This window comes from Pseudomonas sp. DE0157, assembly GCF_007678615.1.
Classification (GTDB): Bacteria; Pseudomonadota; Gammaproteobacteria; order Pseudomonadales; family Pseudomonadaceae; genus Aquipseudomonas; species Aquipseudomonas parafulva_B.
Map to the genome: position 1 here is coordinate 1 of NZ_VEJN01000020.1, position 57,011 is coordinate 57,011.

At 62.1% G+C, this 57,011-nt stretch carries 48 protein-coding genes, 4 tRNA genes and 1 pseudogene (1 of these 53 running past the window's edge); 23 read left to right on the plus strand and 30 right to left on the minus strand.

Going from position 1 to position 57,011, the window contains the following annotated elements:
- Nucleotides 1–215: 215 nt before the first annotated feature.
- On the minus strand, nt 216–473 hold the full coding sequence (locus tag FS777_RS19470; RefSeq protein ID WP_078478963.1) for a DUF2798 domain-containing protein: 258 nt from the start codon (nt 471–473) through the stop codon (nt 216–218).
- A gap of 115 nt (nt 474–588) precedes the next feature.
- Here FS777_RS19470 and FS777_RS19475 point away from each other — a divergent pair, with 115 nt between their 5' ends.
- Nucleotides 589–1,518 (plus strand): LysR family transcriptional regulator, encoded by a 930-nt coding sequence (locus tag FS777_RS19475; RefSeq protein ID WP_058638018.1) that lies wholly within the window; start codon nt 589–591, stop codon nt 1,516–1,518.
- A 40-nt stretch (nt 1,519–1,558) separates the two neighbouring features.
- Here FS777_RS19475 and FS777_RS19480 read toward each other — a convergent pair whose 3' ends face one another.
- The 3 genes from FS777_RS19480 to FS777_RS19490 form a co-directional block, all read right to left on the minus strand.
- The gene (locus tag FS777_RS19480; RefSeq protein WP_058638019.1) at nt 1,559–2,824 is read right to left on the minus strand and encodes an OmpP1/FadL family transporter; all 1,266 of its coding nucleotides are present in this window, start codon (nt 2,822–2,824) and stop codon (nt 1,559–1,561) included.
- A gap of 144 nt (nt 2,825–2,968) precedes the next feature.
- Entirely contained in the window at nt 2,969–3,451 is a 483-nt protein-coding gene (locus FS777_RS19485; protein ID WP_058638020.1) for a hypothetical protein, read from the minus strand.
- Nucleotides 3,452–3,700: 249 nt separating this feature from the next.
- Entirely contained in the window at nt 3,701–3,925 is a 225-nt protein-coding gene (locus FS777_RS19490) for a hypothetical protein (RefSeq protein ID WP_027915766.1), read from the minus strand.
- A gap of 939 nt (nt 3,926–4,864) precedes the next feature.
- Between FS777_RS19490 and FS777_RS19495 the strand changes: the two genes are divergently transcribed.
- Both FS777_RS19495 and rmuC read left to right on the plus strand, forming a co-directional pair.
- Nucleotides 4,865–5,281 carry a sel1 repeat family protein gene (locus FS777_RS19495; protein ID WP_145257201.1) on the plus strand — a complete coding sequence of 139 codons (417 nt, stop codon included), beginning with the start codon at nt 4,865–4,867 and terminating at the stop codon, nt 5,279–5,281.
- 202 nt (nt 5,282–5,483) lie between these two features.
- Nucleotides 5,484–6,854, plus strand: coding sequence for a DNA recombination protein RmuC (gene rmuC / locus FS777_RS19500; RefSeq protein WP_178091301.1), 1,371 nt, complete (start codon nt 5,484–5,486; stop codon nt 6,852–6,854).
- Here rmuC and FS777_RS19505 read toward each other — a convergent pair.
- Nucleotides 6,826–10,299, minus strand: a complete 3,474-nt coding sequence (locus FS777_RS19505; protein WP_078478961.1) for a PAS domain-containing hybrid sensor histidine kinase/response regulator — start codon at nt 10,297–10,299, stop codon at nt 6,826–6,828. The genes rmuC and FS777_RS19505 overlap by 29 nt on opposite strands.
- 233 nt (nt 10,300–10,532) lie before the next feature.
- Here FS777_RS19505 and FS777_RS19510 point away from each other — a divergent pair, with 233 nt between their 5' ends.
- The 4 genes from FS777_RS19510 (at nt 10,533) to FS777_RS19525 (ending at nt 15,600) form a co-directional block, all read left to right on the plus strand.
- Complete coding sequence (locus FS777_RS19510) at nt 10,533–11,264, plus strand: GntR family transcriptional regulator (protein WP_058638024.1); 732 nt, start codon at nt 10,533–10,535, stop codon at nt 11,262–11,264.
- A gap of 125 nt (nt 11,265–11,389) precedes the next feature.
- Nucleotides 11,390–12,658, plus strand: coding sequence for an MFS transporter (locus tag FS777_RS19515; RefSeq protein WP_027915771.1), 1,269 nt, complete (start codon nt 11,390–11,392; stop codon nt 12,656–12,658).
- 21 nt (nt 12,659–12,679) lie between these two features.
- Nucleotides 12,680–13,513, plus strand: a complete 834-nt coding sequence (locus tag FS777_RS19520) for an amidohydrolase (protein ID WP_058638025.1) — start codon at nt 12,680–12,682, stop codon at nt 13,511–13,513.
- Between the two features lie 209 nt (nt 13,514–13,722).
- Nucleotides 13,723–15,600 (plus strand): MFS transporter, encoded by a 1,878-nt coding sequence (locus FS777_RS19525; protein WP_145257204.1) that lies wholly within the window; start codon nt 13,723–13,725, stop codon nt 15,598–15,600.
- A gap of 24 nt (nt 15,601–15,624) precedes the next feature.
- Here the strand turns inward: FS777_RS19525 and sugE are convergent, their stop codons facing one another.
- From sugE to rdgC, 3 genes are all read right to left on the minus strand, one after another.
- A complete protein-coding gene (gene sugE, locus FS777_RS19530) occupies nt 15,625–15,942 on the minus strand; it encodes a quaternary ammonium compound efflux SMR transporter SugE (protein WP_058604169.1) in 318 nt (105 codons plus the stop codon).
- Nucleotides 15,943–16,075: 133 nt separating this feature from the next.
- Nucleotides 16,076–17,041: a bile acid:sodium symporter family protein gene (locus FS777_RS19535; RefSeq protein ID WP_058604170.1), complete on the minus strand. Its 966-nt coding sequence runs from the start codon at nt 17,039–17,041 to the stop codon at nt 16,076–16,078.
- A gap of 113 nt (nt 17,042–17,154) precedes the next feature.
- A complete protein-coding gene (gene rdgC / locus FS777_RS19540) occupies nt 17,155–18,075 on the minus strand; it encodes a recombination-associated protein RdgC (RefSeq protein WP_058638027.1) in 921 nt (306 codons plus the stop codon).
- A 215-nt stretch (nt 18,076–18,290) separates the two neighbouring features.
- Here rdgC and FS777_RS19545 point away from each other — a divergent pair.
- The 4 genes from FS777_RS19545 (at nt 18,291) to FS777_RS19560 (ending at nt 18,790) form a co-directional block, all read left to right on the plus strand.
- Nucleotides 18,291–18,366, plus strand: a tRNA-Val gene (locus FS777_RS19545).
- 13 nt (nt 18,367–18,379) lie between these two features.
- Nucleotides 18,380–18,456 (plus strand) — tRNA-Asp (locus FS777_RS19550).
- Nucleotides 18,457–18,624: 168 nt separating this feature from the next.
- A tRNA-Val gene (locus FS777_RS19555) sits at nt 18,625–18,700 on the plus strand.
- Between the two features lie 13 nt (nt 18,701–18,713).
- Nucleotides 18,714–18,790: transfer RNA gene (locus tag FS777_RS19560), tRNA-Asp, on the plus strand.
- 100 nt (nt 18,791–18,890) lie between these two features.
- Here FS777_RS19560 and map read toward each other — a convergent pair.
- A complete protein-coding gene (gene map, locus FS777_RS19565; protein WP_145257207.1) occupies nt 18,891–19,691 on the minus strand; it encodes a type I methionyl aminopeptidase in 801 nt (266 codons plus the stop codon).
- 325 nt (nt 19,692–20,016) lie between these two features.
- On the opposite strand from map, the gene FS777_RS19570 reads away from it, so the two are divergent.
- The 4 genes from FS777_RS19570 to FS777_RS19585 all read left to right on the plus strand — a co-directional run bounded on the left by FS777_RS19570 (nt 20,017) and on the right by FS777_RS19585 (nt 22,570).
- On the plus strand, nt 20,017–20,805 hold the full coding sequence (locus FS777_RS19570) for an FKBP-type peptidyl-prolyl cis-trans isomerase (RefSeq protein WP_058638028.1): 789 nt from the start codon (nt 20,017–20,019) through the stop codon (nt 20,803–20,805).
- Nucleotides 20,806–21,297: 492 nt separating this feature from the next.
- On the plus strand, nt 21,298–21,738 hold the full coding sequence (locus FS777_RS19575; protein ID WP_058604173.1) for a YkvA family protein: 441 nt from the start codon (nt 21,298–21,300) through the stop codon (nt 21,736–21,738).
- A 125-nt stretch (nt 21,739–21,863) separates the two neighbouring features.
- On the plus strand, nt 21,864–22,205 hold the full coding sequence (locus FS777_RS19580; protein WP_058638029.1) for a helix-turn-helix domain-containing protein: 342 nt from the start codon (nt 21,864–21,866) through the stop codon (nt 22,203–22,205).
- Nucleotides 22,202–22,570 (plus strand): hypothetical protein, encoded by a 369-nt coding sequence (locus FS777_RS19585; protein ID WP_027915781.1) that lies wholly within the window; start codon nt 22,202–22,204, stop codon nt 22,568–22,570. The genes FS777_RS19580 and FS777_RS19585 overlap by 4 nt, the downstream gene beginning before the upstream one ends.
- A gap of 157 nt (nt 22,571–22,727) precedes the next feature.
- Here FS777_RS19585 and FS777_RS19590 read toward each other — a convergent pair whose 3' ends face one another.
- The gene (locus tag FS777_RS19590; RefSeq protein WP_178091299.1) at nt 22,728–24,809 is read right to left on the minus strand and encodes a carboxy terminal-processing peptidase; all 2,082 of its coding nucleotides are present in this window, start codon (nt 24,807–24,809) and stop codon (nt 22,728–22,730) included.
- Between the two features lie 141 nt (nt 24,810–24,950).
- On the opposite strand from FS777_RS19590, the gene FS777_RS19595 reads away from it, so the two are divergent.
- Nucleotides 24,951–25,913, plus strand: coding sequence for an NAD(P)H-quinone oxidoreductase (locus FS777_RS19595; RefSeq protein ID WP_145257214.1), 963 nt, complete (start codon nt 24,951–24,953; stop codon nt 25,911–25,913).
- Between the two features lie 124 nt (nt 25,914–26,037).
- On the opposite strand, the gene FS777_RS19600 is transcribed toward FS777_RS19595, so the two are convergent.
- The 6 genes from FS777_RS19600 to FS777_RS19625 all read right to left on the minus strand — a co-directional run bounded on the left by FS777_RS19600 (nt 26,038) and on the right by FS777_RS19625 (nt 31,330).
- Nucleotides 26,038–26,691: an HAD family phosphatase gene (locus FS777_RS19600; RefSeq protein ID WP_058604177.1), complete on the minus strand. Its 654-nt coding sequence runs from the start codon at nt 26,689–26,691 to the stop codon at nt 26,038–26,040.
- 12 nt (nt 26,692–26,703) lie between these two features.
- The gene (locus tag FS777_RS19605; protein WP_058638033.1) at nt 26,704–27,693 is read right to left on the minus strand and encodes an ABC transporter ATP-binding protein; all 990 of its coding nucleotides are present in this window, start codon (nt 27,691–27,693) and stop codon (nt 26,704–26,706) included.
- A 1-nt stretch (nt 27,694) separates the two neighbouring features.
- Nucleotides 27,695–28,489 carry an ABC transporter permease gene (locus FS777_RS19610; RefSeq protein WP_058604179.1) on the minus strand — a complete coding sequence of 265 codons (795 nt, stop codon included), beginning with the start codon at nt 28,487–28,489 and terminating at the stop codon, nt 27,695–27,697.
- Nucleotides 28,479–29,318, minus strand: coding sequence for an ABC transporter permease subunit (locus tag FS777_RS19615; protein ID WP_058604180.1), 840 nt, complete (start codon nt 29,316–29,318; stop codon nt 28,479–28,481). The genes FS777_RS19610 and FS777_RS19615 overlap by 11 nt, the downstream gene beginning before the upstream one ends.
- On the minus strand, nt 29,315–30,121 hold the full coding sequence (locus tag FS777_RS19620) for an alkaline phosphatase family protein (RefSeq protein WP_058604181.1): 807 nt from the start codon (nt 30,119–30,121) through the stop codon (nt 29,315–29,317). Before FS777_RS19620 ends, FS777_RS19615 begins: the two co-directional genes overlap by 4 nt.
- Before the next feature lie 147 nt (nt 30,122–30,268).
- Nucleotides 30,269–31,330 carry an ABC transporter substrate-binding protein gene (locus FS777_RS19625; protein WP_078478954.1) on the minus strand — a complete coding sequence of 354 codons (1,062 nt, stop codon included), beginning with the start codon at nt 31,328–31,330 and terminating at the stop codon, nt 30,269–30,271.
- 325 nt (nt 31,331–31,655) lie between these two features.
- Between FS777_RS19625 and FS777_RS19630 the strand changes: the two genes are divergently transcribed.
- Nucleotides 31,656–32,369 (plus strand): UTRA domain-containing protein, encoded by a 714-nt coding sequence (locus tag FS777_RS19630; protein ID WP_058638034.1) that lies wholly within the window; start codon nt 31,656–31,658, stop codon nt 32,367–32,369.
- A 54-nt stretch (nt 32,370–32,423) separates the two neighbouring features.
- Here the strand turns inward: FS777_RS19630 and FS777_RS19635 are convergent, their stop codons facing one another.
- From FS777_RS19635 to minC, 7 genes are all read right to left on the minus strand, one after another.
- A complete protein-coding gene (locus tag FS777_RS19635; RefSeq protein ID WP_145257217.1) occupies nt 32,424–34,577 on the minus strand; it encodes a mechanosensitive ion channel family protein in 2,154 nt (717 codons plus the stop codon).
- Between the two features lie 44 nt (nt 34,578–34,621).
- On the minus strand, nt 34,622–34,789 hold the full coding sequence (locus FS777_RS21495; protein WP_167339350.1) for a hypothetical protein: 168 nt from the start codon (nt 34,787–34,789) through the stop codon (nt 34,622–34,624).
- 142 nt (nt 34,790–34,931) lie between these two features.
- Nucleotides 34,932–36,221, minus strand: a complete 1,290-nt coding sequence (locus FS777_RS19640; RefSeq protein WP_145257220.1) for a M18 family aminopeptidase — start codon at nt 36,219–36,221, stop codon at nt 34,932–34,934.
- Between the two features lie 187 nt (nt 36,222–36,408).
- The gene (locus FS777_RS19645) at nt 36,409–37,044 is read right to left on the minus strand and encodes an RluA family pseudouridine synthase (RefSeq protein WP_058638035.1); all 636 of its coding nucleotides are present in this window, start codon (nt 37,042–37,044) and stop codon (nt 36,409–36,411) included.
- Between the two features lie 147 nt (nt 37,045–37,191).
- Complete coding sequence (minE, locus tag FS777_RS19650; protein ID WP_009682849.1) at nt 37,192–37,446, minus strand: cell division topological specificity factor MinE; 255 nt, start codon at nt 37,444–37,446, stop codon at nt 37,192–37,194.
- 3 nt (nt 37,447–37,449) lie between these two features.
- Nucleotides 37,450–38,262, minus strand: a complete 813-nt coding sequence (gene minD, locus FS777_RS19655; RefSeq protein ID WP_012313198.1) for a septum site-determining protein MinD — start codon at nt 38,260–38,262, stop codon at nt 37,450–37,452.
- A 100-nt stretch (nt 38,263–38,362) separates the two neighbouring features.
- Entirely contained in the window at nt 38,363–39,121 is a 759-nt protein-coding gene (gene minC, locus FS777_RS19660; protein ID WP_058604187.1) for a septum site-determining protein MinC, read from the minus strand.
- 111 nt (nt 39,122–39,232) lie between these two features.
- On the opposite strand from minC, the gene FS777_RS19665 reads away from it, so the two are divergent.
- Nucleotides 39,233–40,168 carry a lipid A biosynthesis lauroyl acyltransferase gene (locus FS777_RS19665; RefSeq protein WP_145257223.1) on the plus strand — a complete coding sequence of 312 codons (936 nt, stop codon included), beginning with the start codon at nt 39,233–39,235 and terminating at the stop codon, nt 40,166–40,168.
- Between the two features lie 42 nt (nt 40,169–40,210).
- Here the strand turns inward: FS777_RS19665 and FS777_RS19670 are convergent, their stop codons facing one another.
- Nucleotides 40,211–41,038, minus strand: coding sequence for a VacJ family lipoprotein (locus FS777_RS19670; protein ID WP_058638036.1), 828 nt, complete (start codon nt 41,036–41,038; stop codon nt 40,211–40,213).
- Nucleotides 41,031–42,329 (minus strand): serine/threonine protein kinase, encoded by a 1,299-nt coding sequence (locus FS777_RS19675; protein WP_058604190.1) that lies wholly within the window; start codon nt 42,327–42,329, stop codon nt 41,031–41,033. Before FS777_RS19675 ends, FS777_RS19670 begins: the two co-directional genes overlap by 8 nt.
- A gap of 188 nt (nt 42,330–42,517) precedes the next feature.
- On the opposite strand from FS777_RS19675, the gene FS777_RS19680 reads away from it, so the two are divergent.
- A complete protein-coding gene (locus tag FS777_RS19680; protein ID WP_145257226.1) occupies nt 42,518–42,871 on the plus strand; it encodes a hypothetical protein in 354 nt (117 codons plus the stop codon).
- Between the two features lie 47 nt (nt 42,872–42,918).
- On the opposite strand, the gene FS777_RS19685 is transcribed toward FS777_RS19680, so the two are convergent.
- Nucleotides 42,919–44,484 carry a beta (1-6) glucans synthase gene (locus tag FS777_RS19685; protein ID WP_145257229.1) on the minus strand — a complete coding sequence of 522 codons (1,566 nt, stop codon included), beginning with the start codon at nt 44,482–44,484 and terminating at the stop codon, nt 42,919–42,921.
- Nucleotides 44,485–44,680: 196 nt separating this feature from the next.
- Here FS777_RS19685 and FS777_RS19690 point away from each other — a divergent pair, with 196 nt between their 5' ends.
- From FS777_RS19690 to FS777_RS19700, 3 genes are all read left to right on the plus strand, one after another.
- Entirely contained in the window at nt 44,681–45,541 is an 861-nt protein-coding gene (locus tag FS777_RS19690) for a glycine betaine ABC transporter substrate-binding protein (protein ID WP_145257232.1), read from the plus strand.
- A gap of 405 nt (nt 45,542–45,946) precedes the next feature.
- A complete protein-coding gene (gene hrpA / locus FS777_RS19695) occupies nt 45,947–49,852 on the plus strand; it encodes an ATP-dependent RNA helicase HrpA (RefSeq protein WP_145257235.1) in 3,906 nt (1,301 codons plus the stop codon).
- Nucleotides 49,853–50,083: 231 nt separating this feature from the next.
- A complete protein-coding gene (locus FS777_RS19700) occupies nt 50,084–51,205 on the plus strand; it encodes a beta-ketoacyl-ACP synthase III (protein WP_058638040.1) in 1,122 nt (373 codons plus the stop codon).
- Between the two features lie 75 nt (nt 51,206–51,280).
- Here FS777_RS19700 and FS777_RS19705 read toward each other — a convergent pair whose 3' ends face one another.
- Nucleotides 51,281–52,528: a putative porin gene (locus tag FS777_RS19705; RefSeq protein ID WP_145257239.1), complete on the minus strand. Its 1,248-nt coding sequence runs from the start codon at nt 52,526–52,528 to the stop codon at nt 51,281–51,283.
- 229 nt (nt 52,529–52,757) lie between these two features.
- Between FS777_RS19705 and FS777_RS19710 the strand changes: the two genes are divergently transcribed.
- Nucleotides 52,758–53,912, plus strand: coding sequence for a GNAT family N-acetyltransferase (locus FS777_RS19710; protein WP_145257241.1), 1,155 nt, complete (start codon nt 52,758–52,760; stop codon nt 53,910–53,912).
- Here the strand turns inward: FS777_RS19710 and FS777_RS19715 are convergent.
- The 3 genes and pseudogenes from FS777_RS19715 to FS777_RS19725 form a co-directional block, all read right to left on the minus strand.
- Nucleotides 53,911–54,363 (minus strand): annotated as a pseudogene (locus tag FS777_RS19715) (transposase); the annotation flags it as partial. The gene FS777_RS19710 and the pseudogene FS777_RS19715 overlap by 2 nt on opposite strands.
- Nucleotides 54,364–54,722: 359 nt before the next feature.
- Entirely contained in the window at nt 54,723–56,555 is a 1,833-nt protein-coding gene (locus tag FS777_RS19720; protein ID WP_145257244.1) for an ABC transporter ATP-binding protein, read from the minus strand.
- A gap of 61 nt (nt 56,556–56,616) precedes the next feature.
- Nucleotides 56,617–57,011 carry the 3' portion of a peptidylprolyl isomerase gene (locus FS777_RS19725; protein WP_145257247.1) on the minus strand. It continues 163 nt past the right edge of the window, so only the last 395 of its 558 coding nucleotides appear in the window; its start codon lies off the right edge, out of view; the stop codon is at nt 56,617–56,619.

Consider the following 57,011-nt stretch of genomic DNA (forward strand, 5'->3'; position numbering starts at 1 on the left):
CCTCCGCAAGACCTGCGTTCGGCCTTCTGAAGTCGCGAAGATCAAGATCAAGATCAAGATCAAGATCAAGATCAAGAGCAAGAGCAAGAGCAAGAGCAAGAGCAAGAGCAAGAGCAATTGGCGTTAATTGGAGCGGGGGTTTATTGGCGGGAGTGCCCTGGGTAGCGATTACTGATGATCAATTTATATATCAGCAATGGCAGCTGCATCACGATTCAACCCGCATACACGGTCATCGCAACCAGCCTTCCCACAATCGGTCTTACAATCAACACGCAAACAAAGGCTACCGGCATCGCCAATCGATAGGCTTTCAGCACGTTGCTTATATAATCCTGATCAATTCCGGCGTTGGCTGCCGTAATCACGAAACACATCAGCAACGCCATGATGGCCGACATGTAAAAGGCAAACACATACGGCGTGGCATTCACATGCAACCTGCGGCGACGGCTTTGAGTGGCATCAGTCATGCGACCTCCTGGAGTCCGATTGAGGCGTTACCCTATCAACCCACGGCGCTCCCCCAGTAGACCGCTGCGCCTTAGTCCTTTATAAAGCAAAACTTACGAATCCCAAGGGCATAGCATGGACCTGCTCAACGCCATCCGCAGCTTCATCAAGGTCGTCGAAGCGGGAAGTATTGCTGCGGGCGCCCGCAGCCTGGGCATCAGCCCAGCCGCCGTGAGCCAGAACCTGGCGCGTCTTGAAGGACACCTGCAGGTCCGCCTGCTGACCCGCACAACGCGGCGCATGACCCTGACTCCCGCCGGCACCCAGTACTACAAGCATGTCAGGCTGATAGAGCGTGACCTGGCGCGCGCTGAGCAAGCGGTGATGACGCCTGAAACCGAGCCCCAAGGTCGGCTGTGCATCGCTTCGACCTCCGCGTTCGGTCGTCACGTCCTGGCGCCACTGATACCTGCGTTCAGCGAGCTGTACCCGCGTATCTCGATCGAGCTGGTCATGAGCGACAGAAAGGTTGACCACGCACGTGAAGGTATCGATGTCAGCCTGCGCATCACGCCCCAGCTGGACGAGCACCTGGTCGCCAAGCACATCGCCCGCATTCCTTTCGTCTGCTGTGCAGCGCCAGGGTATCTGGCCAGTGCCGGTGTACCGCAAACGCCAGAGGCCCTGCGCAACCACCGTTGTCTGGTGTTTCGCTACCCGGTCGATGGCCGTCTGTTGCGTTGGGGGTTCATGCGTGATGGGCAGCGCCTGGAGCCCGAATTCGGCGACGTGCTCATCTGCGACGACATCGATGCGCTCACGCAGATGGCGGTGCATGACGGCGGCATCACTCGCCTGGCAGCGTTCATTGCACGTCCGCACCTGGCTTGCGGTGCCCTGGTGCCGCTGTTCGAATACAGCCCTGACGGACAGGCGTATGCGCAGACAGAACCCATGGACGTTTATCTCTGCGTGGCCGATCGCTTCGCACTCACGAGCAAGGTAAACGCCTTCATGCATTACCTGCGCGACCGTCTTGGCGAAGATTGGCAAGTGCCAACATGAAAAAACCGCCACGAGGGCGGTTTTCCAGTAGCGGGAATGATCAGAAGCGGTAAGTGAGGGACGCCCCTACACCGTGCGCGCTGTTCTCGTACTTGGCACGGTAGGCGCCCTTGGTGGCGCTGACCTGATTGACCTTGGTGTCTTCTTCCCACAGGTAGGAATACGCCACGTCGATGGTCATGTCCTCGCTCGGGCTCCAGCCGGCGCCCAGGCTGAAGATCTTGCGATCGCCTGTGGGGATGCGCGGCGAGCGATCCTGGTTGTTGGTCGGCGACTGGTCGACGGTGAAGCCGGTGCGCAGCACCCACTCCTTGTTGACCTTGTACGACGCACCCACGGCGTGGGCCCAGGTGTCATGCCAGTTCTGTTCTTCCGAAATGGTCTGGAAGGCTGAGCCGATCAATGGGCGCGGGACATCGTTCTGAACAGTGATGTCCTTCAGACGGCTCCAGCGCGTCCAAGTGCTGCCGGCGTACAGCGTCCACTGATCGTCGAGCTCATGAGTGACCGAAAGGTCCACCGACTCCGGCGTCTTGATCTTGAGCGAGGCATCGAACTTGCTGCCGCTGAAAGGTCCGATCAGCGGGGTGTTGACCTTGGTCTTGCCCTCGAGCTTGTAGTCGACCATGGAGTGATAGGTCAGGCCGATGCGCGTGCGGTCGGTGGCTTGCACCATCAGGCCGATGTTATAGCCGACCGCCGTGTCGTCGCCCTTGATCTTGACTTCACCGTCGTTGCGCCCGGGAGTGACCGGGTTGATCAGGTTGGAACCCAGTTCGCCCTTGATCCGGTTGAAGGTCGGGCCGAAGCCGATCGACACCTTGTCATTGAAGGCGTAGCTGACGGTAGGCTGGAATGTCACCACTTCCACGTGGCTTTTCTTGCCCCAATAACGCGCGGCGTCGTCACTGCCGTAGTCGGTGACCAGACCGAATGGCACGTAGACACCGAAGCCGACGGTCCAGTGGTCGTCGATGGGCTTGACGTAGTAACCCATGGGCACGCCGACGACCGGTACCATGTCACCGTCAGTTTCCCCCCCAAGGTTGCTGCCAGGCCCCGAGATATCGGTTTTGGCGATGACCGCTGCGCCACCGACGGTGACCTGCTGGCGCTTGAGGCGGGACATGCCGGCCGGGTTGCCGTATACGGTGCTGGCATCCTCGGCAGAAGAGGAACGTCCCGCGAAACCTGTCCCCATGCTGCTGACGCTTTGTTCGTTCAACGCGAAGCCGCTGGCGAACAGTTGGCTCGAAGCGAGCGCAACAGCAACGCCAAGGGAGGTTTTGAGCATTACTTTTTTCATTATTAGAACTCCTTGGGATCTCCGAGGCGAAAAGCTACCAACAAATCACGCGCCGCGCTATAGGCGCAATCGCAGGAGATAGAGCGGTTTTGTAGGACAATCCGACTAAAATTCCCTTTCTCAGTTGAGTCTGTAAGAACCGTCTCAAGAAGCCACTGGCAGTTTCTGATCCACGCAGGCTTGCCAGGCTTCTGTGAAGTCTCGCAAGCGACCCTGGGGGTTGAAAATCTGACGCCAGATGCGCGCCTGGCCTATCCGGTCGTCCACTGCAGGCAAGGTCACAGCCTGAGCTTCGACAAGTAGCCAGGCAATGGCGGTGGCGTAGCGCAGGTTCACGGTAAGTTCCAGGTCGGGTCCGCCCAGGAAGGCATGCTGGCTGGCCAGGCCGCGTACACGGCTGGCCAAGTCGGGATCGCGTGCCAGGTAATCGTCCCAAAGCGTCCGATGACGCTGGTCATCTATGCGAAACAGACCATGCCCACGTCGACCGTGCAGCGCCGATCCCAATGCCGACTGGCAGGCAGCAATGCCGAGCAACAACATTTCGGCGCTCACGCAGTGGCGGTCAAGGTAGATCAGTGTGGGCCTGATGACATGCTGACGTAATTCTTTGGCCGCAATACCCATGGTGCCCCCGAGCAGTAAGAGACCGACGGGCGCAGGCGCTTGGCAGCTGGATGAACGGTCAGGCCCGCCGGAAGCGGCGTGCACCGCTCGAGTTGAAGTGTAGTGTGATAAGGATGATGTAAAGGGCTGTTTTTAAATCGATTGCTGCCTGACAACCCGAGCGATATACCCGAAGGCAATTACGCTGGATTTGTACAGGCAAGCGGGGAGGGGGTGTATTTGACGGGTGAATGCCGCAGCATTCACCGCTCACGCGGTGAGTGACTGGCGGGTACGGGCGATAACGGCCTGCAGCGGTTCGCTGCGGCTGTACTGCTCGTGGTACAGACGTTCGGTGTGGCAGGCGATACCGTGTTCGTCCACCAGCGTGAAGCTGAAGCTGCCCTTGCGTGGTGCAACGAGCAAGCATTTCAGCGGCGAGAACGCTTGGGAAAGGGTACCGATTGCAGCCTGGATTTGATGTTGAGTTTGCATATTATTGGAGGTTCCTGCATTAAACACGGGGAGTAGATCCGTGCATCATAGAAACGTTCCAGTGACGTCTTTATTAAGGGACGAGAGAACCTGCTGGAACAAAGCAGCCAGAAGGAGCGCAATCAAAAGTGGGCGCTTGGGCTGACTGGTAGGTACTTCAGAGGACAGGCAGCACACGGGGCCAAGGTTCTGGGCCTTCGTGCGGGATCCTGATCAATTAGTCTCGTGATGGATGTCGCGGCAGCATATCGGCTGCGGGCGAGTCATCGAAAGGGCCGGTCCTGGTTTCAGCAGCGCGCTGTTGGGAAAGCGAATCTGCAAGGACATTGTTGGCCAGAATTGACTTTCAGCTTGGTACTAACGAGGCGCATCCTACCTGAACCTTTCAATGAAGGCAAGCCCTGGAGCGCTTGGGTAGCCGAGCAGTATGGCCCTTAATTTTGCCGGTGGGAAGGGGGTAGAGCACGCTTAGAGGATGCCTAGAACGCCTGCCTGACACACGAACGGATGCCCGGCTGGGGCTTGTTCACACCGAAAGGATGATTTGTATCAAACGCGTCCTACCTTCCGCTCCGGTCGCCAATGACTTGACTGGCCAGTTAAGTCAATGAAAAAAAACACTATTTTTTGTTGGTGAAAAAATCGTCAGTTTGACAGCAGCCCCCGTAATTCGGGGCTTGGCGGGGGGGAATAGGGTGTTGTCCACCGACTTATCCACAGGAACTGTGGATTGTCGTCGCCGCTTGCTCTAGTGCGGGGTTGGCGCCAAATTGTCTCGGGTCTTGCCAAAAATCAGACCAGCTCGCATGACCATCCATCGTCTTGCAAACGTCAAGAAACAATCACATGAAATTTTTATAAAAAAAGTCCTCGGCATTAGGCCGGCACGTCAAAAACCGGTAGAGTGGCGCGCTTTTCGATTTGCCTGACCTGCCGCTCATGAAGTCTCGCAGCAAACAACTCGCCAGCCCCATGCCCTCGTCTCCACAGCGCCCTGGACGGTTCGCGCTCAAAGTTGCCCTGTGGCTACTCGACAGTTCGCGTTTGGGCGACAAACCACAGGTCAAGCACCTGGCTGGGCGGTTACTCAAGCGCCCAGCGCGCGAGGGTGTGGTGGTGGCTCAAAGCCGCCTGGGACAGATGCTTTGCCGCGACTGCGGCAGCGCCCGTGATCGGCGTATCGGCCATGACCTGCTCCGTCAGGCCGCACGCGCAGGCGATTGTCGCGCCCAGGTGGAGTATGCCCGAGCGTGCCGGGCGTCTGCGCCCGAGCAGGCTCGCAGCTGGCTGGAGTTGGCGGCCGGGAAGGGATCCCAGGAGGCCCGCCGTTTGCTGCGTCAGTGGTTCGGGCACTGATTACCCCTGCATGTGACAGCGCCGCGGGCAACCTGCCGGTCAGGCTGTTAAGCTTCAGCGAATTTGCCAGACAGTGACCGGGGTAGGCATGACAGTGGATCTGGCCAGCATTCTGCTGGGCTTGGTGGCGGGCGCGGTGCCGTGCCTGGTGTGGGTCATGCAGCTGCAGCGTCGGCATGCGGCACGGCATGGCGAGCGTGCCTTGCTTGAAGAGCGTCTGAACGCAGCGCAGCTGGCCCAGGCCGGTTTGCAGGCGCAACTCGATGCCAGTCGTGATGAAGTCAGTGACCTCAGCGAAGCCAATACCCTCAAGCAGACGCAGCTTGCAGCCCAGGGCCGAGAGCTGGAGCTGCTGCAGATCGAGCGGGACAATGCCCGCGACGCCGCCCATGCCTGGAACCTGGAGCGCGCTACCCGCGAGGCAGAGCAGCGCCGCCTGGAGTCTCAGGCCGCACGCCTGGAAGCCGAGCTGCGAGAGCAGCAGGAAAGCCACCAGCAGCGTCTCGAGGACCTGCAGGAGGCCCGCGATACCCTGCGTGCCCAGTTTGCCGACATGGCCACCAAGATCTTCGATGAGCGCGAACAGCGCTTTGCCCAGACCAGCCAGCAGCACCTTGGCCAACTGCTCGACCCATTGAAGGAGCGCATCCAGGCGTTCGAAAAACGTGTCGAGGAAAGCTACCAGCAGGAAGCCCGCGAGCGCTTTTCGCTGGGCAAGGAGCTCGAGCGCCTGCAGCAACTGAACCTGCGCCTGTCCGATGAAGCGACCAACCTCACCCAGGCGCTCAAGGGGCAGAAAACCCAGGGTAACTGGGGCGAGCTGATCCTGGAGCGCGTGCTCGAACACGCAGGGCTCGAAAAGGGCAGGGAGTACCAGACGCAGGTCAGCCTCAAGAGCGCTGACGGTGAGCGCTTCCAGCCCGATGTGCTGATCATGTTGCCGGGCAACAAACAGGTGGTGGTCGATGCCAAGGTAAGCCTGACGGCCTACCAGCAGTTCGTGTCAGGCAACGACGAGGCGGCGCTCAAGCAGCACGTCCAGTCCCTGCGCAGTCACGTCAAGGGCCTGTCAAGCAAGGACTACAGCCGTCTCGAAGGCCTGCACAGCCTGGATTTCGTGCTGCTGTTCGTGCCCATCGAGGCCGCGTTCTCGGCGGCGTTGCAGGCCGAGCCCAACCTGTTCCAGGAAGCCTTCGACCGGCAAATCGTCATCGTCAGCCCCACCACCTTACTGGCCACGTTGCGGGTGATAGACAGTTTGTGGAAGCAGGAACGCCAAGGCCAGAACGCCCGGGAAATCGCCGAACGTGCCGGGTGGCTGTACGACAAGTTCGTGCTGTTTATCCAGGACCTGGATGAACTGGGCAGCCGCCTGCAACAGGTGGACAAGGCCTACGCGGCAGCCCGTAACAAACTGTGCGAAGGGCGCGGCAACCTGGTCAGTCGCAGCGAGCAGCTCAAGCTGCTCGGCGCCCGGGCCAGCAAAAGCCTGGCGCCCGACTTGCTCGAACGCGCCTTCGCCGATGAAGCGCCCGACCAGGCGCTTACTGCACCAGGCTCAGATGACGGTTGAGCAGGGCCCGCAAGGCAGCGGGCTTCACCGGCTTGGGCAGATAGTCCAGGCCTGCGGCATGCACCAGTGCGACGGTTTCCTTGCTGCCGTCGGCGCTGATGACCACCCCAGGCACCGGTTCGCCCAACCGAGTGCGTAGCCAGCCCATCAAGCGCGTGCCGGTGTCGCCTTCATCCAGGTGGTAGTCCACCAAGGCCAGGTGCGGACGCATGCCCTCGGCCAGCAGCGCCTCGCACTCGCTGCGGCTGCGTGCGGTCCACACCTGGCAGCCCCAGCGGCTGAGCAGGCTGTTCATGCCAATCAGGATGCTGTCTTCGTTGTCGACGCACAGCACCTGCAGCCCGGCCAGCGGCTCGCTGCGCTGCTCTACCGCCGAAGTGACGAGGGCTGGTTGTTGAGAGATCGGTACGCTTACGCGGAACACTGTCCCCTTGCCTGGCCAGGAACGTACCTCCAGTGTGTGGCCCAGGACCCGGCACAGTCCGTCAGCGATCGCCAGGCCCAGGCCCAGGCCTTTTTCGGCGCGGGTCTGATGGCTGTCCAGGCGTTTGAACTCCTGGAAGATCACGTGCAGCTTGTCGTCGGCGATGCCGGGCCCCCTGTCCCAGACTTCCAGCCACAGGCGCTCGCCCTGGCGGCGAGCCCCCAGCAGGATCGGGCTCTTGCCATAGCGCAGGGCGTTGGTGAGGAAGTTCTGCAGCACACGGCGCAGCAGTTTGATGTCACTGTTGACCCGCAGGCGGCTACCGCGCAGGCGAAACGCCAGGCCTTTCTCGGCAGCCAATACCTTGAATTCCGCCCCAAGGGTGTCGAACAGCTCGTTCAGGGCAAACGGCTTGGCGTCGGGGGTGATCTTGCCGTTTTCCAGGCGCGAGATGTCCAGCAGGTCGCTGATCAGCTCCTCGGCCGAGCGCAGTGAACTGTCCATGTGCTGGACCAGTTGCCGGGCTTCTTCGGTCATGCCTTCGGCTTGCTGCGACAAGGCCGCAGAAAACAGCCTGGCGGCGTTGAGCGGCTGCATCAGGTCGTGGCTGACCGCAGCCAGGAAGCGGGTCTTGGACTGGCTGACCGCTTCGGCATGGCTCTTGGCTTCGGTCAGCGCCTGGTTCAGTTGCGACAGCTCGTAGGTGCGCTCTGCCACGCGTTGCTCAAGGCTCTCGTTGGCGTGGCGCAGCGCTTGCTCGGCTTCGCGAAACGGCGTGATGTCGGTAAAGCTCATGACGAAACCGCCACCTGGCATCGGGTTGCCGATCAACTCGATCACGCGCCCATTGGGGAACAGCCGCTCGGACGAGTGAGCCCGGCCCTGGCGCATCCAGTGCAGACGCCGGGCCACGTGCACCTGGGCTTCCCCTGGGCCGCACAGGCCGCGCTCAGCGTTATAGCGAATGATGTCGGCAATGGGCCGTCCCACGCTGATCAGCCCGTCCGGGTAATTGAACAGCTCAAGGTAACGCCGGTTCCAGGCCACCAGGTGCAGGTTCTGGTCGACCACACTGATGCCCTGGTTGATGTTCTCGATGGCGCCCTGCAGCAACGCCCGGTTGAACTGCAGCACCTCGCTCGCTTCATCGGCAATGCGCACCACGTCTTCGAGCTGCATGTCGCGGCCCTCGATGGCTGCCTTGACTACTGCACGGGTAGAAGAACTGCCCAAGACACCGGCCAACAACCGCTCGGTGTGTTCGATCCAGTCACCGTCGGCGTTCTGGTTGGGGTTGAAGCCCTTGCCCTGGCGATAGGCGAACCGAATGAAGCTCTGCCGCGCGCGCTCCTCACCCACGAAACGCGATGCCAAGGTCAGCAGGTCGTCGATCTGCACCGCCAGCAGCGGCTTGCTGCTGGGGCGGGCGCTGGTCTGCTGGCCAATGAAGCGGCCCGCTTGCCAATGCTCGGACACGCGGGTACGCGACAGCAGCGAGACCCAGGCAAACAGGGTGAAGTTGCCGGCAAGCGACAGCACCACGCCTTGGGTCAGCGGGCTGATCGGCAGATTCAACGGGTTGCCATGCAACCACGCCAACCCTGGAAACACCTGCAGCGACCAGCCCAGGCTGTGGGCGGCGATGGGCAGCACCAGGGTGTAGAACCACAGGAAAATACCCGCCGCCAGGCCTGCAAAAACGCCCCGGCGGTTGGCCTGCTTCCAGTACAGCGCGCCGAGCATGGCGGGCGTCAATTGGGTCACGGCGGCGAACGCGATCTGGCCGATGGTCGCCAGGCTGGCCGTGGAGCCCAGCAGGCGGTAACTGACGTACGCCAGCAGCAGGATGACCACGATGGTGACCCGCCGAACCGAAAGCATCCAGTGCCGGAACACCTCGAATGGTCGCTCGGCGTTGTTGCGACGCAGCAACCAGGGCAGCAGCATGTCGTTGGACACCATGGTCGACAGCGCTACCGCTTCGACGATGACCATGCCGGTAGCAGCTGACGCGCCACCGATGAATGCCAGCAGCGCCAGGCTGGGGTGTGCCTCGGCCAGGGGCAGGCTGATCACGAATGAGTCCGATATCACCGTACCCGGCAGCAGCATCTGCCCCGCCAGGGCGATGGGCACCACGAACAGGGCGGCCAGGGCCAGGTAAATCGGGAACACCCAGCGTGCCAGGCGCATGTCCTGCGGCTCGATGTTTTCCACAACGGTCACATGAAACTGCCGTGGCAGGCAGATGATGGCCATCATGGCAACGGCCGTCTGGACCACCATCGACGGCCAGTTGATGGTCTCCGTCCAGTAATCGTGCAGTTCGATGGACTGGCGCGCCTGGGTGAACAGGTCATCGAACCCATCGTAGAGGTTAAAGACGACGAAGATCCCCACGGCCAGAAACGCCAGCAGCTTGATCAACGACTCGAACGCGATCGCCAGCACCATGCCCCGGTGGTGCTCGGTGACATCCAGGCTGCGCGTGCCGAATACGATGGCGAACAACGCCAGCACCAGCGACACCACTAGCGCTGTGTCCTGTACGCGTGTGCCGGTGGCGTCTGCACTGGCGCCGATCAACAGGTTGACGCCCAGTACGATGCCCTTGAGCTGCAAGGCGATGTAGGGCAGCACCCCCACCAGGCAGATCAGGGCCACCACCACGGCCAGCGTCTGGGACTTGCCGTAGCGGGCGGCGATGAAGTCGGCGATGGAAGTGATGTTCTGCTGTTTGCTGATCAGCACCATCTTCTGCACCACCCAGGGTGCGAAGACCAGGAGCAATACCGGCCCCAGGTAGATCGGCAGGAATGCCCACAGCTGCTCGGCCGCTTGTCCGACCGCGCCGAAGAACGTCCAGCTGGTGCAATACACCGCCAGCGACAGGCTGTACACCCAGGCACGCAATTTGGGCGGCAATGGGGTGCTGCGCCGGTCGCCATAGAAGGCGATGGCGAACATGACGGCCATATAGGCCAGGGCGACCGCGGCGATCAGCCCGCTGGACAACGACATGGTGACTCCGACGCTTAATGGATAACGAGGCCCGGTCAACCAGTCTGGCACGACAGGTGGCGCGCCGTCAGCGCAGACGATGGTCGCAGTGGCAGGTGGTCGCAGCATGACGCCCCCAATTGCAGGCTCGGGCGAAGCCAGTTGACCGATGGAGGATTGACAGATGATGCCGCGAAGCAAATACTCCCGAAAAATTCATATAGATGTATATATAACAAGACGAGAACACGCCCATGCTTCCACTCGCCAGCGACACACGACTGCCACGCTACCAACAGCTACGCGACCATCTGTTAGCCCAGATTGCCAACAATCGCTGGCACCCCGGTGAAGCGATTCCCACCGAGGCTGCGCTGGCGACCGAATTCGACCTGTCGGTAGGCACCGTGCGCAAGGCCATCGATGCGCTGGTGGCCGAAGGCGTGCTTGAGCGTCAGCAGGGGCGAGGCACCTTCATCCGCCGTCCACAGTTCCAATCCTCGCTGTTTCGCTTCTTCCGCTTTGAGGCGGTCAACGGCGAGCGTGTCGTGCCGATGAGTCGCATCCTGGGAATGAACGTCGTGGCGGCCCCGTCTGCCGTGGCCCAGGCCTTGGGGCTGGCCCCCGCAGCCGATGTGATCCACTTGCAGCGCCTTCGTCTGCTCGACGCCCAGCCCGTGCTGGCCGAGGACATCTGGCTGCCCCGCCAGCCGTTTAAGTTGCTGCTGGAGACCGATCTGGATAGCAAGGGCCCGTTGCTTTACCCGATCTACGAACAGGTGTGTGGGCAAGTGGTCGCTGCTGCCGAAGAGACCCTGACTGCCGAGGCCGTGGATCAAGTACACGGGCGCCTTCTGCAGGTACCGGCTGGCAGCCCGATCGTGGTGATCGAGCGGCTGGCCCGTGACTACGCCGGTAAGCCCCTGGAGTGGCGCCGGTCGCGAGGGCACGCGCAGCACTTCCGTTACCGCATCGATATTCGCTGACCGCGCCGTTTCAACCTTTTTTTACCTGCCTGCGCCCCGTCACCCGGGCGCAGTGGCTTCGCCTGCTCGGTTGCCTGCGCTGCATGCAACCCAGCGTACCCCTCACCATTAAAAGGATAAAAATCATGTTCAGCTGGTACCGCCAAATAACATCGCGCGAACGCAAGACCTTCTGGGCCTGTTTTGGGGGCTGGTCGCTCGATGCGCTGGAAGTGCAGATGTTCGGCCTGGCCATTCCCGCGCTGATCGCGGCTTTCTCGCTGTCCAAAGGCGATGCGGGCCTGATCAGCGGCCTGACCCTGGTGACCTCCGCGATCGGCGGTTGGCTTGGCGGAACCCTGTCGGATCGGTACGGCCGTGTGCGCACGTTGCAATGGATGATCCTGTGGTTCTCCTGCTTCACGTTCCTCTCGGCTTTCGTGACAGGGTTCTATCCACTGCTGTTCGTCAAGGCCATGCAAGGCTTTGGCATTGGTGGGGAGTGGGCGGCCGGGGCCGTGCTGATGGCCGAGACCATCAACCCCAAGTACCGCGGCAAGGTCATGGGCACGGTGCAAAGCGCCTGGGCGGTAGGCTGGGGCCTGGCGGTGGCGTTGTTCACCTTGATCTATTCGCTGGTGCCGCAGGAATTCGCCTGGCGTGTGATGTTCTTCGTTGGCCTGTTGCCGTCGTTGCTGATCATCTGGGTGCGTCGCAACGTGCCAGAACCGGACAGCTTTCAACGCCTGCAGAAACAGAACGCCATTCCCCAGGGCTTCTTCGCCTCGATGGCCGGGATCTTTCGCCCTGAACTGCTGCGTGTCACGCTGCTGGGCGGCTTGCTGGGCCTCGGGGCGCATGGTGGCTACCATGCGGTGATGACCTGGCTGCCGACCTTCCTCAAGACCGAACGCAACCTGTCGGTGCTCAATTCCGGTGGCTACCTGGCGGTGATCATCTTCGCGTTCTGGTGTGGCTGTGTCGTCAGCGGGCTGCTGATCGATCGCATCGGCAGGCGTCGCAACATCCTGCTGTTTGCGCTGTGCTGCGTGCTGACGGTTCAGGCCTATGTCTTCTTCCCGTTGAGCAACACCCAGATGCTGTTCCTGGGTTTCCCGTTGGGCTTCTTCGCAGCCGGTATTCCGGCAAGCCTCGGCGCCTTCTTCAACGAGCTGTACCCTGCCGACGTGCGCGGAGCAGGGGTGGGCTTCTGCTACAACTTCGGCCGTGTGCTCTCGGCTGTCTTCCCATTCCTGGTCGGACACATGAGCGAATCCATGTCGCTGGGTACCGCCATCGGCATCGATGCCGGCATCGCCTACGGCGTGGCGGTGATCGCCGCGCTGTGCCTGCCAGAAACACGCGGCCGCAACCTCGAACCTGCCCCGCAAGCACCCGGTGTGGCCGCCCAGTAACCTGACCTATAGATCAAAGACATGCCTCACGACCCTACTTGCTCCGTTATTGCCATCGACAGCCATGCCCACGTGTTCAGCCAAGGGCTGACACTGGCGCGCGAGCGCCGTTATGCCCCCGCGTACGATGCGCCGTTGGCTGACTATCTCAGCCAGTTGCAGGCGCACGGTTTCAGTCATGGCGTTCTGGTACAGCCCAGTTTCCTGGGTGCCGACAATGGCTATCTGCTGGGCGCTCTGCAGGCCGCTCAGGGGCGCCTGCGGGGGGTGGTGATGCTTGAGCCGGACGCTGCCCGCCAAACCCTCATCCGGATGGACCAGCTAGGGGTCAGAGGCGTGCGCCTGAACCTCATGGGGCAACCGCTACCCGACCTTGCGGCCCCGCAGTGGCGCCATCGCTTCGAATGCATGGCCGAGCTGGGCTGGCACGTCGAGCTGCATCGACACCTGGCGGACATTCCCACCCTGGTGCGGGCGCTGCAACCGTATGGGCTGGATATCGTCATCGACCACCTGGGAAGGCCCGATGCGCGCAACGGGCTGGGGCAAGCGGGTTTCGCCGAGCTGCTGACCCTGGGCGGGCAGGGTAATGTCTGGGTGAAGGTTTCCGGTATCTACCGTCTGGAAGGCTCGCCCGAGCAGAACGTGCTGTTCGCCCGCCAGGCGCTGGGCGCGCTGGAAGCGCATTATGGGGCCGAGCGCCTGATGTGGGGCAGCGACTGGCCGCATACGCAGCATGAAAGAGCGATGAGTTTTGGCCAGGCCCTTGAGCAATTCGAGGCACTGGGGTGCTCGGCTCAGTTGCGTCAGGCACTGCTTGTCGATACGGCCAGAACGCTGTTTGGCTTCGCTTGAGCCAAGCAAGGCATCATCGACCAGCGCCCTTGGCAAACAGCCCGGCGACGGGGTGTTGAGGCGCTGAGGCTCCAAGGGCGCCTTGCCTGCTCGTCACAGTCCTTGCTTGCCTGCGTGTACCGAGGCAGGCTACCGCTGTCGGCGCGGGCCTAACCCTGGTCATCCGCTGACTGCCATCACGGCTGAACCTCAATCCAGGACCAAGGACGATGAGTCATTCCTCGCAATTCACCTTGCTCGGCAAACGGCGCTTCCTGCCTTTTTTCATTACCCAGTCGCTCGGTGCGTTCAACGACAACCTGTTCAAGCAGTCGCTGATCCTGGCCATCCTGTTCAAGCTGAGCCTTGGGGACGGTGACCGGTCCATCTGGGTCAATCTGTGTGCCTTGCTGTTCATCCTGCCGTTCTTTCTTTTCTCGGCGCTGGGTGGGCAGTTCGGGGAGAAGTTTCCCAAGGACGCGCTCATTCGGGTGATCAAGCTGGCGGAGATCGGCATCATGTCGGTCGGCGCGCTGGGGTTTGCGACCAATCACCTGGCCCTCATGCTGGTGGCCTTGTTCGGCATGGGTACCCATTCGGCGCTGTTCGGGCCGGTGAAGTACTCGATCCTGCCCCAGGCGCTGCGCGAGCAAGAGCTGGTCGGCGGCAATGGGCTGGTAGAGACGGGCACCTTCCTGGCCATCCTCGCCGGCACCATCGGCGCCGGGGTAATGATGTCAGCCGAAAACTACGCCACGGTGGTAGCCGGGGGCGTAGTGGGCACTGCTGTACTGGGCTACCTGGCCAGCCGCTGGATTCCCCGCGCCGCTGCTGCCTCACCGCACATGAAGCTGGACTGGAACATCCTCAGGCAGTCGTGGACCATCCTGCGCATGGGCCTTGCCCAGCCGCCTGCGGTATCGCGCTCGATCGTCGGCAACTCCTGGTTCTGGTTCGTCGGTGCTATTTACCTGACCCAGATCCCGGCCTACGCCAAAGACTGGCTGCACGGCGATGGCACCGTGGTCACCTTGGTGCTGACGCTGTTCTCGGTGGGCATCGCCCTGGGTTCCTTGTTGTGTGAGCGCCTGAGCGGGCGCAAGGTGGAAATCGGCTTGGTGCCGTTCGGCTCCTTCGGCCTGACCGTGTTCGGCCTGCTGTGGTGGTGGCATTCCGGGGATGTGCCGAGCGCCGCCAGCGCCCATGACTGGCTCGACCTGCTGGGCCTGCACCAAGCGTGGTGGATTCTGCTGTCCATCGTCGGGCTCGGGGTGTTCGGCGGGTTCTATATCGTGCCGCTGTACGCGTTGATTCAGTCACGCACGGCCGTGGACGAGCGCGCGCGGGTGATCGCTGCCAACAACATCCTCAATGCATTGTTCATGGTGGTGTCGGCCCTGTTGACCATGGTTTTGCTGGGCGTGGCTGGGCTGGACATTCCCCAGCTGTTTTTGGTCGTCTCGCTGCTGAACATCGCCGTCAACGCCTACATATTCAGCATCGTGCCCGAATTCACCATGCGGTTTCTCATCTGGCTGCTCAGTCACTCGATGTACCGCGTCAAGCACCAGGGGTTGCAGCACATTCCCGATGAAGGCGCGGCATTGCTGGTGTGCAACCACGTGTCGTTCGTCGATGCCCTGTTGCTCGCTGGCGCCATACGCCGTCCCATTCGTTTCGTCATGTACTACAAGATCTACAACCTGCCCGTGTTGAACTTCGTGTTTCGCACCGCGGGCGCCATACCCATTGCCGGGCGTAGCGAGGACCTGGCGACATACGAGCGCGCCTTCACCCGCATTGCCCGTTACCTGGCTGACGGCGAGCTTGTGTGCATCTTTCCCGAGGGCAAATTGACAGGGGACGGTGAGATCGACGTGTTCAAGGGCGGCCTGAGCCATATTCTTGAACAGACGCCCGTGCCAGTGATTCCCCTGGCACTGCAAGGGCTATGGGGCAGTTTCTTCAGTCGCGACCCGGCCAAAGGGTTTTTCAGAAGAATGTGGTCCCGGGTGACTGTCGTGGCAGGCAGCGCCATCCCTGCACAGGAGGCGCTACCGGAGCGGCTGCGCGAGCAGGTCATTGGCCTGCGCGCAGGCAACCGCTGAGCGCGCCTGGCCAGCTGACCGGTATCAGCTGGCGCTGACCTTGAGACCAACCAGGCCGCACACGATCAGCGCCACGCTGACCAGTCGAACCAGCGCCATGGACTCACCGAACAGGATGATGCCGGCGATCACGGTGCCCACGGCGCCGACGCCGGTCCAGATGGCATAGGCCGTGCCCAGCGGCAGCTCTTTCATCGCCAGGCCCAACAGACCGAGGCTGACGGCCATGGCGGCAACCGTGAGCGCGGTGGGCAGTGGCTTGCTGAAGCCGTCAGTATATTTGAGGCCAACGGCCCAGCCGACCTCGAACAGGCCGGCGAAGAACAGGATGATCCAGGACATGATGCGTCTCCATCGTTGCAAGTGATGGGGCCGTCCCCTGGGTGATCACGCTGGGCGTCGTGAGGTCGTCCTCACCGTAGGCCCATGGTGCACATCTAGGGTCTTGCGGGCAAGCCTGCTAGCCAATCGCCTGTCAGTGTCTGACGCGTTTTGCGTCCTCGCCGTCGGAAGGGGTGTCCTCCAGACGTCGGAACCAGGTGGAAAGCAGCGCCCCGGAAATATTGTGCCAAACGCTGAACAATGCGCTGGGCACGGCGGCCAGGGGCGAAAAATGCGCAGCGGCAAGGGCTGCCCCCAACCCGGAGTTTTGCATGCCCACCTCCAGCGCCAGCGACTTGCGCTGGGCCAAGGGCAGTTTGCACAGCTTGCCGGTGATGTACCCCAGCAAATAACCGAAGCTGTTGTGCAAGATGACAACCGCCATGATCAGGAGCCCCGACTCGGCGATCTTCGCCTGGCTGGCGGCCACCACGGCGCACACGATCAGCACGATGCTCACCACCGACACCAGTGGCAGGATCTGAACCGCAGCCTGCACACGCTCACCCAGCAGGCGCTGGGCCAGCACGCCGAGCACGATCGGGAGCATGACCAGTTGCAGGATCGACCAGAACATGTCCATGAAGGACACCGGAAGCCAGGCCGAGGCCAGGAACCAGATCAGCGCAGGCGTCAGCAGTGGCGCCAGCAGCGTGGTGACGCCAGCGATGGCCACGGCCAGCGCCAGGTCGCCGCGCGACAGCCACACCATCACGTTCGAAGCCGTGCCGCTCGGGCAGCAACCGACCAGGATCACGCCCACGGCAATTTGCGGTGGTAGCTGGAACAACTGGCACAGCAGCCAGGCCATGCCCGGCATGATCACGAAATGCGCGACCACCCCCAGCATGACCCGCCAGGGTTGGCGGGCGAGGGCGGCGAAGTCGTCGAGCTTGAGCGTAAGGCCCATCCCGAACATCACCAGCCCCAGCAAGGGCACGATGGCCACCTTCAACCCAATGAACCATTGCGGTTGCAGGAAGGCCAGCACGGCGAACACCAATACCCACAATGCAAAGGTGTTGCCGACGAATCGACTCAAGGTGGCGAGGGCGCGCATGGGGTGATCTCCAGTTCGACTGCATGCCCGGGCATTTGCGCTGCAGGCAGGGGATGAGGTGCGGCAACGGTGCCGCCCTCACGCATCATGGGTACTGCCAATCCTCAGCGGGCTCACACCCCTTGCGGGATATCTTCGCCGCCCAGGGCTTCGAAGAGCACGGGCAAGAACTCTGCAAATGTCATCATCATCAGCTGGAAGCTGGCGTCGAACTGCTGCGCGGCCTCGTCACCGCCATCCTGCTCGGCCTGCTCCTGCAGCAGTTCCTCGAATTTCAGGCGCTTGATGACCATCTTGTCGTCCAGTACGAACGACAGCTTGTCCTGCCAGGCCAGGGCGAGCTGGGTCACCACCTTGCCGGTGCTCAGGTGCAGCTGGATTTCCTCGCCGGTCAGGTCCTGGCGCTTGCAGCGCACGATGCCGCCATCTTCGGCCGTGTCGCGCAGCTCGCATTCGTCCAGCACGTAGAAGCCTTCGGCGGCCTTCTGGGACTTGACCCAGTCGGTCATGGTGGCCACCGGGGCGATCTTGACGGTGGCCGGCCGCACGGGCAGCGAGCCCATCACTTCACGCAGGGTGGACAGCAGGTCTTCGGCGCGCTTGGCGCTGGCCGAGTTGACCAGAATCACCCCAAGGCGCGGGGCAATGGCAGCAAAGATCATGGAGCGGCGAATGAAGGCGCGGGGCAGGAAGGCCTGAATGATCTCGTCCTTGATCTGGTCACGCTCCTTCTTGTAGACCTTGCGCATCTGTTCGGTCTCGATCTCCTCGACCTTTTCCTTGACCGCGTCATTGACCACGCTGCTGGGCAGAATACGTTCTTCCTTGCGGGCGGCGATCAGCAGGTAATCACCGCTGACATGGACCAGCGGCGCATCTTCGCCCTTGCCGAACGGGGCGACGAAACCGTAGGTGGTCAGCTCCTGGCTGGCGCACGGACGGGCTGGCTTGCTGGCCAGGGCAGCCTCCAGGGCTTCAGGCTCGAAGGGGACGTCCTGGGTCAGGCGGTAGGTCAGCAGGTTCTTGAACCACATCGGGGGAGTCTCTCATTAATGCATAAGGCGGGCATTATTCTCCTACCAGCCCCGGAAGGCCAACCCTGTCAGAGGGCCAGCAGTGCACAAACCGAACGAAATCGGGCCGCTGCGCTAGGTTGTTGAAAGATCTGTACTTTTTTCGAAATAAAGTGAAAGAAAGTGCTTGCCAGGGGGCAGGACCGTCCGTAGAATGCGCCCCACACCGAGACGAAGGGTGATTAGCTCAGCCGGGAGAGCATCTGCCTTACAAGCAGAGGGTCGGCGGTTCGATCCCGTCATCACCCACCACTCGATGTATAGCGCAGCGGTAGTTCAGTCGGTTAGAATACCGGCCTGTCACGCCGGGGGTCGCGGGTTCGAGTCCCGTCCGCTGCGCCATATTCAGCTTCAAGGGCCTACTGAACACCCTGAAGCAACGAGAAAGCGACCTTAGGGTCGCTTTTTTTATGCCTTGAATTCGGCGCGAACTGCAGGGCATAAAAAAAGCGATAAGTGCTTGCCAGCATTGAAAGTTGTCCGTAGAATGCGCGCCAAACCGAGAGACATGGGTGATTAGCTCAGCCGGGAGAGCATCTGCCTTACAAGCAGAGGGTCGGCGGTTCGATCCCGTCATCACCCACCACTCGATGTATAGCGCAGCGGTAGTTCAGTCGGTTAGAATACCGGCCTGTCACGCCGGGGGTCGCGGGTTCGAGTCCCGTCCGCTGCGCCATATTCAGCTTCAAGGGCCCACTGAACACCCTGAAGCAACAAAAAAAGCGACCTTAGGGTCGCTTTTTTTATGCCTGCAGTTCAGTCTCTGTAGACGCTGTTCAGGCTCGCGCAGCCTGGCCATTCAAGCCTTGGCGCTCTTCGGCCCGCAGGGTCAGTACCTCGAAACCTTCGTCCGTCACGGCCACCGTGTGCTCCCATTGTGCTGACAGGCTGCCGTCACGGGTCACCACGCTCCAGCCATCCTTGAGCGTGCGGGTGCCACGCCCGCCCTGGTTGATCATGGGCTCGATGGTGAACACCATGCCTGGCTTGAGCCTCATGCCCATGCCGCGCTGACCCACATGCAGCACCTCCGGCGCTTCATGCATCTGCTGGCCAATCCCATGGCCACAATACTCACGGACCACGCTGTAACCTGCGGCCTCGGCATGAGCCTGTACGGCGTGGCCAATGTCACCAAGGGTCGCGCCGGGTCGCACTTGCTCGATGCCTTTCCACAGCGCCGCGTAGGTGGTGTCGACCAGGCGCCGGACTTCATCATCGATCTGCCCAATGGCATACATCTTCGAAGAGTCAGCGATGTAACCGCCTTGCTCCAGCGTGATGTCGACGTTGACGATCGAACCTTCTTCAAGGACTTCATGGGCGTCAGGCATGCCATGGCACACGACATGATCGACCGAGGTGTTGAGCGCAAAGGGGAAGCCGTACTGGCCTTTGCTTGCCGGCCTGGCCCTCAAGGTCTGGACGATGAAGTCTTCGGCGTGGTCATTGATCTGCAGGGTGGTGACGCCTGGACGTATGAACCTGTCGAGTTCGGCGAACACCTGTGCAAGCAGTTGGCCTGCGCGGCGCATCAGGTCGAGCTCGGCGGGGGATTTGATGATGACCTTGGACATAAACGCGAACAATCACTCCAGCTAGAATGCCTCAGAGCATAGACCCACGGCATATCCACATGCCACCTTCGAGCACGGGTGCGACACTTGATCGTGGATGATTTCCCTGTCGCTGCCTGCTGTTTTCGACACGACACGAGGCGCACGAAAGGGAAATCTTCCAGGTCATGGAACATGGCCGTTACCTGGTTGATGAATAACGATTCACTTGCTGAACTTACTTACTCAAACCCGCTCCTATGCCGGTAGCCATTGGTGAGGGCCGCCTGCTAAGCTCGCGGCCTCTACCCTGATTGCCCTTATGGCGCATGAACAAGGAATTAGCATGAAACAGCATCGTTTGGCGGCTGCGGTTGCCCTGGTAGGCCTGGTACTGGCTGGTTGTGATCAGCAGGCCAGCAGCCCCGAACTGAAAACGCCTGCGCAGAAAGCTTCCTACGGCATTGGCCTGAACATGGGCAAGAGCCTGGCACAAGAAGGCATGGATGACCTTGATTCCAAGGCGGTAGCGCTGGGTATCGAGGATGCCGTTGGCAAGAAAGAGCAGCGCCTGAAGGACGAAGAGCTGGTAGAAGCCTTCACTGCCTTGCAAAAGCGTGCCGAAGAGCGCCTGGCCAAGGCCAGCGAAGAGGCGGCCACTGCGGGCAAGAAATTCCTTGAGGAAAATGGCAAGAAGCAAGGCGTAGTGACCACCGCCTCGGGCCTGCAATACGAGGTGATCAAGAAGGCCGATGGCCCGCAGCCCAAGCCAACCGACGTAGTGACCGTTCACTATGAAGGCAAGTTGATCGACGGCAAGGTCTTCGACAGCTCCGTCGAGCGTGGCAGCCCGATCGACCTGCCGGTCAGTGGCGTGATCCCAGGTTGGGTCGAAGCCTTGCAATTGATGCACGTTGGCGAGAAGTACAAGTTGTTCATCCCTGCTGACCTGGCGTACGGCGCCCAGAGCCCGAGCCCATTGATTCCGGCCAATTCGGTTCTGGTGTTCGACCTGGAACTGATTGCGATCAAGGACCCCGCGCAGCTGCAAGGCGGTGAGCCTGAGGCCGAGGCACCTGCTGAAGCACCGGCTGAAGCACCGGCTGAAGCACCGGCTGAAGCACCTGCTAAGTAAGCGGTATTTCGGTTGAAACGAGCGCGCCGTCCTCACGGAGAGTTCGGCTCACTCAATCCCATTGGGGCCGCTTTGCGGCCCCAATGGTTTGTGTGGCGAAGCCAGATCCTAGAGATCCTACGCCACCGATTCGGCGTCCCGGCAGGGCCGTTCCTACACGGGTACAGCGTAATCCTCCTGCACGGGTACCTGATGACACTCAGAGCCGTACTGAGCCGGTGGCGAGGCTGCCTTGCAGTACCTACGTGTTCAGGCATACCCCATTCGAACCTGCCCCGGCACACACTGTCCGAACAAGGACAGGCACCCATTGTAAGCTGCGTCTGAAATTACGGTCCTGGGGCGGACCTGCGCAGTGAGCTGTAACCGCTGTGTAAAAAATGCCCGATCTTGTCCGGCGCCTTGTTTATGGGCCAACGGGCTCAAAAACGTCCCCCTGTTCACAAGGTTATCCACAATAAATGTGGATAACCTTTTCCGTCTGGAGGCACCATGAATGCACCTTGGAATTTCGCGCGCTTCCTGCCCCTGGCCGAGCGCCTGCTCAGTCGTGGGCGCTTGCCAGCGCTGCTGTTTGCCGTGGCCCGCAAAGGGCCACGCTTGGGCAAGCTGCGCGAAGACGTGAAGTTGATGCAGGCCCTGTGTCTGGCCTGGTGGCGTGGCGAATACCGGGCGATCAACCGCAAGGCATTGATTACGATCGTTGCCGGCCTGCTGTATTTCGTAAGCCCCATCGATGCCATCCCTGACTGGTTGCTGGGCGTAGGCTTTCTGGATGACATCGCCGTGCTGGGGTGGGTGCTCAAGACCGTTTCCGATGAACTGGAGCGCTTCAAGGCCTGGCGAGACAGCCAGTCCCCAGAGCGGCTGCAGGTGGTAGAGCGTCTTCCAGCTACCCCCGAAGACCTGCGTCTGGAGCGTGAAATCCCTTGAGGCGTGAGTGACACAGGGGTCCCCTGGAAGGGCTCGACTGCAAAGATCCTGAACTTGGTCATATAATTGGCACATGAAACACGCCAATGGATTACCTCCAGTAATCCTCTCGAAGGGGTTTTGCAATGGATATTCAGGTCATCAGCCGGGACGGTCAACCCGAGTATGCCGTCGTAGCGTGGGAAGACTACCAAGCGCTGCTCAAAGCGGCAGGGCAGGCCCCAGCGAATACTCCGGCATCTGCACCTGTGCAAGAAAACGACTCGCACGCCGCCCTGCCTGCCTTTGCCGACGTTGGGGCCATACGCCGGGACAAGGGTATCGCCGCCGAGCACCTGGCCCGCAATGTGGGCGTCAGCCCGGCCTACCTGGCGATGATCGAATCGGGTGAGCGGCAGCCCGACGCCGCCATTCGCCGTGCGCTGGCCTGGCACCTGGGTGTGCCTGGCTGGAGCGAGGCTTCATGAGTCAGGTCAGGATCAGCCGCCAGCATTGGGACAACCTGCTGGGCGAGCTGGATCTGGCCCGACGCCAACGTCATTTGCTGACCTACCGAGCGCTCATCGAACGCCTGCAACTGCCAAGCCCTGCCATGCAGACCCTGACCGCGGCGCTTGAGTACCTGGCGGTGCTGGATGCGCGTGCCGAACAACCCCTGCGCAGTTCACTGGTGATCAGCCAGGGTGCCAGCCGTTTGCCGCGCACCGGCTTCTTTGAGTGTGTGGAGCGGCTGGGGCGCTTCACAGGGCCTGTCGATGGCATGGAGGCCGCGTCCTGGCATGCCTCTGAGGTCGCGCGCGTATTCGAATACACGTACCCCGACCCCGCCTGACCAGGCACAGCGCGCGTTCATCGGCGCTGTGCCATCCAGTCATTGGCCAGTCGCACCTATCAATGACCCAAAAGAAAAGCCGGGCATCAATGAGCCCGGCTTTTGATTACACATCAGGGAGGGTGGCGAATGATTCGTCCCTCCCCAGGGTCTGGCGCTACTTTTTAGCCACCTTGGTACTGGCGCTGAGGTAATCGATCAGGATGCGCCCGGTTTCCGACAGGTAGGCGTCGTCTTCCGGCTTGGTGTTTTCATCCTCGGCCGGCAGTGCATCCTCGTCTTCTTTTTTCAGCTCCTTGAGCGGTTCTTCACCCTTGGCCTTGCGGCGGATGTTTTCCAGTGCCAGCTGCTTGGCCTCGACTTCATCGTGGCGCGCCCGGCGTGCCTGCTCGTTGAGGCTGACAGTCTTCTCGGTCATCAGTTTCTGGGTCAATGCCAGACGGTCGCGGATGTAGATGAACTCGGCATCCTTGTCGCTGCGCGCCTGGTGTTGAGCCTTGAGCTGGGCCAGGTAAGGCTTGAAGGGGTCTACCGCAGGCTTGACGACCGGGCGGATGGTGTCCCACGGCATCGCTTCGGGCAGGGCGCTTTCGCCGATTTCCTTGGTGTCGATGATCGACGGGTAGTCGATGTCCGGCAATACACCCTGGTGCTGGGTGCTCTGCCCGGAAACGCGGTAGAACTTGGCCAGGGTCAGCTTGAGCTCGCCATGGTTGAGTGGCTGGATGGTCTGCACGGTCCCCTTGCCGAAGGTCTGGCCGCCAATGATCAACGCGCGGTGATAATCCTGCATGGCGCCGGCGAAAATCTCCGATGCCGAGGCGGACAAGCGGTTGACCAGCAATGCCAGCGGCCCCTTGTAGAAGGCACCTGGGTTTTCATCTTCAAGCACATCGACACGGCCATCGCTGTTGCGTACCAGTACAGTGGGGCCTTTTTCGATGAACAGGCTAGTGAGCTCGGTCGCTTCCTGCAGCGAGCCACCGCCGTTGTTGCGCAAATCGATGACCACGCCGTCGACTTTCTCTTTTTGCAGCTCGGTCAGCAGCTTCTTCACGTCACGCGTGGTGCTCTTGTACTCCGGGTCACCTGCGCGGTAGGCCTTGAAGTCCAGGTAGAACGCCGGGATCTCGATGATGCCGAGTTTGTAGTCACGCCCGTCCTGCTTGAGCTTGAGCACGGACTTCTTGGCCGCCTGCTCTTCAAGCTTGACCGCTTCACGCGTGATCGACACGATCTTGCTGGTCTGGTCGCTGGGGGCGTTGCTCGCCGGGATGATTTCCAGGCGTACCACCGAGCCCTTGGGGCCACGAATCAGCTTGACCACTTCGTCCAGGCGCCAGCCAACGACGTCGACCATTTCCTTGTTGCCTTGGGCTACGCCGATGATCTTGTCAGCCGGCGCGACCTGCTTGGTCTTGTCCGCAGGACCGGCGGGCACCAGGCGCACGATTTTGACCTGATCGTTGTCGCTTTGCAGTACCGCGCCGATCCCTTCAAGCGACAGGCTCATGTTGATGTCGAAGTTTTCGGCGTTGTCAGGCGACAGGTAGTTGGTGTGCGGATCGTACGACTGGGCAAAGGTATTGATGTACGCCTGGAAGATGTCTTCAGCCCGGGTCTGATCCAGACGTGCCAGCTGATTCTTGTAGCGCTTGATCAGGGTTTCCTGAATCTGCTTGGGCTCTTTGCCAGCGATCTTCTGGCGCAGCACCTCGTCCTTGACGCGTTTACGCCACAACTCGTCCAGGGCAGCCTGGTCCTTGAGCCAAGGCGCGTCCTTGCGGTCGATCAGCAAGGTCTCATTGACCGTGAAGTCGATCTTGTCCACGCCCTTGTTGAGCTCGGCCAAGGCGAAGTCCAGGCGCTGCTTGACCCGGTCCAGGTAGCGCTTGTAGATGGTGAAGCCAGGGTCGAGGTTGCCGCTTTTGAGGAAGTCGTCGAATTGCGTCTTCCACTTGTCGAACTCGGCGATGTCGGCGGCGGTGAAATAGCTGCGTGCCGGGTCCAACAGCTTGATGTAGCTGTCGTAGATGATGACCGAACGGGCGTCATCCAACGGCGGCTTGCTGTAGTGATGGCGCTTGAGCAGCTCCACCACGTTGAGGCTGGCGACGATTTCGTCGCGGTCCGGTTGCAGGCTATCCCATTTGTTGGCGGCCGCCGCATTGCCGCCGAGCGTAAGGCTGCCAAGGCCGATCATCAGTGCCAGGGCGGTGCTAGGTAGGAAATGCTTCATGCTGATTCGACGTGGGGGCAATTGATCACGCATAGTAGGCCGTCTTTTCCGTTCGCCGGTTCCATAAAACCGGGCGCATACTGCAAAAAGCCTGGGCACGGGTGCCCAGGCTCGGTCATATGATTCAACTATGGAGGCACTGTGAAGGCATTGCAAGGCGTTGACGGACATGTCACCTGGGTCGAAGCCGAACGTCCTGCGTGTGATGCAGGACAAGTACGCATCCGGGTCGCGGCTGCGGGGTTGAACCGTGCCGATTTGCTGCAGATGAAAGGGCTCTATCCGCCGCCGCCCGGCGCCAGCCCCTACATGGGCCTGGAATGTGCCGGCGTGATCGCAGAAGTGGGGGCCGGGACAGCCTGGCAGGTGGGCGACAGGGTGTGCGCACTGCTGGCCAGCGGTGCCATGGCCGAGGAAGTGATCGTTGATGCGCAGCACGTGCTGCCCGTGCCCGAAGGGCTCAGCCTGCATGAAGCGGCGGCCCTGCCGGAAGTCTACGCCACGGCGTGGCTGAACATCTTCCAGCTGGGCGGCGTCAAGGCCGGCGAGAAGGTGCTGGTGCACGCCGGTGCCAGCGGCGTGGGGTCGGCTGCCATTCAGCTGTGCAAAGCGTTCGGCAACAGCGTGTGGGTCAGCGTCGGTTCAGCCGAGCGACTGGCGTATTGCCAGGCCTTGGGCGCGGCAGGGGGCGTTGTGCGCAACCAGAACCTCGATGACCTGGAAGCCATCGGCCCATTCAATGTGATTCTCGACCCGGTCGGCGCCAGCTATGGCGAGCTCAACCTCAAGCTGCTGGCCCGCGACGGGCGCTGGGTGATCATTGGCGTGATGGGTGGACGCAAGTTCGAACTGGATCTTGCCCAGGTCATGGCCAAGCGGGCGCAGATTACAGGTTCGACCTTGCGCAACCGTGACGATGCGTTCAAGGCCGAACTGTTGAGTGACTTGCGCCAGCAAGTCTGGCCGCTGTTCGCCGAAGGCCGGTTGTCACCGCAGCTGGTTGATACCTATCCGGTGGAGTTCGCCCAGGCAGCCTACGCCGAACTCGAGACCAACCAGGTGTCCGGCAAGCTGGTCATGATCATCGACCCAAGCCTGGCCTAGTGCCGGACCCGTTTGACTGCTCGCTCACTGGCGTCATGGCGCCCTGATGGGCCCTTAAGCCTGCCCGAGCGCAGGCTTGAGGGGAGGCAGGGCAAGTGTTTGGCACTGAACAGCGAGCGCGGGTTCAGTGCCAGCTCAAGATAGGCCAACCGTGAGCTTGCGCATGCTCGCGCAACACCGGGTCCGGGTTCACGGCACAAGGGTGATCCACCTTCAGCAACAGGGGCAGGTCATTGCGCGAGTCCGAATAGAAGCTCGCGCCCTCCAGGTTTTCCTGCTCCTGGTCCAGCCAGGCCAGCAAGCGGGTGATCTTGCCTTCCCGGTAAGTGAGTACGCCGTGGGTCCGGCCGGTATAGACGCCGTTGTGGGCGTCCAGATCGATGGCCAGGTATTCGTCCACGCCCAGGCGCGCAGCAATCGGCCCAACCAGGTGTACGCCTGACGCCGAGATGATCAGCACCCGGTCCCCGCGCTTGCGATGCTCGGCAATGCAGCGGCAGGCATCGCCGAAAATGATCGGTTCGATAACCTCTTCCACCCACGGCTCGACCAGGTGTGCGACTTCTTCCAGGGTCCGCCCGGCAATCGGCTCCAGGCTGAATGCCATGTAGTCTTCCATCGCCAGTTCGCCTTTGCCGTAGGCCTCCATCAGCGCGTGGTCACGGCGCAAGAACGTCTCGCCATCCACCCATCCCAGCCGTGCCATGTGTTCGCTCCACAGTGACGCGCAGTCGCCGTGGATCAGGGTTTCGTCCAGATCGAAAATGGCTAGCGCCATACATGCATCTCCTTAAGCCACTTCCCGTAGCGCACTGGGGTCTATCGATACGCTGACCCGCTGCCCATCGGCATGCAGGTCGGCCGGCGAGCGGTTGAGCACATCCACCACCAGCTCTACCTCACGCACCTGCACCCGATAACGTATCACGTTGCCCAGCAGGCTGTGACTGCGCACCTGGGCGTCGAGTTCGCCGTGCAGGCCCAGCGTGATGGATTCGGGGCGTATGGCCAGGCGCCCGGAGACAGGGCGCTGCAACAGGCGGCTGGCACTGTCGGCATCGAGCAGGTTGTAATTTCCGATGAAGCCGGCGGCAAACAGGTCCACCGGGGCCGTGTAGAGGGTCTCAGCATCGCCGCTTTGCACGATACGGCCCTGATTCATCAGGAAGATGCGGTCCGACAGCGTCAAGGCTTCTTCCTGGTCATGGGTAACGAAGATCGTGGTCAAGCCCAGTTCCCTCTGGATGGCGCGAATCTGCTCACGCAGGTGTTTGCGAATGCGCGCATCGAGTGCCGAAAGCGGCTCATCGAGCAACAGCAGTCGGGGCCGGGTGACCAGGGAGCGGGCCAGGGCGACGCGCTGGCATTGCCCGCCAGACAACTGATGAGGGTAACGTGCGGCGAAGTCATTCAATTCCACCAGCTGCAATGCCTCTCGCACCCTTGTCTGGCTCTCATCACCCCTGACCTTCTGCATGCGCAGCCCGAAGGCAACGTTCTGCTCCACCGTCATGTTGGGAAACAGCGCATAACTCTGGAACACCATACCGATGCCGCGCTTTTGCGGGCTCTGCGGCACGATGTCAATGCCGTCGAGCAGGATCTGCCCGCTGTCGACCGGCGTGAGCCCGGCGATGCAGCGCAGCAGCGTGGACTTGCCGCACCCTGAAGGGCCGAGCAGGGTGATGAACTCGCCCCGTTCGATCTGGCAATCGATCTGGCTGAATACCGGGCTACCGGCGTAGCTTTTCTGCAGGTTGCGTACGCTGACGTAGCTCATCTCAGGTCTTGTCCTTGTTCAGGCGGTTGGCGACCCACGTCAAAATCAGCACGAAGGCGAAATAGGAAATCACCAGCGCACTGTTGAAGTGGCCGCTGCTGTTGCGCATGTTGTTGAGGTAGACCTGCAGGGTTTCGTAGCGCGTGCCCACCAGCAGGTTGGCGAACACGAACTCCCCGAACAGGAACGAGAACGACAGCAACAGGGCCACCATCAGGCCTTTGCGCAGGTTGGGAAGTACCACCAGCAAAGCCGCCTGCCAGGTGCTGGCGCCCAGCAATTGCGCCGCGTCCATCAGGTCGCGCAGGTTGATGGCCTGCAGGTTGTTGGTGATGGCCCGGTACATGAAGGGCAGGGCAATGGTGAAGTAGCAGCCGATCAGGATCCACGGTGTCCCCACCATGGCCATCGGCCCACTGCCATACAGTTGCAGCAACCCCACCGACGACACCACAGGTGGCACGGCAAACGGCAGCAGGATCAGGACATTCATCAACGCGTCGAGCCGGGGGAAGTGATAATGCACCACGAACAGCAGCGGCAGGATCAGCACCACCGATAGCAGCAATGCCCCAACGCACACCAGCAACGACTGGCCGAACGCTGCCAGAAAGCGCGGCTCGCTCCACAACGCCACGTACCACTTCAGGGTCAGGCCGCTGGGTAGTAGAGTGGCCGACCAACTGGTGGCCAGGGAGTAGAGCAGGGTGCCGGCCAGTGGCATCAGCAGAATGAGAAACAGCAGGTAGACCACGGCGCGGTGGTACCAGCCGCCGCTACGGGAATCAGCGCGCATGGTAGCTCCTTTTCAACAACCATTGATGCACCACGGTGACCACTGTCATCAGCCCGACCAGCACCATTGCCAGGGCACTGGCAAGGTTCGGATCAAGGCTGATGTCGCCGGCCACCAGGCCCGCGATGCGAATGGGCAGTACGTTGAAGTTGCCGGTGGTCAGGGCATAGACCGTGGCATAGGCGCCCAGGGCGTTGGCCAGCAGGATGACGAAGGTGCCCAGCAGCGCCGGGGCTAGCACCGGCAGCCCGATGTGCCGCCAGAACTGCCAGTGGTTAGCACCCAGCAGCGCAGCCGACTCGCGCCAGTCTTCGCGCAGCGCGTCGAAGGCCGGGTACAGCAGCAGGACACCCAGTGGGATCTGGAAATAGGTGTAAACCAAGATCAGCCCGCTCTTGGAGTAGATGCTGAAGTCTTCCAGCAGGCCCATCTGCTTGAGCAACAGGGTCAATGCGCCGTTGAAACCGAGCAGGATGATGAACGCGAACGCCAGCGGCACGCCGGCAAAATTGCTGGTCATGTTGGCAAAGGCGCTGACGAAGTCGCGCAGCCGTGAGTCCACCTGACGTAGCGAATAGGCGCCCAGGGTCGCGATGATGATGCCGAACAGGCTGGACCAGAAGCTGATCTCCAGGCTGCGTTGCAGGGCTTGCAGGTAGAACTTGGAGGCGAACACCTTGCTGAAATTGTCCATGCCCCAACCTGCCTCCGACTGCAGGCTGCTCAGCGCCACCCAGGCCAGCGGGGCAATCTGGAAGACCACGAAAACGACAGCGAAGGGCACCAGGCACAACAATGCCAGGTACCGACCACGGGGCGACTGGCTCATTTGAGCAACTCCCGGCAGACCGATTTGTCGTGAGCGGCGCCGAGCAACTCGCAGATGGTCCCGCACAGGTCGGTCTGCAGCGGCTTGGCCGAAGGGTCGAGGCTAAAGGCTGCGCCGAACACGAACAAGGGCACTTCGCGCTCTTCGGCCAGCAGGCCGTTGTGCGAGCGGTCGTTGTTCATGCCATGGTCGGCGGTCACCAGCACCTGGTAGCCCTCGTCGAGCCACTTGGGCAGATAGTCGGCCAGCAGGATGTCTGCGCTGCGGGCAGCGTTGCGGTATTGGCTGCTGTCCAGCCCATGGTGGTGGCCCACATCGTCGATGCTCATCGGGTGCACCAGCAGAAAATTGGGCGCATGACGCCGGCGCAGGTATTCGCCGTCGGCCAGCAGGTGTGAATCGGGGTAGCGATCGTCCCAGTAGAACAGCCCATGCTGGATGGGCAACTTGGGGGCGTGGGTGTGCCGGTCACGCTGGGGGTCGAAAGGCGAGCGGTTGTACAGCTCGCTCATCCAGTGATAGGCCGCGGCTGCCGTGCCCAGGTTGGCCTCGCGGGCGTAGTGGAACACGCTGCGCTGGTTGGAAAGCCGGTTGACGTTGTTATGCACGATGCCGCTGTCGATAGGGGGAACACCTGTGAGAATGCACTCGTACAGCGGGCGGGACAGCGATGGCAGTTCGCACTCCATGCGGTAAAGCGCGGCGCGGTCAGCCTCGACATAGGCGTGCAAATGGCCCATGGCGTGGTGGGCAACCTGATAGTTCAGCCCGTCCAACAGCACCAGGATGACGTTGTGGCTCATTGATGACTCCGCAAAAACATCGGGGAGAGGGCGCCTGCAGTGCGCGGCGCCGCGCCAGGGGGTTACTGCTGGCGCGACGCCGGCTCGCTAGGGCTGCCACGCAGGCAGGACGACCCGCATGGCAGTTGGCAGGCCAGTTTGCCTGCTTCATTCCATTTCGATGATTACCTGTTCTTGCCACAACTGCGGCAGCTTCTTGGAGGTCGCTTCCCACACTTCGGCATTCTTGATCGGTTGCGCAGGCGCGTATTGCTCGTTGGGCAGCAATTTGGCCTGCACATCCTCCGGCAGCTTCAGGTGCTCGGCGCGAATCGGGCGTGCGTGCCCCTTGGCCAGGTTGATCTGCCCGGCATCGCTGAAGATGTATTCACGCGTCAGTTTCGCTGCATTGGGGTGCTTGGCGTACTTGTTGATGATGGTGGTGTAGCCCGAGGTGATTGAGCCGTCCGATGGGATCAGCACTTCAAAGCGCTTGGGGTCGATCTGATCGCGGTAGCTCAAGCCATTGAAGTCCCAGACCACGCCCACTTCCACCTCGCCCTTTTCCAGGGTCTGGATGGTCGGGTTGGCCAGGGACAGGCGTTTTTGCTGGGCCAGTTTGGTGAACAGTTGCAGGCCTGGGGCCACGTTACTCTCATCGCCCTTGTAGGCGATGGCGGCGGCCAGCACGCCGTTGGCGGCCTGGGCGGCGGTGCCGACATCACCGATGGCCACCTTGTACTTGCCGCGTTCCAGGTCGTGCCAGGTCTTGGGCCGCTCTGATTCTTTGACCAGGTCCTTGTTGATGATGAACGCGATGGTGCCGGTGTAGGCCAGCGCCCAATGGCCATCCTTGTCCTTGGCCCACGCTGGCACCTGGTCCCAGGTGCTTGGCTTGTACGGCTGGCTTACGCCCTTGGCAATGGCAATGGGCCCAAACGCTGCGCCCACGTCGCCGATGTCGGCACTGGCATTGTCTTTTTCCGCCTCGAACTTGGCGATTTCCTGGGCCGAACTCATGTCGGTGTCGCTGTGCTTGAGCCCGTATTTGCTGGCCAGGTCCTGCCAGGTGTCCTTCCAGTTGGCCCAGGCATCGGGCATGCCCACGCTATTGACCGTGCCTTCCTTGCGGGCGGCATCCTCCAGTGCCTTGAGGTCATCGGCGGCCATGGCCGACGTGCAGAACGCGATTGCCGAACCGAGCAGTGACGCCATGAACAACTTTTTCATCCGTAGCTCCTTGGGTGGGTGCATCGACCGAACGCTGTTATGTATGAAGCCGTTGTCTGCAGCCTTGGTCTAGGTCAGCAAACCTTGAGCCAAGGTAGGCCGGTAGCGTGACAATTTGATGTAGCCCCAGGTCCTGCTGCCTGATCGCGGCTTCTGGCAGTACAGCGTAGACCACCTGGGAGCCGGGCCTCACAAGGCCTGGCCCGTTTCTGGCAGCGCTAGCCGGGCAGGCTTGTCACGGGATGTTCATCAGCCCTGCCTAGGCTTGCACCCAGTGCCCGGTGCCCTGTCGTGGGGCTGGCCTAGTCCAGATAGGTAACCTTTGATGCAGCCAATGCCACCGCGCGCGGTAACAGCCATTTGTAACGCCCTTGAGGAGCAGATCGAGCACGGCCTGTTGGCGCCGGGCGGCAAGCTGCCCGCCGAGCGCCGGCTCAGCGAACTCTTCGCAACCACGCGTATCACCCTGCGCGAGGCGTTGGTGCAGTTGGAGGCAAGGGGCTTGATCTATCGCGAAGAGCGGCGGGGCTGGTTCGTCGCCCCCGAGCGCTTGAGCTATGACCTCATCGCGCGCAGCCACTTCCATGCAATGGTGCGTGAGCAGGGGCGAGCCGCCAGTACCGAGCTGCTGTCGGCTCGGCTGCAGCCGGCTTCGGCGGCCATCTGCGCGCGGCTGCAGCTGCCGGCGTTGTCCAGTGTGGTGTGCATCTGTAGGCTCAGGCGTATCGACGGCAGGGCGGTGCTGTACGCCGAGCACTACCTCAATCCGCGTTACTTCCCGGCCATCCTCGAACACGACCTGGCGCAGTCATTGACTGAAATCTATGAGCGCCAATACGGTCTGCACTACGGGCAGGTGTGCTTCGAGATCTTGCCCACCGCATTGCCCGTGCAGGCGGCCGGAGCGTTAAGGGTGTCAGCGGGCAGCCCGGGGCTGCAGATCACCCGGGTCAACAGCGACCAGCATGGGCAGCTGATCGACTGCGACCTGGAATACTGGCGCCATGACGCCATCTGTATCAGGGCACAGGCAGGCTAGCCGGGCGGCCTCCCGGGGGGCGCCGGCGTGGCCACGATCCGTGGCCAATCGACTTCAACTGGACGCCTCGGCTTGTGTCAGGGCGCCTGCGCCGGCCGTTACCACTTGCACCGACAGCCTGGGCGTTGCCAGGTCCAGGCCGGCTTCGTCGAGCTGGCGCTTGAGTGCCAGGTTGAAAGCCCGCGACACTTCCCACTGCTTGATCGGCGCCGTCTTGAAGCGGGCGCGCAACACTGCTGACCCCGACTCGAAGCTCTCCACACCTTGCAGCTCCAGTGGCGACCAGATGTTGCGCCGCATCAGCGGATCGCTGCGCAGCTTCTGACCGACCTCGCGCACCAGCGTGATCGCCTGGTCGATGTTCATGTTGTAGGGGATCGCCACGCGGAAGATCGCGTAGCCGAATTCGCGGGAGTAGTTCTTGATGCTCTTGATTTCGCTGAATGGAATGGTGTGCACGATGCCATCAATGTCCCGCAGGCGCACGGTGCGGATGGTCAGGCCTTCTACAGTGCCCAGGTGGCCGCCGACATCCACGTAGTCGTCGATGGCCAGGGAGTCCTCGATGATGATGAACAGCCCGGTGATCAGGTCGGCCACCAGTGACTGGGCACCAAAGCCGATCGCCAGGCCGATGACACCGGCACCGGCCAGCAGCGGCGTCACGTTCATGCCCATGTTGGCCAGGGCCACGATCACCGCGATGATGAAGATGAACACGAACATCACGTTACGGATCAACGGCATCATGGTCTGCGCCCGGGCGTTGGCCATGCCGCGGCGCGAGCGGACCAGCGCATGGTGTACCGCCGTGTCGGCCAGGATCCACACCAGCCAGGCGACGATCAGCGTGCCTGCCAGGCCCATCAGGCGCAGGCTGATGTCATGCCCGTCGCCTTCGGCGAAGCTGATCATCGACAGCCCCCATACCCGAAGACCCAGTTCGATGAACACCAGCCAGATGAACAGGTGCACCAGCAAGTAGCCAAAGTTGCGCAGCCGCTCGGCATACACCGCATGGCGTTTGCCGGCGCGCTTGGGGTTGGCGGCGTGGCGGCGCACCAGGCCATTGAGCACCATGCACACCACGACCAGCACCGTGCACATCAGTGACTGGCGAAGCGCCGTGCTGGTGTCACCGGCCGAGACGAAAGTGGCGAACAGGGAGATGGCTACCAGAATCAGCGCCGGCATGAACCAGAAACTGCCCAGGATCTCGATGGTGTCGCTCAGGGTTCGTCGCGTCAGGCGGCGCGACAAGGGTTGGTTGCGGATCAGGTGGGCGATGGGCCGGCGAAAACGCAGGATGAACAGGCCAGTGCACACCGCGGCGACGACGTTGGCCAAGGTGGCCACCCCATGGGCCAGGTGTATGCCCAGCGCAGCGGTGAGGCGCGGGTCGCTCATGGCCTCGCCGAAGGCGGCAAAGCTGCCGATCAGCCACAAGGGCCGGAATGCCCGGTGGCGCAGGATGTGCAATGCCCGGTGGCGGTGTGGGCCGTCCAGCAGGGAAAACGCGATCACGCAGATGGCCGAGAAGCAGGTGCCCACCACCAGGGCATACGCCAGCACCATGGCCAGCGATTTACCCAGCGACGGGGGCAGTACGAAGCTCAGGTACACCGTGAACACCAGCGCAACCAACCACGGGCCCAGCTTGCGCAGGGCGAAGCGGACCAGGTCCCAGGTGCGGGGATGTTGGGGCAGTTCTTCGCTCAGGCCGAACCGCAGGCGAACCCGATGGCCCACCCAGTTGAAGGCGAATGCCAGCACGCTCCACACCGCAATCACTGCTGCAAAGCCGAACAGGATCGCGGGCCATTGGTGAACCGGCACCATCAAGGCCGCCAGTTCCTCCTGGGCCTGGTCGATTTCCATGCCCCAGCGCTGGAACGGGTTGGCCTCGCCGGTGAACTGCTTTTCGAAATCGTGCAGGGCGCCACCGATCAAGCCGAGCACGCCTTGCTCAACGCTCGGTTGTGACTTCTGCGTGGCGTCGCGCAGCTTTTTCAAGTCGGCCAGGAGCTTGGCACGCTGCTGGTCGTTCTCAAGGCTCTTGATCACCTCGTCCAGGGATTTGCCCAGCGGCTCGGAAGCCTCGGGCTGGGCGGGGGCACTGGAACCGAGAAGGCCGGGCAGGCCTGCTGCGTGTACAGGGCCGGTGGACAGCAACAGCAGGACAAGCAGGTAACGCAGAAGGGCAGGCACGGGCAGATCTACCTCAGGTCAAACGATTGCCCGAGTGTAGAGGTTTATGACGGCAGTTTCTCCAGGATCTTCCAGCAGGTCAGGCCGAAGATGCCCAGGGTGCCTGCCCACATCATCAGCACGCCAACATCGCGCTCGCGCAGGCCGAACCCGAGGGTGAGCAGCAGCAGGGATGCGCAGACGGGGATCAGCAGGGCCAGGAAGGGTGACATGGCGACAGTCCTTTGCAGTGAGACATGCCATTAGCATAGTCGCTAACCCCCGGCCCGGCCTGCCTGAGGCGAACGTGTAGGCCATGTGCAGCAGTGCGGTCTGTTGGCGCCGGGTGTGTAGCACCGCGGCGCTCTGCGTGGCTCACGGCAGGTCGTGACTGCGGTAGAACGCTGTCAGGACCTTCACCAGGTGCGCCAGGTCATGGCTGCCGCACAGCTCGCGAATGGAGTGCATGGCAAAGGTCGGCAGCCCGATGTCGACCGTCCGCACGCCAAGGTGGCTGGCCGCAATGGGCCCGATGGTCGAGCCGCAACCCATGTCGCTGCGTACCACGAAGCTCTGCACCGGTACTTCCTCGGCCATGCACAAGTGGCGGAAGAAGCCGGCGGTTTCGCTGTTGGTGGCGTAGCGCTGGTTGTTGTTCACCTTGATCACCGGCCCTGCGTTGAGTTTCGGGCCATGGTTGCCGTCGTGCTTGTCGGCATAGTTCGGGTGCACGCCATGGGCATTGTCGGCCGAAACCATCAACGAGCGCTGGATGGTGCGCACGTAGGCATCGCCGTCGGGCAACAGGCGCTGCAAGGTCTGCTCGAGCATCGGCCCGTCTGCGCCGCAGGCCGAGCTGCTGCCGACTTCCTCGTGGTCGTTGCACACCAGGATGCAGGTTTCATCGCTGTCGGCGGCCAGCAGGGCTTGCAGCCCGGCGTAGCACGACAGCAGGTTGTCCAGGCGGGCACCGGCAATGAAGTCGCCATTGAGCCCGATCTGCGCGGCGTCCTGGGTATCGTAGAAGCTCAGCTCGTAGTCCAGCACGACGTCGGCGTTGAGTTGGTGCTCGCGCGCCAGTTGTTCGGTCAGCAGGGCGCGAAAGTCGATGCGCTCGTCACCGGCCACTTGCGCCAGGATCGGTGGCAGTTCGGTCTGCGGGTTGATATGCCAGCCATCGTTGGCGGTACGGTTGAGGTGGATGGCCAGGTTGGGGATGACCGCGATCGGCAGCTTGAAGTCGACAAGCTGGCTTTCCACCTTGCCGTCACGGCGGTAGGTGACCCGGCCCGCCAGCGACAGGTCGCGGTCGAACCACGGCGCCAGCAGCGCCCCGCCATACACCTCCACGCCCAGCTGCAAGAAGCCCTGGCGCTGCAGTTCCGGTTGCGGCTTGACCCGCAGGCAGGGGCTGTCGGTGTGGGCGCCGACCATGCGGATGCCGTTGAGCAGCGGTGCCTGCCTGCCCATCTTGATCGCGATGATCGATGAATCGTTACGGGTGACGTAATAGCGCCCGCCTGACAGGACGGACCAGCTCTCGCGCTCGTCCAGGCGCTGGTAGCCAGCGGCCTCCAGGCGCAGGGCCAGGCTGGCGGTGGCGTGGAAGGGAGTAGGGGAGGCCTTGAGAAAATCGATCAGGCCTGCATTGAGTACATCGCGCATAGTTCACTCCAGACAGCAGTGGCGCGAGTTTAGCGTATTGAGTCGCCGAGCGGTGTCGGGCTGTGGGTTGCGCACTTGGCTGGATGGCTACAGGCCGCACACCGGCCACAGCGCCTCAGCCCGTATCACAGTTGGTCAGGGCAGCGCCGGCAGCTCTGATGGACTGCAAAGACACAGCCATGCCCGATCAAAACGGCGCCGGGCACTCGAATTTGAGGCGTTCACCGGACAACGGGTGGGTAAAGCTGAGCATCGATGCATGCAGGCACAGCCGCTCGTGGGCGGCCAAGGCCTGAGGGTTGGCATACAGCCGATCACCCAGCAGTGGGTGGCCGATCGATAACATGTGCACACGCAGTTGATGCGAGCGCCCTGTGATCGGTGTCAGCTCCACACGGCAGTACTCGCCGCAACGTTCCACCACCCGCCAGAACGTCAGCGCATGCTTGCCTTGTTCATGGTCCACGACGTGGCGTGGCTTGGTGGGTGGGTCATACCGCAGTGGCAGGTCGATGCTGCCGCTGTCCAGTGCCGGCTGCCCCCAACACAGGGCGGTGTAGGCCTTCTCGGTTTCCCGGTCATGGAACTGGCGCGACAGCTCGCGGTGGCTGTCGGCATCACGGGCCAGCAGGATGATGCCCGACGTCTCCCAGTCCAGACGATGCACGATCAGCGCGTCGGGATAGCCGTTTTCCTGGAGACGGGTGATCAGGCAATCCTTGTTGTCTTCAGCCCGGCCAGGGACCGACAGCAGCAGCGTCGGCTTGTTGATCACCAGGATGGCGGCGTCTTCGTGAAGGATCTGAATGGTCGACAGCGGCATTGCGTGGTCTCTGTTGAATCAGGAGAAAAAGCGGGGCGGTGCTGCACCCCATATGCGGCAAGGCCGCTCCGACAGGGGAGTGCGATCCCTTGTCGGAGCGGCCTCGTGCCGCGAATGGCTGCAGCGCAGCCCCGGCTCCCTGCCGGATCAGCGATCCGGCAGGGTGATGTTCAGCTCAAGAATGGAGCAGCTGCCCTGGTTTTCCAGCTCGATGTGCACATCGTCATTGCCGATGTTCACATACTTGCGAATCACTTCCAGCAGTTCCTTCTGCAACTCGGGCAGATAGTCCGGTTCGCTGCGTTGTCCGCGCTCGTGCGCCACGATGATCTGTAGACGCTCTTTCGCCACCGACGCGCTGGTCTGTTTCTGTCTGCCACGAAAGAAGTCAAAAAGGTTCATGGTTTATTTGCTCCCGAAAATGCGCTCGAAGAATCCCTTCTTCTGTACATCGATGAAGCGCATCGGCTTCTCTTTGCCCAGCAGGCGGTCGACTGCGTCACTGTACGCCTGGCCGGCATCACTCTGGTCATCGAGAATGACCGGGATACCCTGGTTGGATGCCTTGAGCACCGCCTGCGATTCGGGAATCACGCCCTTGAGCTTGATCGAGAGAATCTCTTCCACGTCGGCCACGCTCAGCATTTCGCCCTTGACGACGCGCTCGGGATGGTAACGGGTGATCAGCAGGTGTTCCTTGATCGGCTCTTCGCCGTTTTCCGAGCGGCGCGACTTGCTCGACAGAATGCCGAGCATGCGGTCGGAGTCACGAACCGAAGACACTTCGGGGTTGGTGACCACGATGGCCTCGTCGGCGAAGTACATGGCCAGGTGGGCACCTTTCTCGATACCGGCCGGCGAGTCGCAGATCACGTATTCGAACTGCTCCTTCAGGTCCATCAGGACCTTCTCGACGCCTTCCTGGGTAAGGGCGTCCTTGTCACGGGTCTGGCTGGCCGCCAGCACGTACAGGTTTTCCAGGCGCTTGTCCTTGATCAGGGCTTGTTGCAGGTTGGCTTCGCCATTGACCACGTTGACGAAGTCATAAACCACACGGCGTTCGCAGCCCATGATCAGGTCGAGGTTACGCAGGCCCACGTCGAAGTCGACGATGACCGTCTTGTGGCCACGCAGTGCGAGGCCGGTACCGATGGCGGCGCTGGTGGTGGTCTTGCCCACACCCCCTTTGCCGGAAGTAACCACGAGAATCTTGGCCAAGGTGTTTCACCCCTAAAATGATCGGGACGCAAGTCCCTGCAAATAACTGAAATAACGGCAACGATAAAAAAGTTGCTCTAAAAATGCTGGCAAGTATCCGTTAAAGACGGGTGATGTTCAACACGTCGCCAGACAGGCTGACTTGTACGCCAGCGCCCCATAACGGATCGCGGCGCAAGTCTTCGCACACTTTGTACTGGCCGGCAATGGAGACCATTTCAGCGGTCATCTGCTGGCAGAAGATACGCGCCTTGGTATTGCCCTTGATACCTGCCAGGGCACGGCCGCGCATGGCGCCGTACACATGGATGTTGCCATCGGCAAGAAGTTCCGCACCCGGGCTGACCGAAGCGGTGACCACCAGGTCCCCCCCTTGGGCGTAGATCTGCTGGCCGCCACGTACCGGAGCGGTGATGATGCGCGTGGCGCGTACCTCGGGTTCGAGCACCGGTGGCGGGGCAGGGGCCGGCTCGGGCTTCTTGGCCTCGGGCTCGGGTTCCAGTGGCCGCTCGCGGGCGCCGGACGGGGGCAGCACCGGCAGATCGATGGCGATGGCCGCGGCTATGTCTTCGATGCGGTTGGCGCGAATGGCCAGGGTCCGCAGGCCATGGTGGCGGCAAATGCGCATCAAGCCAGGCAGGTCGATCGCACCTTCGCCGGCCGGCAGCTTGTCCAGCGCCAGCACCAACGGCGTATTGCTGAAGAAGTTCGGCGCCTGGGCCACTTTGGCCGCCAACTGGCGATCAAGGGCTTCAAGGTCATTGCGCGCCAGTTCCAGAACGGTAATGGCAAGCATGCTGCCCTTGAGCTGGAACACGGAGGGAGTGTCGGAGGTGTGGTTTGGGCTCATGGTCTGCATAGACGGCTTGTTGCGGAAAAAGTGCCCTGACTTATAACGATAAGACCGGTTGCCCGCAACATGAGCCGATCCGTTGTAGAATGCGCGGCCCATGTCTTGCTGGAAGCTTCAATGGATCGCCCGCGTTTTCGTCCCTATTTCCTTCATCCCAAGTTCTGGGGCCTGTGGCTGGGTCTGGGGCTGCTGTGGCTGGTGGTGCAGTTGCCCTACCGTGTACTGCTCAAACTGGGTGCGGCGTTAGGCGCGATCATGTACCGCTTTGCCGGTGAGCGCAGGCGTATCGCCGCGCGCAACCTGGAACTGTGCTTCCCCGAGCTGTCGGCGGACGAACGGCAGCGCCTGCTCAAGGCCAACTTCGCCTCGACTGGCATCGCCTTCTTCGAAATGGCCATGAGCTGGTGGTGGCCCAAGGCGCGGTTGGCGCGCCTGGCGCATGTCGAGGGGCTCGAGCACTTGCAGGCCGCCCAGCAGGCGGGGCAGGGGGCGATCCTGATGGCGGTGCACTTCACTACCCTGGAAATCGGCGCGGCCTTGCTCGGCCAGCGTCACACCATCGACGGCATGTACCGCGAGCATGGTAATGCCCTGTTCGATTTCATCCAGCGCAGCGGACGCGAACGGCACAACCTGGACTCACTGGCCGTCGAGCGCGAGGATGTCAGGGGCATGCTCAAGCTGCTGCGCGCCGGCCGCGCGATCTGGTACGCGCCCGACCAGGACTACGGCGCCAAGCAAAGCCTGTTCGTGCCCTTGTTCGGGATCCCGGCAGCCACGGTCACGGCCACCACCAAGTTTGCGCGCTTGGGCCGCGCCCAGGTCATTCCGTTCACGCAGAAGCGACTCGAAGACGGCAGCGGCTATCGGTTGGTGATTCATCCCCCGTTGAGCGATTTCCCCGGTGAAAGCGAAGAGGCTGACTGCCTGCGGATCAACCAGTGGGTAGAGCAGGTGCTGCGCGAATGCCCCGAGCAGTACCTGTGGGCCCACCGCCGGTTCAAGTCCCGACCGGACGGGGCCCCAAGGCTGTACGAAAAGAAAAGGCGTTGAAAGCGACCGCGCCGCTGCCGTGACGGCAGTGGCGCTGCCAGATTACTCGGCGATCTGCAGCTTGCGCGACTGGGTATAGACGTAGCGCACCTTTTCATACTCGAACGGTGAGTTCATCTGCCCGTAGCGGAAGTTGGTGGTGTAGCGCTTGTCGATGACCCGCAGGCCGAAGAATTCCGGATTTTCGCGGCTGACCTTGGCCATGTCCAGGTAGTTGATCGCCTGCTCGCCGGAATAATCCACCACCAGCCCAGCGGTGTCGCGCAGGTTCGAAGGGCCCAACAGCGGCAGCATCAGGTAAGGGCCTGCCGGCACGCCATAGAAGCCCAGGGTCTGGCCGAAATCCTCGCTCTGGCGCGGCAGGCCCATCTTGGTCGCCGGGTCCCACAAACCGCCTACCCCGATGATTGTGTTGAACATCAGCCGTGCCGTGATCTCGGCCGAGCGTTTGGCCTTGAGCTGCAGCACGCTGTTGAACAGATTGGGCACGTCCCCCAGGTTGTTGAAGAAGTTGGTCACCCCACTGCGCAGAAAACGCGGGGTGACGTACTGGTAGCCATTGACCAGCGGCAGCAGCACCCATTGGTCCAGGCGGTAGTTGAAATGATAGATGCGGCGATTCATCGACTCGAGCGGGTCGTAGACGTTCAGCGCTTCGAGGGTAGAGCGCTCGAATTCACGTTGGTCCAGGCCCGGGTTGAATTTCAACTCGCGCAACGGATCCAGGAAGCCGTCGGCTTCCGGGGCCAGTGGGGCGGTGCCGATCACCTGCGGATCAGCCTCGACGACGCTGGCTCTGGGTGCGGTCTCGGCGGCCAGGGTATGGCCTGCGGCAAGCAGGGCCGTGGCAAAGAGCAGTTTGTTAACCACGGAAGAACTCCAGCATGGCGTCACTGTTGACGCGGTAGTTGATGTTGCCGCAATGGCCACCATGGGGATAAAGGGTCAGGCGATCACCGAACACCTTGCGCAGGAACCCGATATCGCCTGGGCCGAGAATAACGTCGTCGGCATTGTGCATCACGGCGATCTTGGGGCTGTTTTGCAAGTAGTCGGCCAGCGCGTACAGGCTCACCTGATTGGTCAGCTCCAGGATGGTGCCCCCACCGGTGCGGGCACGCCACATCGGGATGACCTGTTCGGTCATGTAGCAATCGAAATCGCACTGCAAGGCACGCTTGAAGTAGGGCGTCAGGCTCGTGCCTTCGGTGATCTTCACCTTCGGTGGGATGATCAGGCCGCGACGGTTGATCAGGTCGGAAGTGAAGGCGATATCGGCGGCCGAGAAACGGAACGAGGTGCCGATGAGCATGGCCATCTGTTCGTTGGACAAGTGCTGGCGCGACTGCTGGAAATCGTACAAGAGCGCTTCGTTGAGGTCGATGAAGCCCTTTTCCTGGAAGTAGCGCGTGAGTTTTTCCAGCATCAGCTCATAGAACGTGGTGCTCCGGTCGATCCCCTTGACCTGGGTCTGCACCAGCTTGTCCAGGTTGTTGATCGAGGTGTAGAGGTTCACGGGTGGGTTGAGCAGCAGCACACGCTTGAAGTTGAAGCTGCGCCGGGTTTCATCCAGGTGGCTGACGAAGGCCGCATCGAGGGCGCCCAGGCTATAGCCGGTCAGGTAGAACTCGGTCACGGGCAGGCGAGGGTGCTGGGCGCGGACCGATTGCATCACCCGGTACATGTCTTCGGCGTCATCCTGGCTGATGCCGGGTGTGGCGAAGCGCGACGCTGCGCTGATGAAATCGTAGCTGGTGGGCGAGGACAACTGCACCACGTGGAAGCCGGCTTTGTAGTACAGCTTTTTAAGGTATTCGTTGATGCTGCTGCTGTAGGACGCACCGGTGCCGGCAATGATGAAGATCAACGGGGCGGCGTGGTCCTGCTGGGCCATGCGGTACTTGAGTTTCTTGACCGCCCAGAAGTTGTCCGGCAGCGTGAATTCACGCTCGGGGCGCAAGGTGAGGCTGTAGTCGGACTGGTCGATCTCGTCATCGCTGGGCAGCATCGGGCGCTGGTCCGGCGGCGTCGTGGCGATGGTCGCCTCGAACGGGTTGGTCAGGGGGTAGCCATAGCTCGCGGCGTCGATATCCCGCGCAGAAGCGGCCACAGCCATGAGCAGGCTGCCAAGAACGGCAGCGAGGCGCAAAGAACGAAGCATGTAATCCCCCAAAAGAACGCAAGGTGGCGCGTGTGCAAGCTAAGACCACGATGGCCGTGGCAAAGTTGCCGGGCGTGATGGCCTTTGGTGTGCCTGTTATCTGAACGTCGAGGTAGGCGAGGTATTTTGCCTTAGACCGTGGCGTAGGCGATCATGGATTTTTTCGATCAATCACCGTGGAGAAATGAATGGGTCGCACGTTACCTGGCGCATTACTGCTGATGTTCGTCGGGCTCTGGCTCGCTGCCAGCTATGGCGTGCGCTACGGGCTGATGGAGGACGGGCAGTGGGTAGGGTTGTGCACTCAGCCAGCAGCCTATTGGCAGTGCGAGGTTCGGGCATTGCTGGGGTTGGGTATTCACCACCAGGTCCTGGCCTGGGTCGGGCTAGCCCTGACAGCGCTTGGCTGGCTGCTTAAGGGGCGGACTGGTAAATGGCTGGCCGGCATTGCCCTGTTATTCGCAGTGCCAGCATTGGTGCTGTACACCGCGAGCATCGCCGTATTTGCATTGGTGCTGGCGGGGCTGCGTCTGGTCAGGTAAATGAGCGCCCGCCAGGGGGCGCTTCGTGACGCTGACGGAAAGAGGTATCAGGCGCGGCCGAGCCTCAAGCTGCGCCACAGGGCAGCCGTCATCAGCACGCTCACGGCTGCCCAGCGCCAGGCCTGTCCGCTGTTCAGCCCTTCGATGAATAGCTGCGGCAGTATGCCAAGGCCGATGATACCTGCCAGCAAGGTAGCCTCCCGTCGCCGTGTCAGCACGGGCCACAGCACGAACACCAGGGCTGGCAAGGCCAACGCTGCGCTGGGAAAACTGCGGTAGCGGGGGTCGAACACCATTGCCAATGTGCTCACGGCGCCTGCAAAGCCGGCCAGCAGCAGCAACCCGCCGGCCCGCTTTTGCAGCCAGTCAGACCAGCGCCCGCGCACGCCTGGCGACTGGGCCAGATGCAGCAGTGCCCGGGCCAGTACCAGCACGTTCAACCCCGCCAACAGCCCTGCCCACACCCACTCCGGGGCGAAACGGGCGTGGCTGCGCATCAACTCGCCCCACAGGCCCAGACACGCCGCACCGAACATGGCCAGCAGCGGCATGGCCCACGCGCCTGTGCGTGTGCGGGGTCGCCCGGCCATGCACAGCATCAGCGCTGCCAGCGCCGCGCACCCCAGCCACCAAGTGGGCCAGTCGGGCAAGTTGCTGACGGGCCCTTCGAGGATGCCCTTGTCCTGCCGATCGGCATCGTATAGGCCCCAATACCCACCCACGGCACCTTCGTTGGCGCGTTTCCAGGGCTGGTCGAAAGCTTCGATCAGGTTATAGCGCCAGCCATTGTGCTCGGCCATGGCGACGAAGCCGCGAATGAAGCGCGCCTCGTTGACCCGGCTGGGCAGGGCGGTTTCACGCTGCCGGCCTTCGCTGGGCCAGCCGGTTTCACCGATCAGGATGTCCTTGGGCGCGAAGCGCTCGCCGAACTGCCGGCGTATGTCGGCGACATGGGCCAGCGCATCGTCGATGCCCCGTGGCTCGTCTTCCCAATACGGCAGCAAGTGAATGGTGAGAAAGTCCACTTCAGGCGCGATCTCAGGGTGCTGCTGCCAGAACTCCCACACATCGGCATAGGTAACCGGCACGCTTACCTGACGCTTGACCCGCGCAATCAACTCGGCCAGTCGTTTGCCGGTGACTTCCTTGCGCAGCAAGGTCTCGTTACCCACGATGACGGCGCTGACCACATCGGGGTTGGCGTTGGCGGCGGCGATCAGCAGCGCGACTTCCCGGTCAGTATCGGCCGGGTGGGCATTGACCCAGGCCCCGAGCATCACCTTCAGGCCATGCTTGCGCGCCAGCGCCGGGATAGCCTCAAGACCGCTCATGGAATAGGTGCGGATGCACTGGAATCGCTCAGCGAGCAGGGCCAGGTCGGCGTCCATGCGCGCCGGGCGCAGTTGCATGGGTTGGTCGTAGGGCGACTGGTCTCTGTCGAACGGGGTATAGGATGCGCACTGCAGCTTGTGCGTGGCATTGGCGGCGTCGGGCAGGTTCACCGGTCTGCCCAGCCCGTACCAGAGCCCACCGAGCCCGAGCAGACCGATCAGGCAGGCAAGGGTATATAGACATGTCAGCAGGCGGGGAGAACTGGGCATCGGGCGGTCCATCGTCGGGGGCAAAAGGGCCAATAGTAGCCCGGCGCCAAACCTTTGGCATGCAAGGATCGCGCAGGCAGGTCCATGCCGCTGCCGCTAATGGCACAGTGCTGTCGCGTATGAGCGCCTGGGCGTCGTACTTGGATCAGGTCTGGCTTGGTTGCAGGCAGATGATGGAATCTCCGAGACCTGACGAGGGAATGCTTTGATGGCTACTTCAACAAAAATGCGTCGTTTCCTGGGCGTGGGTACCGCCCTGGCACTGGCCTTGAGCGGCGTACAGGCCATGGCCAAAGAAGTCAGCATTGGTTACGTGGATGGGTGGGCAGACAGTGTGGCTACCACCAACGTGGCCGCCGAGGTGATCAAGCAGAAGCTTGGCTACGATGTGAAGCTGCAAGCCGTGGCCACGGGCATCATGTGGCAGGGCGTGGCCACCGGTAAGCTCGATGCCATGCTGTCGGCATGGCTGCCGGTGACCCATGGTGAGTACTGGGCCAAGAACAAGGACAACGTGGTCGACTACGGCGCTAACTTCAAGGATGCCAAGATTGGCCTGATCGTGCCTGAGTACGTCAAGGCGGTGAGCATCGCTGACCTGAAGACCGATTCCTCGTTCAAGCAGAAAATCGTCGGCATCGATGCGGGTTCCGGTGTCATGATCAAGACCGATCAGGCGATCAAGGACTACGACCTGACCGGCTACAAGCTGCAGGCAAGTTCCGGTGCTGCGATGACCGCCGAGCTGGGCCGTGCCTACGCCAAGCAGCAGTCCATCGCCGTGACTGGCTGGGTCCCGCACTGGATGTTCGCCAAATGGAAACTCAAGTTCCTTGAAGACCCCAAAGGCGTGTATGGCGCTGCTGAGACCGTCAACAGCATCGGTAGCAAGGAGCTGGCCACCAAGGCCCCGGAAGTGGCCGAGTTCCTGAAGAAGTTCAGCTGGCAGTCCAAGGATGAGATCGGCGAGGTGATGCTGGCTATCCAGGAAGGCGCCAAGCCCGAGGCGGCCGCCAAGGACTGGGTGGCCAAGCACCCAGAGCGAGTGAAGGAGTGGACGGGCAAGTAAATTGCCTGTGCGGTGATCCCTGCAATGAAGCCGTTCGAGCCTTAAGCGTTCGAGCGGTTTTGTTCGGGGGTCGGCTCACCCGGCCAACGTGGTGAAAATGAGGGCCTGCCTGACGACAGGCCGCTACCGGCCCGCACACGACGACACTGAAACGCTCGCCGCGACGGGCGCAAAGCGGTTCAGGCGACCTCAGCCAGTTCGCAAATCCCTGCCCCCACCCAAGTCGCCGCCCATCACCTGCGCACCCGCCAGCTCCAGCCCCGCCGAGAGAAACTGAACCCTCAAACCGACCCGCCAGCCCAACCTTTCAAGCACCCCCAGCAAGCAATAACCAAATCTGCGACAATCACACCTCTTTCGAATGCCGATTACACCGCAGGCCCACCTGCATCACCGAAAAGCCCAATGACTGACCACGCCATCGACAAACTGCTGCAAAACCTCGACCACGCCATGATCGCCGACCGCCACCGTCTGCGGCGCCAGTTGCATGAACTGCGCAAGCGCCCCGACGAGGCAAAGCTGGCGCAGTGGGCAGAGCGGGTGCAGGCGTCCTGCGCCCAGGTCACCGCCCGCCAGCAGAGCGTGCCATTGGTGCGCTACGACGACAGCCTGCCCATCGCCGCCAAGCGCGACGAGATCAAAAAAGCCCTGGCCGAACACCAGGTGCTAGTCATCGCTGGCGAAACCGGCTCGGGCAAGACCACCCAGTTACCCAAGATCTGCCTGGAACTGGGCCGCGGCAGCCATGGCCTGATCGCCCACACCCAGCCACGCCGGATCGCCGCGCGCAGTGTCGCCGCCCGCGTGGCTGAGGAACTGGGCACTCCGCTGGGCGGCCTGGTGGGTTATCAAGTGCGCTTCGAAGACCAGAGCGATGCCAACACACTGGTCAAACTCATGACCGACGGCATCCTGCTGGCCGAAACCCAGCACGACCGCTTCCTGGAACGCTACGACACCATCATCGTCGACGAAGCCCACGAACGCAGCCTGAACATCGACTTCCTGCTCGGCTACCTCAAGACCCTGTTGCACCGGCGGCCCGACCTCAAGCTCATCATCACCTCGGCCACCATCGACCTGGAGCGGTTTTCCAAGCATTTCGACGATGCGCCCATCATCGAGGTGTCCGGCCGTACCTTCCCCGTGGAAACCTGGTATCGCCCGCTGACCAGCGAACAGGACGAGGAAGGCAACCCGATCGAGGACGACCTCACCGTCGATCAGGCTATCCTTGCCACCCTCGACGAATTGGCCCAGCACGAGCGCGGCCAGGGCAAGGGCCCCGGCGATGTGCTGATCTTCCTGCCCGGTGAGCGCGAAATTCGCGACGCCGCCGAGATTCTGCGCAAGGCGCAGTTGCGCCATACCGAAATCTTGCCCTTGTACGCGCGCCTGTCGCCGGCCGAGCAGCAGCGGATCTTCCAGCCCCATGCCGGGCGGCGCGTGGTGCTGGCCACCAACGTGGCCGAAACATCGCTGACGGTCCCCGGCATCCGCTATGTGATCGATACCGGCACGGCGCGCATCAGCCGCTACAGCTACCGCGCCAAGGTGCAGCGCCTGCCCATCGAAGCCGTGTCCCAGGCCAGCGCCAACCAGCGCAAGGGCCGCTGTGGACGGGTGGAGCCGGGCATCTGCGTGCGTCTGTACAGCGAAGAAGACTTCAACAGCCGACCGGCTTTCACCGACCCCGAGATCCTGCGCACAAACCTGGCGGCCGTCATCCTGCAAATGCTGCACCTGCGCCTGGGCGCCATCGACGCGTTCCCCTTCATCGAACCGCCAGACGGCAAGGCGATCAGCGACGGCTTCAACCTGCTGCAAGAGCTCTCGGCGGTCAACCGTGAAAATCAGCTGACCCCGGTCGGGCGTCAGCTGGCTCGGCTGCCCATCGACCCGCGCCTGGGCCGCATGCTGCTCGAAGGCGCGCGACTGGGCAGCCTGCAGGAAGTGCTGATCGTCACCAGCGCCTTATCGGTGCAGGACCCACGCGAACGCCCCCCTGAGCGCCAGCAGGCCGCCGACCAGGCCCACGCGCAGTGGAAGGACGTGGATTCGGACTTCGCCGCACTGGTCAACCTGTGGCGAGGTTTCGAGGAACAGCGCCAGGCGTTGACGGCCAACCCCTTGCGCAACTGGTGCCGCAAGCAGTTCCTCAATTACCTGCGCCTGCGTGAGTGGCGCGACGCCCATCGCCAGTTGGCGCTGATCTGCCGCGAGCTGCAACTGACGGTCAACAAGGAACCGTGCGACTACCCCAAGTTGCACAAAGCCGTGCTCAGCGGCCTGCTCAGCCAGATCGGCCACAAGACCGAAGACGGCGATTACCAGGGCGCACGGCAGCGCAGGTTCTGGGTGCACCCGTCATCGGGTATCGGGCGCAAGCGCCCGCAGTGGGTCATGGCAGCCGAGCTGGTGGAAACCACCAAGCTCTATGCCCGCGTGGTCGCGCGTATCGAGCCGGACTGGATCGAGCCACTGGCCGGCCACCTCATCAAGAAGAACAACTTCGAGCCCCATTGGGAGAAGAAGCGCGGGCAGGTCGTGGCCTATGAGCAGATCACCCTGTATGGGTTGATCCTGGTCGGCCGCAGGCCGGTGCATTTTGGCCCCATCGACCCGGCCACCTCCCGCGAGCTGTTTATTCGTGAGGCCCTGGTGGGTGGTGAGATCCAGTCGCGGGCCAAGTGCCTGACGGCCAACAAGCGCCTGCTCGAAGCGCTCGACGCCCTCGAGGCCAAAGCCCGCCGTCGCGACATCCTGGCCGACGAAGAAACGCTCTATGCGTTCTACGAAGCGCGCCTGCCGGCCGAGATCCACCAGACGGCCACTTTCGACAGCTGGTACCGCATGGGCAGCCAGAAAGACCCCAACCTGCTGATCATGCGTGAGGAAGACGTGCTGGCACGCGAGGCCAGCGAGGTGACTGCCGCGCAGTACCCCGACAGCTTGCAGGTGGGCGAACTGCGCCTGCCCTTGACCTACCACTTCGAGCCCAATCACCCCCGTGACGGTGTGACCGTTCGGGTGCCGGCACCCCTGTTGCCGAGCCTGCCAGGCGAGCGCCTGGAGTGGCTGGTGCCCGGCCTGCTCGAAGCCAAGTGCGTGGCGCTGGTTCGCAACTTGCCCAAGGCCCTGCGCAAGAACTTCGTGCCGGTGCCGGACTTCGTCAAGGCTGCCTTGGCCCGCATGACCTTCGGCCAAGGCGCGTTGCCCCAGGCCCTGGGCCATGAACTGCTGCGCATGACCGGTGCGCGGGTGCCCGACGAGGCCTGGGACGAATCGGTCAGCCTGGTCGAAGGCCACCTGCGCATGAACATCGAAGTGGTCGACGGGCAGGGCAAATTCCTGGGCGAAGGGCGTGACCTGGCTGAACTGACCGCGCGGTTCGCCGCCGCCAGCCAGGCAGCGCTGGCAGTGCCACGCGATGCCAAAAGCGAGCAGCCGGTGCAGGCCAAGGCCTTCAGCGAAGTGAAACCCACGGCACAGCAAAAGATCGCGGGGCTGTCGATGACGGTTTACCCGGCCTTGGTCGAGGACAATGGCACGGTGCGTGAAGGCCGCTTCTCGACCCAGGCCGAAGCCGACTTCCAGCACCGCCGCGCCTTGCAGCGCCTGCTGCTGCAACAGCTGGCCGAGCCGGCCAAGTTCCTGCGTGGCAAGCTGCCTGGACTGACCGAACTGGGGCTGCTGTACCGCGACATGGGCCGGGTCGACGCGCTGGTCGAAGACATTCTGCTGGCCAGCCTGGACAGTTGCATTCTCGACGGTGAGCCGGTGCTGCCCCGTGAAGGCGCGGCCCTGGCGGCGCTGGCCGAACGCAAGCGGGGCAGCTGGGCCGAGCATGCCGAGCGCCTGGCGCGGCAGACCCTCGAGGTGCTGAAGCTGTGGCACGGGTTGCAGAAACGCTTCAAGGGCAAGATCGACCTGAGCCAGGCCGTGGCCCTGAACGATATCAAGCAGCAGTTGGGCAACCTGGTGTACCCGGGCTTTGTGCGTGAAACGCCGGCGCTGTGGTTCAAGGAGCTGCCACGCTACCTCAAGGCCATCGAGCTGCGCCTGGAGAAGCTGGGTTCGCAGGTGCAGAAGGACCGGGTATGGAGTGGCGAACTGGCCAACTTGTGGGCGCAGTACAAGGCCCGTGCCGACAAGCATGCCCAGGAAGGCAAGCGCGACGAGCAGCTGGCCCTGTACCGCTGGTGGCTGGAGGAATACCGCGTGTCGCTGTTCGCCCAGCAGCTGGGCACCAAGGTGCCGATTTCCGATAAGCGATTGAGCAAGCAGTGGAGCCAGGTGGAAGGCTAAACTCACACAGTTGTGGCACTATTGAGACAATTTCGGGCCGCTTGGCGGCCCACTGCGCACAGCCCTGCTTCGCCTGCATGCTCACCGCCTACAGGGTGATGGCATCCATGAGGTGGGCTACCGTCAAGCGTGGGCTCTGCCCTCGTCGCAAAGTTAGTACTAAAGTGCCACTAAATCAGTGTATTTCCAGCCAGCGCCGGGTGGCGATGGCCCAAGAACAGAGGAACGACCGTGCATAATGTCGTGATCAGCGGCACCGGCCTGTACACCCCGGCCCAGAGCATCTCCAACGAAGAACTCGTAGCCTCCTTCAACACCTGGTCGCAGCAGTTCAACCAGGACAACGCCCAGGCCATCGAGCGTGGCGAGGTCGAAGCCGCACCGCTGTCCGATGCGGCGTTCATCGAAAAGGCCTCGGGTATCAAGAGCCGCTTCGTCATGGACAAGGCCGGCATCCTCGACCCGCAGCGCATGAAACCGCGCCTGCCAGAGCGCTCCAACGACGAGCCGTCGGTGCTGTGCGAAATGGCCGTGGCGGCGGCGCGCCAGGCGCTGGAGCGCGCTGGCCGCAGCGCTGCCGACGTGGACGGGGTCATCGTCGCCTGTTCCAACTTGCAGCGCCCTTACCCGGCCATTGCCATCGAAGTGCAGCAGGCGCTGGGCATCCAGGGGTTTGCCTTCGACATGAACGTGGCGTGTTCGTCCGCCACCTTCGGCATCCAGACCGCCGCCAACAGCGTGGCGCTGGGGCAGGCGCGGGCCGTGCTCATGGTCAACCCTGAAGTGTGCACCGGCCACCTGAACTTCCGCGACCGTGACAGCCACTTCATCTTTGGCGATGCGGCGACCGCGGTACTGCTCGAACGCGCCGATCACGCCACATCGGCGCACCAGTTCGACGTGGTCAGCAGCAAGCTGTGGACCGAGTTCTCCAATAACATCCGCAACAACTTCGGCTTCCTCAACCGCGCGGCGGAGGAGGGCGAAGGCGCCGCAGACAAGCTGTTCATCCAGGAAGGCCGCAAGGTGTTCCGCGAGGTGTGCCCGAAAGTGGCGGAGCTGGTGGGCGAGCATTTGCAGGAAAACGGCCTTCAGCCCAGCGATGTGGCGCGCTTCTGGCTGCACCAGGCCAACCTCAGCATGAACCACCTGATCGTCAAGAAGCTGCTGGGGCGTGAAGTGAGTGAACAGGAAGCGCCGGTGATCCTGGACCGCTACGCCAACACCAGCTCGGCAGGCTCGATCATTGCCTTGCACCTGTATCAGGATGACCTGCCACAAGGGGCGCTGGGTGTGCTCAGCTCGTTTGGCGCGGGGTATTCGATCGGCAGCGTGATTTTGCGCAAACGCTAAGCCGGCAAGGCTGGCGATGGCCGCCTAAAAGCGCAAACGGCCGGATGGGGACGGCCGTTTGCGCGGTGGCGGTGCTTAGAACTTGGCTTCCAGGTCTACCTGCAGCGTATCCACATCGGCGTTGCTGTTGGGCAGGTTGGAGTAGTCGGTCTTGGCCATCATATAGGCCGCACCGAGTGCGAAGTTCTTGTCGATCTCGTAGCCAACCTTGAACTTGTGACCGCGCGAGCCGGTGAAACCGTTGCCAAAGTCCGAGTCGGTAAACAGGCTCACGACGCCATTGCGCTGCACGTCGCGGTAGTTGTAGTCCAGGCTCCAGGCCCCGATCTTACTCTTCAGACCCGCCAGCCAGGCCTTGTCCTGCCCATCGGTGCTCTCGGTGTTCTTCACGAATTGGCCATAGGCCGACAGCGGGATGGCAAAGCCGGTGAAGTCCACCTGGCCAAAGCCTTCCACCAGGTTGAATTCGTCGGTGGTGTTGCCCAGCGAGCGCAGCGCGGCCGACGACTTGTCGTTGTCGTAGCCGTACACGCTGCCGCCCACCGTGACCTTGACGGTGTCGGCTGCGTTGAACTTGGTCCCCAACTGCGCAGCGTAGAGCTGTGCATCGTGCTTGAACTGCACGCCGTCGCCGTCGACGTTGTCCTTGAGGTTGTAGTGGCCGATGCTGCCGAACACCTCGGCAGGGCCCAGGTTGATCTTGTAGGTGGCGGCTACGCCTTCGGGGTTGATGTCGCTGTCCCAGATGATGTCGCCCATGCTCACCCAGGGCTGCATCATCTTGCCGCCGATCAGGTGCAGGTTCGGCACGGCGGTGGGGTGCCAGTCCAGGTAGGCCAGGTCCACCCACAACGATTTCTTCTCGAAGTAGTTATCCAGGCTCTGGTTGGTCGAGCGCGCATCGGCGCTGCTGCCGGTGGCGACCCGCACCCCGGCGTCCACTTGCGGGTTGATCTCGCTGTAGAAACCGACACGGGCACGCACACGCTCCCGGTCCTGGTTGCCGCTGCGGGAAATCGGGTTGTCCACGTTGACGTCTTCATAACGCAGGCGCACGTCGCCTTTGATCTGAGTCTTGGCCGCCCAGGCCACTTTTTGCTCGAACGAACTCATGCGCTCGGACTGGGCTTTCTGAGCGGCCTTTTCCTTGTTTTCCTGGGCCAGGTCAGCCTGCAGCTCGCTGTATTGCGCCTGGTTGATCGAGCCATTGGCGCGGAGCATTTCGAGCAGCTTGGCGTCAACGGCCGCACTGGCCGGAGTGGTGCTCATGGCCAGCACCATGCCGGTCAGGCTTGCTCCGGTAAGTGTAGAAACAAGACGCATACGGTTCTCCCTACTGAGTAAGATGGGGGACGCCGAGCGCCCGCCCCTGTGTTGGCACGTCTCCGGAAGGGCCTGGATAGACAGGTTCTGTGGTTCCGGAAAACAGGCGCAAGTATTGCGGGGGCGAGTGACAGATTAATGTCGGAATAGTGGCACTGTTGTGAAGTGAAGCCCGTCAGGCGATCGTCATTTGAGTCCGGCGCCCGGCTTGGTGATACTGAGGGCCTTGATGCCGCGAGCCGACCCTGTGACCAGTCTGTATAGCCTTGCTCATTTGCGTGATATGCCAACCGCCACCTGGGACGCCCTGGTGCCCGAAGGCCAGCCGTTTCTCAGCCATGCCTTTCTCAGTGCGATGGAAGACAGCGGCAGTGTCGCGCGCAACAACGGGTGGGCGGCCGAACATCTGGTGCTCGAGCACGAGGGAAAGGTGCAAGCGCTGCTGCCGGGTTACCGCAAGTGGCATTCGTACGGTGAGTACGTCTTCGACCATGGTTGGGCGCACGCCTGTGAACGGGCTGGCATCGCCTACTATCCCAAGCTGCTGGGGGCCGTGCCGTTCAGCCCGGTCAGTGGTCCACGTTTGCTGACGGCCGATGCGGTAGCCGGGCACTTGTTACTGCAGGCCTTGCCCGAGTACCTGAGCAAAGCCGGCCTGTCCGGCGCCCACATCAACTTCACCGACCCTGCGCTGGACGAGCAGTTGGCGCGCCTGCCGGGCTGGATGGAGCGCCTGGGTTGCCAGTTTCACTGGCAGAACCGCGGCTACCGCGATTTCCAGGATTTTCTCGACACCCTCAGCTCCCGCAAGCGCAAGCAGATGCGCAAGGAGCGTGAGCAGGTAGCGGGGCAGGGGATTGATTTTCGCTGGTACCGGGGTGACGAACTGGACCAAGCCCAGTGGGATTTCGTCTACCTGTGTTACGCCAACACCTACGCCGTGCGCGGCCGGGCGCCTTACCTGACGCGGGAGTTCTTCAGCTTGCTGGCCGAGCGCATGCCCCACGCCCTGCGCGTGGTAATGGCGCGCCAGGCCGGGCGGGACGTGGCAATGGCGCTGAGCCTGGTAGGTGGGGACAGTCTGTTTGGCCGTTACTGGGGCTGCCTGGCCGAGTTCGATCGCCTGCATTTCGAGACGTGTTTCTATCAAGGCATGGACTTCGCCATAGCCCAAGGGCTGCAACGTTTCGATGCTGGCGCCCAGGGTGAGCACAAGTTGATTCGCGGGTTCGAGCCGGTAATCACGCGCTCGTGGCATTACCTGCTGCATCCCGGGTTACGCACGGCGGTGGCCGATTTTCTGCTTCAGGAGCGTGAAGGGGTAATGGCGTATGCCGCCCAGGCACGGGAGATGTTGCCTTATCGCCGGGAAGAGGGCCATTGAGCCAGACACAGTCCCAATACGGGTAATCGCTCGCTCGCGTTACCAGGCCGGCGCGGATTGGATTGGCGATGATGTAGCGAGCGACGCTGCGCACCTGTTCGTCACGGCGAAGGGCGCGGTCATGGAAGCCAGGTTGCCAGATTCGCTGGTGCTCGGCGCCTCGTGTGTAAAGCGCGCAACTGCTGCGTGATTTGAATTCACGCATCAGCTCGTCGAGGCTGCAGGGGCCTAGCGTGATAAGCCAGTGCAAGTGATCGGGCATCAGTACCCAGGCGAGGCTCTGGCACTGTCGTTGCGCAGCAGTGAGTTGCAGCTGCTGGATCACGGCCCTGGCGTAGTGCAGGTGTGTGAAAAGTGGGGTACGGTTTCGGGTGGCGGTGGTCAGTAGGTATAACCGCCCGGGCTCGGAGAACCTGCCTAGACGTAAACGGTGAGTGCCGCGGCCTTCCATGGGTAGCTCCTTGGTGGATGAAGACTGCAAGGGTAGCTGGGCGAGGTGCGGGGAGTGGCGGGACAGTTTTACGGGGTGTGACGCAGAGTCATTCCAGAGAGGCTGGCTTTCGGAATTGCCTTGGTATCGTTGGGGCCGCTTTGCGGCCCATCGCGGCACAAGGCCGCTCCTACCCGGGACCTGCTGGCTAATGCAGGCGCCGCAGGCTACCCGGGACCTGCTGGCTAATGCAGGCGCCGCAATCCCCCTGTAGGAGCGGCCTCGTGCCGCGATGGGCCGCGCAGCGGCCCCGGCTTTTGACCAGACGCCTGGATTTGATCCCCTTCATAAAGCCTGAACCCTCAAAGCCTGGACCTCACCTAATCAACCCCCACAAACCCACCTGTCTGATGCTGCCAAAGCCGCGCATACAGCCCCCGCTGCTCCAGCAACTCAGTATGGCTACCCACCTCCACGACCCGGCCCTTGTCCAGCACCACCAGCCGGTCCATGCGGGCAATGGTGGACAGCCGGTGGGCGATGGCGATCACGGTCTTGCCCTGCATCAGCGTTTCCAGGCTCTCCTGGATCGCCGCCTCCACCTCCGAATCCAGCGCGGACGTGGCCTCGTCCATGATCAGAATCGGCGCATTCTTCAGCAGCACCCGGGCAATCGCGATGCGCTGGCGCTGGCCGCCGGACAGCTTCACTCCACGCTCACCTACATGCGCATCCAGACCGGTACGGCCCTGGGCGTCCGACAGGTGCGGGATGAACTCATCAGCCCGGGCGCGGCGCACTGCTTCCTGCAACTGGGCGTCAGTCGCATCCGGGCGGCCGTACAGCAGGTTCTCGCGGATCGAGCGGTGCAGCAACGAGGTGTCCTGGGTGATCATGCCGATCTGCGCACGCAGGCTTGCCTGGCTCACCTGCGCAATGTCCTGGTCATCGATCAGAATCTGCCCACCTTGCACGTCGTACAGACGCAACAGCAAATTCACCAAGGTCGACTTCCCGGCACCAGACGGTCCGATCAGGCCGATCTTTTCCCCGGGCCGAATCGCCAGGTTCAGCCCCTCGATCACATTCCTCGCTTCACCATAGTGAAAGCGCACGTTCTCGAACCGCACGGCGCCCTGGGTAACCTTCAAGGCCGGGGCAGCAGGGCGGTCGGTGACGGTGACGGGCTGGGCTATGGTCTGCAGCCCATCCTGCACCATACCAATGTTCTCGAAAATGCCGTTGACCACCCACATGATCCACCCCGACATGTTCACGATGCGGATGACCAAACCAGTCGCCAAGGCAATGGCCCCCACCGTGATCAGCGACTGGCTCCACAGCCACAGGGCAAGCCCGGTGGTGCCGACCACCAGCAAGCCGTTCAACGTGGTGATGACCACGTCCATGCTGGTGATCACCCGCGAAGCCAGCTGGGTTTTCTCGGTCTGCTCGCTGATAGCTTCGCGGGCATACTGCTGTTCGTGATCGGTGTGGGCAAACAGCTTGAGCGTGGCAATGTTGGTATAGCCATCGACGATGCGGCCCATCAGCTTGGAGCGGGCATCGGACGACACCACCGAGCGCGCTTTGACCCGTGGCACGAAATACGCCAAGGCGGCAATGAAACACACGATCCAGACCACCAGGGGCAACATCAACCGCCAATCAGCCTCGGCAAACAACACCAGCGACGTGATGGCGTAGATCAGCACATGCCATAACGCATCCACCGCCTGCACCGCCGAGTCGCGCAGCGAGTTGCCGGTCTGCATGATGCGCTGGGCGATGCGCCCGGCGAAGTCGCTTTGGAAGAAGTTCAGGCTTTGCTTGAGCACATAGCTGTGGTTCTGCCAGCGGATCATGCTGGTCATGCCTGGGTTGATGGCCTGATGCACCAGCAGGTCATGCAGCCCGAAGAACAACGGACGCAGCAACAGCACCACCACCAGCATCCAGATCAACTCGTCGCTGTGCTCGCTGAAAACACTGGCGCTGGGCGTGCCCTGGGCCAGGTCGATGATGCGGCTCAGGAAGCTGAACATGGCCACTTCGATCAACGAAGCGATCAGGCCAACCACCAGCAAAGCCAGAAAGCTTGGCCAGACCTGGCGCAGATAATGGAAATAGAACGCCCACACGCCGCTGGGCGGCGCTTCGCTGGGGGCGTCACGGAAGATGTCGATCAGTTGCTCGAAACGACGGTACAGCATCAGCGTTGAAACTCCTGTTCAACCGACCGGTAATCGGGTCACGTCCCTGTGAGACCCGCGATCAATCGATGCGTTTAGCCGACTTGATGAACACAGGGTCGGCGGGCACGTCCCGCATGCCTTTCTTGACAGTGGTGGGCGAATTGACGATCTGGTCGACCACTTCCATGCCTTTGGTCACCTTGCCGAATGCGGCATAACCCGCGTCACGGCCTGGGTTGAGGAAATCGTTGTCGGCCACGTTGATGAAGAACTGGCTGGTGGCCGAGTTCGGGTTCGAGGTGCGGGCCATGGCCAGGGTGCCGCGGGTGTTTTGCAGGCCATTGCTGGCTTCGTTGCGGATCGGATCCTTGGTCTCCTTCTGTACCATCTGCTCGGTGAAGCCGCCGCCTTGCACCATGAAGCCCGGGATTACTCGATGAAAGATGGTGTTGTTGTAGAAGCCGCTGTCCACGT

Excerpts from the sequence above, each read along its gene's own strand:
- FS777_RS19620 (WP_058604181.1), bottom strand. The coding sequence starts at position 30,121 with ATGAGCCACAACGTCATCCTGGTGCTGTTGGACGGGCTGAACTATCAG.
- FS777_RS19720 (WP_145257244.1), bottom strand. The coding sequence starts at position 56,555 with ATGCTGTACCGTCGTTTCGAGCAACTGATCGACATCTTCCGTGACGCC.
- FS777_RS19675 (WP_058604190.1), bottom strand. The coding sequence starts at position 42,329 with ATGCTTCGTTCTTTGCGCCTCGCTGCCGTTCTTGGCAGCCTGCTCATG.
- FS777_RS19480 (WP_058638019.1), bottom strand. The coding sequence starts at position 2,824 with ATGAAAAAAGTAATGCTCAAAACCTCCCTTGGCGTTGCTGTTGCGCTC.
- FS777_RS19570 (WP_058638028.1), top strand. The coding sequence starts at position 20,017 with ATGAAACAGCATCGTTTGGCGGCTGCGGTTGCCCTGGTAGGCCTGGTA.
- FS777_RS19610 (WP_058604179.1), bottom strand. The coding sequence starts at position 28,489 with ATGCGCGCTGATTCCCGTAGCGGCGGCTGGTACCACCGCGCCGTGGTC.
- FS777_RS19645 (WP_058638035.1), bottom strand. The coding sequence starts at position 37,044 with ATGCCGCTGTCGACCATTCAGATCCTTCACGAAGACGCCGCCATCCTG.
- minC (WP_058604187.1), bottom strand. The coding sequence starts at position 39,121 with ATGCAGACCATGAGCCCAAACCACACCTCCGACACTCCCTCCGTGTTC.
- FS777_RS19640 (WP_145257220.1), bottom strand. The coding sequence starts at position 36,221 with ATGCGCGATGTACTCAATGCAGGCCTGATCGATTTTCTCAAGGCCTCC.
- FS777_RS19690 (WP_145257232.1), top strand. The coding sequence starts at position 44,681 with ATGGCTACTTCAACAAAAATGCGTCGTTTCCTGGGCGTGGGTACCGCC.
- FS777_RS19575 (WP_058604173.1), top strand. The coding sequence starts at position 21,298 with ATGAATGCACCTTGGAATTTCGCGCGCTTCCTGCCCCTGGCCGAGCGC.
- FS777_RS19680 (WP_145257226.1), top strand. The coding sequence starts at position 42,518 with ATGGGTCGCACGTTACCTGGCGCATTACTGCTGATGTTCGTCGGGCTC.
- FS777_RS19515 (WP_027915771.1), top strand. The coding sequence starts at position 11,390 with ATGTTCAGCTGGTACCGCCAAATAACATCGCGCGAACGCAAGACCTTC.
- FS777_RS19580 (WP_058638029.1), top strand. The coding sequence starts at position 21,864 with ATGGATATTCAGGTCATCAGCCGGGACGGTCAACCCGAGTATGCCGTC.
- FS777_RS19490 (WP_027915766.1), bottom strand. The coding sequence starts at position 3,925 with ATGCAAACTCAACATCAAATCCAGGCTGCAATCGGTACCCTTTCCCAA.
- FS777_RS19685 (WP_145257229.1), bottom strand. The coding sequence starts at position 44,484 with ATGGACCGCCCGATGCCCAGTTCTCCCCGCCTGCTGACATGTCTATAT.
- FS777_RS19630 (WP_058638034.1), top strand. The coding sequence starts at position 31,656 with ATGCAGCCAATGCCACCGCGCGCGGTAACAGCCATTTGTAACGCCCTT.
- FS777_RS19615 (WP_058604180.1), bottom strand. The coding sequence starts at position 29,318 with ATGAGCCAGTCGCCCCGTGGTCGGTACCTGGCATTGTTGTGCCTGGTG.
- FS777_RS19625 (WP_078478954.1), bottom strand. The coding sequence starts at position 31,330 with ATGAAAAAGTTGTTCATGGCGTCACTGCTCGGTTCGGCAATCGCGTTC.
- FS777_RS21495 (WP_167339350.1), bottom strand. The coding sequence starts at position 34,789 with ATGTCACCCTTCCTGGCCCTGCTGATCCCCGTCTGCGCATCCCTGCTG.
- FS777_RS19505 (WP_078478961.1), bottom strand. The coding sequence starts at position 10,299 with ATGTCGTTGTCCAGCGGGCTGATCGCCGCGGTCGCCCTGGCCTATATG.
- FS777_RS19520 (WP_058638025.1), top strand. The coding sequence starts at position 12,680 with ATGCCTCACGACCCTACTTGCTCCGTTATTGCCATCGACAGCCATGCC.
- FS777_RS19600 (WP_058604177.1), bottom strand. The coding sequence starts at position 26,691 with ATGGCGCTAGCCATTTTCGATCTGGACGAAACCCTGATCCACGGCGAC.
- FS777_RS19705 (WP_145257239.1), bottom strand. The coding sequence starts at position 52,528 with ATGCGTCTTGTTTCTACACTTACCGGAGCAAGCCTGACCGGCATGGTG.
- FS777_RS19665 (WP_145257223.1), top strand. The coding sequence starts at position 39,233 with ATGGATCGCCCGCGTTTTCGTCCCTATTTCCTTCATCCCAAGTTCTGG.
- minE (WP_009682849.1), bottom strand. The coding sequence starts at position 37,446 with ATGAACCTTTTTGACTTCTTTCGTGGCAGACAGAAACAGACCAGCGCG.
- FS777_RS19495 (WP_145257201.1), top strand. The coding sequence starts at position 4,865 with ATGAAGTCTCGCAGCAAACAACTCGCCAGCCCCATGCCCTCGTCTCCA.
- FS777_RS19590 (WP_178091299.1), bottom strand. The coding sequence starts at position 24,809 with ATGAAGCATTTCCTACCTAGCACCGCCCTGGCACTGATGATCGGCCTT.
- FS777_RS19535 (WP_058604170.1), bottom strand. The coding sequence starts at position 17,041 with ATGCGCGCCCTCGCCACCTTGAGTCGATTCGTCGGCAACACCTTTGCA.
- FS777_RS19605 (WP_058638033.1), bottom strand. The coding sequence starts at position 27,693 with ATGAGCTACGTCAGCGTACGCAACCTGCAGAAAAGCTACGCCGGTAGC.
- FS777_RS19585 (WP_027915781.1), top strand. The coding sequence starts at position 22,202 with ATGAGTCAGGTCAGGATCAGCCGCCAGCATTGGGACAACCTGCTGGGC.
- rdgC (WP_058638027.1), bottom strand. The coding sequence starts at position 18,075 with ATGTGGTTCAAGAACCTGCTGACCTACCGCCTGACCCAGGACGTCCCC.
- sugE (WP_058604169.1), bottom strand. The coding sequence starts at position 15,942 with ATGTCCTGGATCATCCTGTTCTTCGCCGGCCTGTTCGAGGTCGGCTGG.
- FS777_RS19475 (WP_058638018.1), top strand. The coding sequence starts at position 589 with ATGGACCTGCTCAACGCCATCCGCAGCTTCATCAAGGTCGTCGAAGCG.
- FS777_RS19470 (WP_078478963.1), bottom strand. The coding sequence starts at position 473 with ATGACTGATGCCACTCAAAGCCGTCGCCGCAGGTTGCATGTGAATGCC.
- FS777_RS19525 (WP_145257204.1), top strand. The coding sequence starts at position 13,723 with ATGAGTCATTCCTCGCAATTCACCTTGCTCGGCAAACGGCGCTTCCTG.
- FS777_RS19485 (WP_058638020.1), bottom strand. The coding sequence starts at position 3,451 with ATGGGTATTGCGGCCAAAGAATTACGTCAGCATGTCATCAGGCCCACA.
- map (WP_145257207.1), bottom strand. The coding sequence starts at position 19,691 with ATGTCCAAGGTCATCATCAAATCCCCCGCCGAGCTCGACCTGATGCGC.
- FS777_RS19710 (WP_145257241.1), top strand. The coding sequence starts at position 52,758 with ATGCCGCGAGCCGACCCTGTGACCAGTCTGTATAGCCTTGCTCATTTG.
- hrpA (WP_145257235.1), top strand. The coding sequence starts at position 45,947 with ATGACTGACCACGCCATCGACAAACTGCTGCAAAACCTCGACCACGCC.
- FS777_RS19510 (WP_058638024.1), top strand. The coding sequence starts at position 10,533 with ATGCTTCCACTCGCCAGCGACACACGACTGCCACGCTACCAACAGCTA.